At 48.0% G+C, this 46,784-nt stretch carries 34 protein-coding genes and 1 tRNA gene; 8 read left to right on the forward strand and 27 right to left on the reverse strand.

The annotated features are described in order from the left end of the window. The 16 genes from tssI to tssB form a co-directional block, all read right to left on the reverse strand. Window positions 1-1,366, reverse strand: a 1,366-nt coding sequence (gene tssI / locus IQ211_RS04855; protein WP_193836331.1) for a type VI secretion system tip protein TssI/VgrG, incomplete at its 3' end; no start/stop codon positions are given. Window positions 1,367-1,381: 15 nt separating this feature from the next. Continuing rightward, on the reverse strand, window positions 1,382-2,782 hold the full coding sequence (locus IQ211_RS04860; protein ID WP_189759223.1) for a VasL domain-containing protein: 1,401 nt from the start codon (window positions 2,780-2,782) through the stop codon (window positions 1,382-1,384). A gap of 81 nt (window positions 2,783-2,863) precedes the next feature. Continuing rightward, on the reverse strand, window positions 2,864-6,472 hold the full coding sequence (tssM, locus tag IQ211_RS04865) for a type VI secretion system membrane subunit TssM (RefSeq protein WP_189759224.1): 3,609 nt from the start codon (window positions 6,470-6,472) through the stop codon (window positions 2,864-2,866). Further along, the gene (gene tssA, locus IQ211_RS04870) at window positions 6,469-7,896 is read right to left on the reverse strand and encodes a type VI secretion system protein TssA (protein WP_189759225.1); all 1,428 of its coding nucleotides are present in this window, start codon (window positions 7,894-7,896) and stop codon (window positions 6,469-6,471) included. Before tssA ends, tssM begins: the two co-directional genes overlap by 4 nt. A 5-nt stretch (window positions 7,897-7,901) precedes the next feature. Beyond that, the gene (vasI, locus tag IQ211_RS04875; protein ID WP_189759226.1) at window positions 7,902-8,570 is read right to left on the reverse strand and encodes a type VI secretion system-associated protein VasI; all 669 of its coding nucleotides are present in this window, start codon (window positions 8,568-8,570) and stop codon (window positions 7,902-7,904) included. Continuing rightward, entirely contained in the window at window positions 8,567-9,364 is a 798-nt protein-coding gene (locus IQ211_RS04880) for a Fis family transcriptional regulator (RefSeq protein ID WP_189759227.1), read from the reverse strand. The genes vasI and IQ211_RS04880 overlap by 4 nt, the downstream gene beginning before the upstream one ends. After that, window positions 9,364-11,997 carry a type VI secretion system ATPase TssH gene (gene tssH / locus IQ211_RS04885; RefSeq protein WP_189759228.1) on the reverse strand — a complete coding sequence of 878 codons (2,634 nt, stop codon included), beginning with the start codon at window positions 11,995-11,997 and terminating at the stop codon, window positions 9,364-9,366. Before tssH ends, IQ211_RS04880 begins: the two co-directional genes overlap by 1 nt. 9 nt (window positions 11,998-12,006) lie before the next feature. Beyond that, entirely contained in the window at window positions 12,007-12,774 is a 768-nt protein-coding gene (gene icmH, locus IQ211_RS04890) for a type IVB secretion system protein IcmH/DotU (protein ID WP_223281665.1), read from the reverse strand. Window positions 12,775-12,776: 2 nt separating this feature from the next. Continuing rightward, window positions 12,777-14,129 (reverse strand): type VI secretion system baseplate subunit TssK, encoded by a 1,353-nt coding sequence (tssK, locus tag IQ211_RS04895; RefSeq protein WP_189759229.1) that lies wholly within the window; start codon window positions 14,127-14,129, stop codon window positions 12,777-12,779. A gap of 2 nt (window positions 14,130-14,131) precedes the next feature. Then, a complete protein-coding gene (gene tssJ, locus IQ211_RS04900) occupies window positions 14,132-14,686 on the reverse strand; it encodes a type VI secretion system lipoprotein TssJ (RefSeq protein WP_074024608.1) in 555 nt (184 codons plus the stop codon). After that, complete coding sequence (gene tagH / locus IQ211_RS04905; protein ID WP_189759230.1) at window positions 14,670-15,965, reverse strand: type VI secretion system-associated FHA domain protein TagH; 1,296 nt, start codon at window positions 15,963-15,965, stop codon at window positions 14,670-14,672. The genes tssJ and tagH overlap by 17 nt, the downstream gene beginning before the upstream one ends. Window positions 15,966-15,970: 5 nt before the next feature. Then, window positions 15,971-17,023 (reverse strand): type VI secretion system baseplate subunit TssG, encoded by a 1,053-nt coding sequence (gene tssG / locus IQ211_RS04910; protein ID WP_189759231.1) that lies wholly within the window; start codon window positions 17,021-17,023, stop codon window positions 15,971-15,973. Further along, entirely contained in the window at window positions 16,987-18,819 is a 1,833-nt protein-coding gene (gene tssF, locus IQ211_RS04915) for a type VI secretion system baseplate subunit TssF (protein WP_189759232.1), read from the reverse strand. The genes tssG and tssF overlap by 37 nt, the downstream gene beginning before the upstream one ends. Beyond that, on the reverse strand, window positions 18,820-19,260 hold the full coding sequence (gene tssE / locus IQ211_RS04920; RefSeq protein WP_189759233.1) for a type VI secretion system baseplate subunit TssE: 441 nt from the start codon (window positions 19,258-19,260) through the stop codon (window positions 18,820-18,822). It lies immediately after the preceding gene. 2 nt (window positions 19,261-19,262) lie between these two features. Next, entirely contained in the window at window positions 19,263-20,741 is a 1,479-nt protein-coding gene (gene tssC, locus IQ211_RS04925) for a type VI secretion system contractile sheath large subunit (protein ID WP_189759234.1), read from the reverse strand. A gap of 20 nt (window positions 20,742-20,761) precedes the next feature. After that, entirely contained in the window at window positions 20,762-21,259 is a 498-nt protein-coding gene (gene tssB, locus IQ211_RS04930; RefSeq protein ID WP_189759235.1) for a type VI secretion system contractile sheath small subunit, read from the reverse strand. 919 nt (window positions 21,260-22,178) lie between these two features. Between tssB and IQ211_RS04935 the strand changes: the two genes are divergently transcribed. From IQ211_RS04935 to IQ211_RS04955, 5 genes are all read left to right on the forward strand, one after another. Beyond that, entirely contained in the window at window positions 22,179-22,697 is a 519-nt protein-coding gene (locus IQ211_RS04935) for an Hcp family type VI secretion system effector (RefSeq protein WP_189759236.1), read from the forward strand. Between the two features lie 670 nt (window positions 22,698-23,367). Continuing rightward, window positions 23,368-25,059, forward strand: a complete 1,692-nt coding sequence (locus IQ211_RS04940; protein WP_189759237.1) for a ShlB/FhaC/HecB family hemolysin secretion/activation protein — start codon at window positions 23,368-23,370, stop codon at window positions 25,057-25,059. Window positions 25,060-25,167: 108 nt separating this feature from the next. Continuing rightward, window positions 25,168-29,586, forward strand: a complete 4,419-nt coding sequence (locus IQ211_RS04945; RefSeq protein ID WP_189759238.1) for a hemagglutinin repeat-containing protein — start codon at window positions 25,168-25,170, stop codon at window positions 29,584-29,586. 135 nt (window positions 29,587-29,721) lie between these two features. Further along, window positions 29,722-30,720 carry an inner membrane protein YhjD gene (yhjD, locus tag IQ211_RS04950; protein WP_189759239.1) on the forward strand — a complete coding sequence of 333 codons (999 nt, stop codon included), beginning with the start codon at window positions 29,722-29,724 and terminating at the stop codon, window positions 30,718-30,720. A gap of 55 nt (window positions 30,721-30,775) precedes the next feature. Beyond that, window positions 30,776-30,982 (forward strand): 2-hydroxymuconate tautomerase family protein, encoded by a 207-nt coding sequence (locus IQ211_RS04955; RefSeq protein ID WP_045957420.1) that lies wholly within the window; start codon window positions 30,776-30,778, stop codon window positions 30,980-30,982. Between the two features lie 93 nt (window positions 30,983-31,075). Here the strand turns inward: IQ211_RS04955 and IQ211_RS04960 are convergent, their stop codons facing one another. From IQ211_RS04960 to dppA, 8 genes are all read right to left on the reverse strand, one after another. Then, complete coding sequence (locus IQ211_RS04960; protein ID WP_189759240.1) at window positions 31,076-33,220, reverse strand: phosphocholine-specific phospholipase C; 2,145 nt, start codon at window positions 33,218-33,220, stop codon at window positions 31,076-31,078. A 94-nt stretch (window positions 33,221-33,314) separates the two neighbouring features. Continuing rightward, window positions 33,315-34,784, reverse strand: coding sequence for an insulinase family protein (locus tag IQ211_RS04965; protein ID WP_189759241.1), 1,470 nt, complete (start codon window positions 34,782-34,784; stop codon window positions 33,315-33,317). A gap of 106 nt (window positions 34,785-34,890) precedes the next feature. Beyond that, window positions 34,891-35,598 carry a HAMP domain-containing protein gene (locus tag IQ211_RS04970; RefSeq protein ID WP_189759252.1) on the reverse strand — a complete coding sequence of 236 codons (708 nt, stop codon included), beginning with the start codon at window positions 35,596-35,598 and terminating at the stop codon, window positions 34,891-34,893. Between the two features lie 218 nt (window positions 35,599-35,816). After that, complete coding sequence (gene dppF, locus IQ211_RS04975) at window positions 35,817-36,833, reverse strand: dipeptide ABC transporter ATP-binding subunit DppF (protein WP_189759242.1); 1,017 nt, start codon at window positions 36,831-36,833, stop codon at window positions 35,817-35,819. Then, complete coding sequence (dppD, locus tag IQ211_RS04980; RefSeq protein ID WP_189759243.1) at window positions 36,830-37,810, reverse strand: dipeptide ABC transporter ATP-binding protein; 981 nt, start codon at window positions 37,808-37,810, stop codon at window positions 36,830-36,832. Before dppD ends, dppF begins: the two co-directional genes overlap by 4 nt. A gap of 12 nt (window positions 37,811-37,822) precedes the next feature. After that, window positions 37,823-38,725, reverse strand: coding sequence for a dipeptide ABC transporter permease DppC (dppC, locus tag IQ211_RS04985; protein ID WP_189759253.1), 903 nt, complete (start codon window positions 38,723-38,725; stop codon window positions 37,823-37,825). 9 nt (window positions 38,726-38,734) lie between these two features. Then, a complete protein-coding gene (gene dppB / locus IQ211_RS04990) occupies window positions 38,735-39,754 on the reverse strand; it encodes a dipeptide ABC transporter permease DppB (protein ID WP_189759244.1) in 1,020 nt (339 codons plus the stop codon). 142 nt (window positions 39,755-39,896) lie between these two features. Further along, window positions 39,897-41,507, reverse strand: coding sequence for a dipeptide ABC transporter periplasmic-binding protein DppA (gene dppA, locus IQ211_RS04995; protein WP_189759245.1), 1,611 nt, complete (start codon window positions 41,505-41,507; stop codon window positions 39,897-39,899). A gap of 451 nt (window positions 41,508-41,958) precedes the next feature. Here dppA and IQ211_RS05000 point away from each other — a divergent pair, with 451 nt between their 5' ends. Both IQ211_RS05000 and IQ211_RS05005 read left to right on the forward strand, forming a co-directional pair. Beyond that, on the forward strand, window positions 41,959-42,192 hold the full coding sequence (locus IQ211_RS05000; protein ID WP_189759246.1) for a type II toxin-antitoxin system Phd/YefM family antitoxin: 234 nt from the start codon (window positions 41,959-41,961) through the stop codon (window positions 42,190-42,192). Further along, window positions 42,189-42,575, forward strand: coding sequence for a type II toxin-antitoxin system VapC family toxin (locus tag IQ211_RS05005; protein WP_189759247.1), 387 nt, complete (start codon window positions 42,189-42,191; stop codon window positions 42,573-42,575). Before IQ211_RS05000 ends, IQ211_RS05005 begins: the two co-directional genes overlap by 4 nt. A gap of 95 nt (window positions 42,576-42,670) precedes the next feature. Here IQ211_RS05005 and IQ211_RS05010 read toward each other — a convergent pair. The 3 genes from IQ211_RS05010 to glyQ form a co-directional block, all read right to left on the reverse strand. Next, window positions 42,671-42,747: transfer RNA gene (locus tag IQ211_RS05010), tRNA-Pro, on the reverse strand. A gap of 105 nt (window positions 42,748-42,852) precedes the next feature. Further along, window positions 42,853-44,922 carry a glycine--tRNA ligase subunit beta gene (gene glyS / locus IQ211_RS05015; protein ID WP_189759248.1) on the reverse strand — a complete coding sequence of 690 codons (2,070 nt, stop codon included), beginning with the start codon at window positions 44,920-44,922 and terminating at the stop codon, window positions 42,853-42,855. A 9-nt stretch (window positions 44,923-44,931) separates the two neighbouring features. Continuing rightward, complete coding sequence (gene glyQ, locus IQ211_RS05020) at window positions 44,932-45,840, reverse strand: glycine--tRNA ligase subunit alpha (RefSeq protein ID WP_189759249.1); 909 nt, start codon at window positions 45,838-45,840, stop codon at window positions 44,932-44,934. 193 nt (window positions 45,841-46,033) lie between these two features. On the opposite strand from glyQ, the gene IQ211_RS05025 reads away from it, so the two are divergent. Next, window positions 46,034-46,633, forward strand: coding sequence for a DNA-3-methyladenine glycosylase I (locus IQ211_RS05025; RefSeq protein WP_189759250.1), 600 nt, complete (start codon window positions 46,034-46,036; stop codon window positions 46,631-46,633). Window positions 46,634-46,784 lie beyond the last annotated feature (151 nt).

Consider the following 46,784-nt stretch of genomic DNA (forward strand, 5'->3'; position numbering starts at 1 on the left):
AGAAGATTTCTTCGCCGGCCGGCCCCACGACCTTGGCGATTTGCGGGCCGTCGATGACCGGTTTGGGCAGTGGCGTCGGGCGCCAGTGCTGGTTATGGCGGATAAAGTGGAAGTGGCTGTGCAGGGTAGTGCCCGTACCGCTATTGGCGGTTTCCAGCGCCTGGGGCTGGCTACCGGTATGACAGGCGCCCACCACCTGCCACGGCTGATTCAGATCGGCGCGCGGGTGGTTGCTCAGGGTGAATAATTTGCCTGGCTGAATGGCAATGGCGTTACCGCGGCCCTGACCGGTCAACGCGTTGTTACGCAGGGCTTCCAGCCGGTAACGGGTAAACTCTTTCCCGTGCGCCTCATCCTTAAAACGCCCCGGGTAGTCGTAGTGCTCGTAGTAGCTTTCCTGCAATGTCTCTTCTTTCATCTGCGCCCGGAACTCGGCCGGCCAGGCCGGGTTTTTGAAGGTGTAATCTTTCAGTTGCACCTGGGCCGGCCGCACCTGGGCGCGACAGGTCAGGCTGCTGATGGCGGGGTCCCCCACGGTACTCGCGTCCCCCGGCTGATAAGGGAACACCGGGCCCGGCGGCACCGAGCCGGCATCATCGGCAAACACCAGGGTGTTACGCCCGTTGCCACATTCAAAGAAGTAGAAAATCCCCTCTTCCGCCGTCAGCCGTTGCAGGAAGGCAAAATCACTTTCCTGATATTGCACACAGAATTCCCGCTCCGGGTGGGCGTGGCGCAGACTGAAAACGACATCACGGATACCGTGCTCTTTCAAAATCGTGGTGATAATGGTCACAATGTTCAGTTGCTGGAAGATGCGCGAGTTTTGCCGCAGCGTGGTGCGCCACAGGTCAGGACGAATACACATCTGGTAAGTGGTCTGGTGCAACCCGGTATTTCCCTGTTCAAAGCTGGCGACCATTCCGGTGATACTGCGGCTTTCTACCCCCTCCCGGGTGATGGTCAGGGTGGCGGCGCGGTCGAGTACGGCCGGAAAGTCGAGGGACGGATCGGCACTCGCCAGCCCCACATCCAGCGTGAACGGCTGGGAAAAGTGTTCATTCAGGGTAAAATCGGTGACGACAAAGGTCTGCGGCGGCAAGCCGCCCGCCGTCAGGGTAAATTGCAGGCCACTCGGATTACTGTCCCCCCCGCCAAGCAGCCCCTGGCTGGCTTTTTGCAGCGCGCTGAGAGCGGCATGCTGGCCGCTGGCAGCCCGTTCGGCCAGTCCCGGTCCACCGGTGGTAGCGGCCCCGACCGGCCCCGCAATCCCCGTCGTCGGCAAGGCCACGCGGGTGGCGGACGCGCCCTGCTGAAGCAGTGACTGCCCTTGCTGTAGTGTCGTCATGTGTTTTTTCAATGACATCGGAAGTCTCCCGGATTAATGCCCGCCGTCCTGTGTCACGGCAGGCGTCTGGTCTTTGGCCGGATGGTCGGCCGCCTGAGTGTGATGACTTGCCCGTTGCTCGGTCGCCTGACGCAGCCGGTCATAGCGGCCGAGCAGGGCGTTAAAACGGTCATCAATGCCTTTCAGCAGAACCGGTGGCGCCCGTTCCCCTTTGGCCGCATAGACGCTCAGCTGGCGCAACTGTTCTTCCAGCGGCACGTCACTGCCGTGGCTGCGCTGGATGTCATAGATAGCGGTTTTCAGGTAGGACAGGGTGAAGCTGCCACGGGTACGCTCCTGCAACAGGATTTTGTCCGCCAGTTGCTGAAGCTGGTCGCGGGTGGCATGCCAGCTGCCGGTGAGCGGTACGCTGTCAATTTGGGCCGCCACCTGCTGCTGCCAGTGGCGCGTTGCCTGCTGCTGGACGGGGGATTGCGGCCACTGCTGTTCCGCGGTTGCCGTCAGGCGGCGGGCCGTCTCCCAGGTCGCCCGGGGCGAGGTTTCTGCCAGCTGTTCCAGCTGGCGGGTATAGCTGGTCAGTTCCGGCTGATACAGCCACGCCAGTCTGGCCCCCGCGGGGTGGTCGGTGATGGCCTGGAGTTGTTGTTGCAGGGGCTTGTAGCACAGCAACCAGCCGCCCGCCAGGACCAATAAACCCAACAGGGCGCCCAGGCCAAAGCCCTGCCACGCCGTGAGTCCCTGCGGCGGGTGTTCAGGAAACTGAACCCGCACCCGCGGTTGATTATCGGGGACAGGCTGCGGATCATGGCGCAGGGGCGGCGGGGGCGTTTCCGGCTCGGCGTCCGACTGGGACAGGTAGACCAGCGGCGGCATCTGCACCGGTTGTGACACCGGTTTCGCCGCCTGCCGCGGTTTTTCCAGTTTTTTCGCCGCGTTCTGGAAGAACCACAACAGGTTTTCCACCCGCGGCAGGCGTTTCAGGTCGGACTGCTGCAACCGGTCGATAATCAGCTGAAGGGCCCGTTCGGCGCGGTAAATCATCCGCAAGTCGCTGGCGGCAAAATCCCACTGACGCAGCACACTGCCAGTACGGGCATGGAACCACTCCAGCAGGTCAGTACGCACCTGCGGCTGGGCCGGCCACAGGGTGTCCCATTCACTGACGATAACCCCCGCCAGCAGTTCACACCCCTCGGTGAACCCCGACAGCCCGTTGAGTTGCATCCGCGCCAGGGTGTAGTAAATCGCGGTCTGTAAATCGACCCCGTTGGTTTTGAACAGCGTCAGGGACAGGGATTCCACCAACGGCCAGTTCACTTCTGGCTGCGCCGGATGGCTGGTTTTATTGATTTCATCACGGATAACGGCAAATTCCGGCAAATTCAGCGGACTGCCGCCGGCCCGGATGATAAGGTTTTCAGGCTGTTCGCTCATCTTCTCGCTTTTCTCCTTACAAAAACCCCTGCCCGAAGGCAGGGGGCGGGGTGGCTCTTAAAACGGATGCGCTGCCGGCCCCTAATACAGGGTGTCCGGCAGTTTGAACTGGCTGAATAGCCCGCCGGCAAACGGGTTATCCGATTCATCCACATAGATGCGGTAGGTCATCTCGCCATTATCGACACTGAAGCGCACATCAAAGAAACCGGGCTGGACGTTAGTCAGCTTGCCGCTGTTAATCAGCCGCAGCTGGGCCCACGGGCCGCTAAAGCTGACCGCGCGCGGCGCCTGATTGCTTTTCGCCGGCATCAACGTCAGCTGGCTTTCCGTGCCGGCACGCATCGAGTTGGGCCAGACCAGACGTGCCACATTGCTGCGCCCGTGGGAATAATCCACCAGCTGGCCGTCCAGATTCAGCAAGGCCCGACGTTTGTTGCCACTCAGGCTTATCGGCTCCACGGCAAACTGAGTACCGAGGCCGTTTTGAGGGGTAAAGAAGGTAGTGCGGATCCGGTTCGCCACCGCCAGCTGTTTCATGACATCGGAACGGATCAGCATCTTGCCGTCGGTGCCCGTCGTCAGGTTGTTTTCCACAAACGGTTTCAGGCTTTGCTGATAGAAAGCGTCCAGCGTCCCGCCCGGCCGGAAGAAACGGTCAAACTCGCTCAACGGCACTTCTTCACGGGCATGCGGGTTGAACGGATAGCGCCCCGCCAGATAGGTTTTGTACTGCCTGACCACCGTGTCGTTCCATTCCACTTCCAGCGAGCGGACCGCCTCCATCATCACCACGCGCCACGCCTGTTCAGCCAATTCGCCCACCCAGCGGTTCAGCGGCTCCGGCAGGTTCTTCGCCATCTGCTGCACTTCAAAAATGGCGTCACTGTTGTTCTTGTCCAGACGCATCTGAACGGCCTGCAAGGCGGCCTTACCCGGGACCGGTGAGTTCTGGATCGCCAGCAGGTAACGGTGCAGGGCCATCAGTTTTTGGTAAACACTTTGCAACGTGCTGCCCTTATCCCCATGCTCCACCAGCACCCCCGTTTCCGGGGCAAAGTCGCGGCTAATGCGGTTTAACAGGCGGTAGTCTTCTTTTAACGTCAGCGCCTGTTTTTCCTTGTCACTCAGCGAGTTGTTTATCAGCGGCGGCGTGGTGTTGTCGCTCAGGATTTGCAGCGCCCGCTTGAGGGGCTGCTCACCACTGATCACCTGTTCTATGGCACTGATAGCTTGCGGCAGGTCATCAAAGTCACGCACTTCCAGGTTGTTCATCGCGGCCCGCCAGGTCGCGGTGTATTCAGCCACGTACAGTTCGGTGATTTCGCGCTGGATCCGCGACTGATCGGTGTCACTGTACTTATCGTTCACCGGTGACGGCGCCTGTTCGCCGTATTTCTCCGAGCTGTTATTCTTGATGTTCAGCACCCAGCTATCCATTGCCGTCAGCTCCACCAACTCATTGCCCTGCTGGACGAAATAATCCATCAAGCCGTGGCGAGTCAGGAATTGCGGCACCACCAGCCGTTTTTCGTTGCTGGCTACAAACACACTGTCAAAGCTCGGACCAATCTGGTCGCGCAAGTTGATCGGCGCAGGCAGAGCGTCCTGAGCCTTGATACGCAGGTTCTGGTACACCCGCTGGTTGACGGAAAGCGCTTTCAACTCCTGTTGCGCCTGCCGGATCGGTTTGACAAACGGGACGAAGCGATCTATTGCATCCTGTTCACCGTTATCCCGTTTTTCCTTCCAATCCGTCCGCTCCAGCGCGTAGTTCAGGTGAGTCAGCAATGCCTCCTGCACATCACGCTGACCGTGGAACGCCTTGCTCCAGCGTTCACGCATATATTGAGCCACCAGGCCACTGTTACGCTTGCTGGCGTCTTCCATCATGCGCATCACACGCAAGATCTCAAGCTTCGCTTCACTGCCAGCCGGAGCCTGATTTAAATCATCCAGTAATCCCAGCATCAATGCCGGCAGGAAACGCTGCTCCAGCAGTTTCAGGTAGGTGCCTTCCACATACGGCCCGACTCCGCCCCCCTGGTATAACGCCATGTCAGTCAGGAAGGATTTGTTGTCGTGATAGTTACCGTAAGCCAAGGTAGCATCCCGAATGGGGTTAAGCAGCGGCAACTGGAGGTTACCGTAACGGTCATCCCCTTTCGGTGGCGGGACGGACAAGAAATTTTTCGCCTGCGCTAACACTTCTTCACCGGCCCGGTAGTTTTTCTGGTAGAAGTAATGCCAGCCTCCCCACATCGCCAGAATGACCGATGCACTGATCACGGAGAAGGTATACAACTGGCGCCGATTGCGGCTCAGCCAGATGCGGTTTTCCGCCGCCAGGTTAGGCTCGGCCAGCAAGACATTTTCGAACAGCGAATGGGTGAAGTACGGCAGGGTATCGCCCGCCGGCCAGGTCGGGTACGCCTGCGATCCCAGGTGATACTGGGCCGAAGCGGACTGGGTGAACAAGTCATCCATCTGTCCCCGCTGATGAGCTGATGTCAAATAGACACCACGCAAAGTGGGGCGATGGTGTTCATCGTTATACAGAATATCTTCCAGCATCTGAGTGACATAGCTGTACAGCCCCTGAATCTGACGGGTAAAACTGAACAGGGCGCGGCGCTGGTTGGCGTCCACATTGTTCAGCATCATGTCCGGCATCGCCACATTCAGGTTGTTCATCCACTGTTTCCAGAATGCTTCCAGTTCACTGCGCCACGCTTTTTCATCGCGGTTATTCAGGCTGAAGGTCACACCCAAAATCTGGTCACGCAGTTTGCGATCCAGGGACTGGTACATCGCCTCAAAGCCGTGCAATAAATCAATCTTGGTCATCACCAGATAAAGCGGTAACTGACTGTGGAAAGTCAGGCGAATATCTTGCAGGCGCTGGTGGATCTCCCTCACATAGCGTTCGCGCTGTTCACGGCTATCAGACATCAGACGCAAAGTATCCACGGTCAGGATAATGCCGTTGAGAGGCTGGCGCTGACGGTTTTCAGCTAACCAATTCAGCAAGGCTTCCCACAGACGGCTATTGATTTGCGGTTTGTCGCTGTTAAGCGGGACGGGCTGGTCAATTAACTGGCCTTTCGGATCGATGATGACCGCTTTTTCCCCTAACCAGCAACGCAGCATCAGAGGCACCTCGCCATCCTGACGCAAATATTCCGGTGCCGCGATTTCAGAGAGTTTATAACCCTCCTTGATCAGCGAGGATTTACCACTTTTTTGGCTCCCGACGATGATGTACCACGGACGTTCATACAGGTAATTGTACGAATCCAGATGGCGTTGTAACTGGGATTTCCAGTGATCGAGATAGCGATCTTGATGTTCAATATCCACCCGTACCGGATCAACCACTTTCAGTTCAACGTCAAGATTCAGTTTTTCCAGTGTCCGCAAGCGACGCCATGCTTTTATGCCAACCCAGAACACGACCATCATGACAATGATAATTGTTGCCAGCCAGCGTGCCGCGAGGCTTTCCAGTGGATAATCGTTGCGCAGTTTCCATTCCGGCCCCCACCACCAGACCGCAATTAACAGCAAGCAGGGGATAAGCGCCAGAATCAGTGCCATCAATGCCTTGAGGCGTGGCAGAGATTTAAACTTTGCCAGTGTTGGCAAGGCTGATTTCAATGGAGCCAAAGATGACAAAGAGGGCCATTTCATGGGTTAACACTCCTGTTTGAAGCCGTATCCTTGAGAGGAGAAGGGAGTTTTTCAGCCAATAAAGCCAGCAGGCTGGGTTCCCATTGAGTAAGTTGCATGTGTTGTCCCGTGTGTAACAAATTCCGGTAATGCTGTTGAGCCAGTGCGGTCATGCCGGCTTCTTCAAGCAATTGGGCGTTGAGCCATTGACCATAGAATTGATCCCGTGGCTCCGTTAACTGTTGCTGATGTTCTTCCAGCATTTTCAAGGCTGCTTCCAATCCCTGTTGCTGGAAACATTGCCAGATAGCTTCCTGATCAGCAGAAACGGAACCCTTACCCGTAGCCACAGGCTCAGGCGTGAGCCAGTCGAGGGTTTCAGGGGAAATAAACGGACTCATGTCAGAAAAACTTAAGGTTTTCAGCACGGGCAACCGTTCCAGAAAGGCATTCAGCTCACCACGAATAGCCTGAGCGACATTCCCGTACCCCAATTGCAATGCGGCTTGTGCGGCAATGACATGACCATCCAGCCAGTAAGGAGCAAGCGTCAAACTTTGCTCAATTTGCTGGAGCAATTTGTTGTCCGCCAGCGGTAATCTCGCCAAATAATCGGCTGTACGATCGGCGGAAGTGGGTGCCAAAGGGGTTTTGCCTGTTGCATTCGCCATCGGTGCCGTGGTGATGGTGTGCCATACCGCGTGACGACGCAGGGAATAACCAACAGGCAATTCGGGATGCCGTTCGCACAGCAGATCTGCGACGGTCATCAAAGTCTGCTTCCACGCTTTTTCGCTCGAACTGTTAACGTCAACGTCTGGCATCGGTGGCGTTTGCGCCATGGGTTCAGCTGAAGAGGACGCTGGCACCACAGCAGGTGCAGGCTTTGTCTCCACAGGGACGGCTTCTGGCTGACGGTTATAACGAACGCGCAGTTGGTCGATATCTTTAGCAAGCTCAGGTTCATGGGTATGCCAGCATTGCGCGAGATGTGCTAACGCGCCTTGCGCATCATCCCGTTCACTTTTGCTTGCTTGTTCAATAAAACTGCCCTGGGCGGAGTCGAAACGCTTGAGAACTTGCTGTGCCAGCCGACGTTTTAACTGTGGCTTGGTTGGCCAGGCTTTTTCCCAGTAGTTTTTGACATATTCGGTCAGCAGTTCCATTGCGAGGATCAGTTCCGCCGCGTTGCCAGCATGTTGCAGGGTACGCAGCAGATGAACCATCAACCGAAAATCTTTGCTGTTTTCACTCAATAATTGCAGTGCCTGACGCTGGATCTCTTCAACATCCAGCGAGCCATGTGACAGCGAACCAAATTTGATCATTTCGCCGTCAATGTATTCCCATGCGGGTTCGTTATCTCCCAGTGCCTTACCAATCTGTTCGTCGGACAGGGGGGCCAGCAGGGAGCCGAACCAATCGAATTGTGTTCTGATGTCCATGTCGATTACCAACGGCAAGCAGCACGTAATGGCTTCGCTGCCTGCTCCAACTGAGAAATGTTAAAGGTTATCTGGCTACCATTACTGCCTGTAATACTCATCCGATCGCTTTTCATCAGGCGCTTGATTTCTTCAATGCCCGGTAAGCCACGACTGGATTCCCATAAATAACCCTGTTCCCGCACGAACCATTCAGTACGGTATTCGGTTCTGTCTGTTGCCACCGTGACAACCCCTGACTCTACGGGCTTAGGCAGTGCCACCTGCAAGCGGGTGATACTGTCAATGCAACTCAGCATTAATACGGGACGTGGAGGAGGTACTCCAATCGCGGGCGTGGTCAAGATAATCGGTGTCGCACCATTCTCTCCCTGCGTCACAATGAAGCTGGTCGAGTAATCGGTACGTTTCATCTCCTGTTCCATCGCTTGCCGCCATAGAGGTCCCATATTTTCGATAGGGATTTGCACCGTTTTGAACTTGAGGTTATTCAACGCTTTGTCATAACATGCCAGCCGAATAAGAGGAGACGGCTCAAAGCGGCATTTATGCAACTCATCTAAATTTTGCTCTTCCTTTACCGCAACCACTTCCTTTGGTTCTGCCACCTCTGCAAGCTTGGGGTTCCCTGTCAATGAAGCGAGCAATGAACTGATAATTAAGACAATATTCATAATCTACACCCGTACTTAGCCAGTTTGTAAACCAACGTCCGCTGAGCAAGCCCCAGGCTTTGTGCGATCAATCTGGTGTCGTTGCCAAACTGACGCTGACGTTGAATCAACACGGCACTTTCAAATTCTTCTATGGCCTTTGGCAGATTATCGATGTGACTGTAATCCACGGAGATACTGCTAACTGCCGCCGGGTTTTTCGATTCACTCAGGGAAGCCAGCAATTCATCCAATTGTTTTTCTTTTTGGCGTTGAACCTGAAATACCTGGCGGATTTGGCGTAACTGTCCCCGCAGTTGTTCGAGTTCCTGCAATTTTTTCAGGCGATGTTGCATGACATGGCAATAGATGCCGAACATGTTTTCATTGTTGGTGAAATGGCGGACATTTTCGGCAAAGATAGCGATCACACCACAAGCCTGCCCGTTGCAGTCAAACAGGGGAATGCCGTACAACCCACAGTTATGCGGGAGTTCTGCAATAAACGTGCGGAAATAAGACTCGTCAATGCGTACCCCGTGATTAAGGGAATCCCAAATAGTCGGGGTTCCCTTGCGTAGTACCTGTATCAACGGGTTATTGACGTCTTCAATGTCCACCTGTAATCGACGCGAACTGGTTTGCTGAGTCTCCGGCAAGTTGTAGCATTCCAACCTGTTTTCGTTGATGTTGAGCAGGAAAACCAACAGGGCATCAAAACGCGAGCTATGGCTGACCTGCAAAAAATGGTCAACCAATTGTTCTACAGTGTCATTTTCCAATAACGCTAACGCGCTTTTCAGCCGCTGTTTCATTATTCTGCCTCCTCAACCTCTGCACGGAATTCGTGTTCAACCACGGTTAAGTGAATCGCCTTGATTGGTGTACCCGCAGCCATTTTCTGCAACAGCAGTAATGACACCGGCGGTAGCAGTGCGCCATCAATGATGGACTCCAACATACGGGCACCGTTTTCCGCGCGGGTAGCACGTTGCAGGATCTCTTCAGACACCTCATCGCTGATGGTGACTTCAGCGTTGAAACGTTGAGTCAGCAGGGTATCCAGTCGAGCCAATTTGCCCTGAATAATGGTTTTCAGCGTCTCATGGCCCAACGGCAAGTATGGGATCACTTCCATACGCGCCAACAATGCGGGTTTGAAGAATGCCGCTAATTCAGGGTAAAGCAGGTCGTTGATCTGCGCCGGCTGTTCGGCATTGTCTACGATGGTTTGATAGCCCAGGTTTGATGTCAGGAAGAACACGACGTTTTTACAGTCGATAATGCGTCCTTCTCCATCCGCCAGTTCCCCTTTGTCGAAAGCCTGATAGAACAGGTTCAATACGTCAGGGTGGGCTTTTTCCACTTCATCCAACAAGACAACTGAATACGGTTTCTGGCGAATGGCTTCGGTCAGTACACCACCTTCGCCATATCCTACGTAACCCGGAGGTGAACCGATCAGACGGGAAACCGTATGTTTCTCCTGAAACTCGGACATGTTGATGGTGGTGAGGTATTGACGGCCACCAAACATCAGTTCCGCAATTTGCAAGACGGTTTCTGTCTTACCGACACCGCTTGGTCCTACCAACAGGAATGCCCCAAGAGGACGCCCCGGACGACGCAAATCAGCCCTGGCAGTCAGCAAGTGTTTGTGCAAGCACTGGATCGCAATTTCCTGCCCCTTGATGCTTTGTCCCAAGTGAACAGGCAATTCAGTGACGATGGATAGTTCGCTTTGTGACAAGCGGTTCAATGGCACGCCCGTCCACTCGGCAATCACCGCCGCAATCTGGGTTTTATCCACATGTGGGGAAACCAGTGTTTGCTTCTGCTGTAGTTCTGCCAATCGGGTGTTGAGCGTCGCCAGTTTTTCGATCAAGGATTGTTCGTCGGCAATTTCTTCAACCGCATTTGCAACGAAAGTATCATTAGCCAGTAACTGGTGGCGCAGTTCGATAATTTGTTTCACCAACTCTTGCTGCTGTTGCCAGCTAATTTCTAACGCGGAGAGTTGCTGCTGAACGTCTTTCTGCTGGTTTTGCAACGCCTCCAGTCGCTCAGCGTGGATGTTCAATCCCATGCGTTGCTCCCTCTCCAGCACATCGATTTCCATTTGCATCTGGTGCAGTTCAGTCGTCAGCGAGGAGATCTGACGCGGTGGTGAAGTCAGATTTATAGCAACACGGGCACAGGCCGTATCCAGCACGTCAATGGCTTTGTCCGGCAATTGGCGACCGGAAAGATAACGGTCACTCAATACCGCAGAGGCTTTCAGGGCTTCATCATCAATCAGCACACCATGCGCCTGCTCGTAAATAGCACGCAAGCCGCGCATGATGACGGTTGCTTCATCCGCTGTTGGCTCAGAAACTTTCACCAGTTGGAAACGACGGGACAACGCGGCATCTTTTTCAAAATATTTCTTGTATTCGCTCCATGTGGTGGCTGCGATAGTTTTCAGCTCACCACGTGCCAAAGCCGGTTTCAGCAGGTTGGAGATATCCAATCCCCCCGCTTGATTGCCCGCACCGATCAGGGTATGAGCTTCATCAATAAACAGGATGATGGGTTTTGCCGATTGGCTAATTTCAGCCATGATGCCTTTGAAGCGTTTTTCAAATTCACCCTTAACCGCTGCCCCTGCCTGCAATGCCCCCAGATCCAATGTCATCAGTTCACTGTTGCGCAATTTTTCCGGTACGCGATCGTTAATAATGCGCAATGCCAAACCTTCAATCAGGGCACTTTTGCCGACTCCCGCTTCACCTACCACGATAGGGTTGTTTTTGCGGCGGCGACAAAGGATGTCGATCATCAGATCGATCTCGTTATCACGGCATAAAACCGGATCAAGCTTGCCCTGACGTGCCTGTTCGGTCATGTTCTGGGTAAAGCGTGCCAGCAAACTGTCACTGTTTGCCGGATGTACGCCCTGCCCATCTTGATTACTGTTGTCCGCAAAAGGCTGCTCAGCCGAACCATTCGTCCATTCTGCAAAGTTTTGGCGCAATAATTCACGGTTAATACCGGCCAGCAAACGCGCAGTTTGTGGTGCCAAGTAACGCAGCGGGCTAAATAGCAACGCAATCAGCATAACGCCGCTGCGCAGTTCGCCGTGTTGCATCTCTGTGGAAGCCAACAGCCAGCTATCCTGTAACCACTCCACCAACATTGGGGAAAAATTGGGGTAGGTCTGCACAAGCGATTGATGGTGCGTCATTACCTGATCGAGCTGTTCTTTCAGCAGATCTTTATCGATGTCTGCTTTACTGAGGATGAGTCGCACATCACTGAGTGGCGTATCGATCATTTGGAGCAGCAGCTGCGCAACCGTAATTTCAGGTTGTTGCTGGCTGACGCAGGATGCCGCCGCAGCTTCCAGTGCATGGCGGGTCATCGGGTTTAAACGATTTACAAGGGTAGGCAGATCAATCTGGATCATGGCGACTTCCTATCTTAATAAGTTACTTAGCTGCTTTAATATGTCTTGGGTCTGATCACCGAGGCGAATGGCATAAAAGCTGTAAACAGCCACCAGTACGCCCACGCTAATCACAAACAGGTGCTTGATAGTCCATCGTCTGCTTAAGCGATAACGCGCATTACTCTCGTTGACGTTGACATACAACGTGGTCGGCGGAGTATCCCCGCGCAGTGAGTGAAGTTGTTGCTGCAACCGACGGAACAAGCGCTCAAAGTCATCGTTTTTTTGTGTGCTGACTTTGTAGCGCCCGCGATACCCCAGACAGAGACAGAGGTAAATGAACTCCAGCAGATGCTGGTAGCGCTGTGCCTCTCCCATTAAACGTTCAAGCAATACGAAAACCTTCTCCCCTCCCCAAGTTTCATTGTGGAAGTGCACCAACAGTGATTGCTTCAACCAGCCATTCTGGCTGTTCCAGCCGTGCCCCAACGCAGTTTCATCAATGAAGGTGCACAGTACGTAACGGAATGAAACAATCGCGCCAGGCTCATAACCCTTGGTTTGCAGATACTGCTCAATGGCGCGAATGTCAGTAACAACTTGTTGGTAAAGCTTGTCTGGCAGTGCCTGATCAGTCATATCCTGCAAACGCAAGACCATCCCCAATAAAGGGGTGGCGGCATCGATCATTGGGTTGAGGCTTTCACCACGCAACGGTAGCTGGTACTGGCGCTGAAACGCTTGCAGCGTTTCAGACTTTTCCAGTGACGGACTGTCAACATTGATATCACTCATGATTATTCCTTACCGCCCCTGATAGCCCAGAGCTGCATATCTAAGTCAGGGAAATCCCCTGATACGTGGAACGCGATGGAATTTCCTTGCTGGATCTCTTTCCACGCCGGACTTTTCTGATCCAGACGGAAGTAGGTATATCCAGAGTGATACGGTAATTGACGAGGTGCAGCAGACAGGGCAATCAATGGCACGCCCGGCAACTGGACGCTGACCAGATCGCGGATCTTTTCCATCGATGTGACTTTGGTTTGCTGGACGAACTGGCGACGCAACTGCTCCTGCGGTGTGCTGGCGCTGATTGCCAATACGAATTCGGCCTTGCGCAACAGATCGTTGTCGTGAAGCGTTGCCACACGAATGCCACCTTCGTTCTGTTTCAGCGCAATCGAAGTTGCACGTGGAGTCAGAACCACATTCAATGCATCACGGATCGCGATCATCACAGACTGGAAGGTATCGGTCAGGTTATTATGGTCATACCCCATTATATTCCCTGGCAGGCGGCTAGAATCGGTGAATGTCCTCAACTCGCCACAAGTCTGGAGTAACTCGGTATATAAATGCAGTGGGTGCAAAACGGTTTGTTTAGCATAATGGCTGAACAACGGCTGAACGCGGTTGAGCAATTGCAACATCATAAATTCTGCGACATCCGCTACCCCTTGCTGACCTGGCGAACCAATGCGTTTAGCCAGTGTTCTTGAGCGTTCGGTCAGCAAGCCATCAATTTCCACCATGAAACGCTTGAGTTTGTCCGCCACGAAGATCGACAAACAGGTCGGGATAAAATCGTTATCCAGAACAATATTGCCATCTTTTTGCTTTTCTTTGATGCGGCACAGTGGAATAGCAGTGTAAGCACTCATATCTTCAGAACCTTGCATCAGAACGGGTGTCAGTTGGGCAAGGTTAAGAGAAAAGGAGTCACCGCCTTTGGTATGGAGGTCACGGACATCCGTAGGAAGTTCCCGATAACGTACCGCACTTTGTGTTTCTGCTCCCTGATCAGCCACTTCCCGAATGGTATCGCTGGACATAGGCAAGGCCAGATACACTTCCTTGCTTTTCAGGTCATTGACATTTTCGATATCCAACGGTTTTGGCAGTAAGTCTTGGCTAGGCGCAGAAAAAACGGTGCCATCAGGCATAATGCCACTGGCTTCGGTAATGCCGATACGTCCCAGTTTGAGCAAATCATCATTAATACTCAGGGCGCTAAAACCGTGAGCATATGGTGTCAATACTGAAACAAGGCTATGTGCCAGATAATCAATATGTTTTTGTTGTTGCTGAAAATGTTGTGGTCTGATGAATAACCCTTCGTGCCAAATCACCCGATTTTTGCCTGGCATGATTACTCCTCCTCTTTTCTAAGTTCGACGTCGTTATTTCTGACATGCACCAAGATGTGGTAATGGCGGCCGATGTCTTTTACCCGGATGATCTTTTTCCATTCAGATTGATTTGCATCTGCATAGTGAACGATGACACCGATGTAACGGTTTTTCTTTTCCAATGCGATCTGTTCCAGAGGCTTGTATTGCCCTGGCAACAAGGTGTAATCCTGATGATCGATGTAGTTTTTCCCCAGTGCTTTTTCGAGCTTGTCGCTATCAAGCTGGTCATAGTCGGCAGCCAGAAAGCGCGAATCTTCACTGAGATAAACCAAATTCATTTCAACAGGGGCCGCTTCACCACTTTCATTGGGGTTGATGTCGGGTTCGGCCAGCAATGTAATATTGGCAACAGAAGCCTGCTCATCAGGTTTACCTACCGGTGTGGAAGGGTCCCAAATGACCTGGCCCACTTTTTTTGTTGCGTTCCATGCACTGCTACAGCCGTTTAGCAACATCACTGACAGCAATAAAATCCCTACAGCCCATACACGGCGACTAGCGGAATGTGTCATTGCTGGATTCCTCCAAGCCCTGACGCAATGCGCGGTCATAAGCCTGCTCATATACCTCGCGGAATAATTTTTCGAATCCTTGCTGGCGACTGGAAGATAGTTCGCGGTAATAGTTGGTGTACATTTCCCAAGCCCAGGATGCGTCTTTATTCCTGACTTCGTTGCTACGACGATAGTGTGAGAAACGACGAAGCAATTGCTCTGGAGCAAAAGCTTCCAGCATGGTGTCCAGTGCAGCCGAGATGGCAATTCGGTTAGCCTGATAGTGTAATTGCAGGTTTTGCAGGCTTTCCGCTACTGCGGCCGGTGCGGAGAGATGAACCGGACTTTTCTGATCAGAGAACATCACCTGCATGGTCGTGTCATAATCCATATTCAGGCGCAGCGGGTTATCTTCGATAGGCCGGAGCTGTTTATCACGCAACCCATGTTGTTCACGCTGGAGGGCCAATAACCCCTCAATGGCCGCTTTCATGGTCTTGCCCATCTCTTGCAGAAAATCATTCGCCTGCTGGCTGTCATGCAAAGGCAAACGAGCTTCCAGCCCACGCATAAGCGGGGTAATGGCGACATGATCAACATCCATACTTTCGTACTGTCTGTCGGAATCGATGTCCGGTAAATCAAGGAACTCCTGATCCATAACACTGCCTCGGTTATCAGAAATAGGGTTAGCAAATGGGGGATTTTGGTAATGATCCGGTGGCAAAAGTTGTTCCGTATCATCAGCCTCAACCTTGGGTTTCAATGTGGTCAAGCTCTCGCTATCAAGCACCCGCAGCGGATCATCACTGAAACGATGCATAACCGTTGGAGCAATACCTTCATCGTAGGCAAACGCAGATTTTTGTAGGGGGGCACCTTCCATCATGGCATCCAGCGGATTGCTATAGCTGGAAACCAACGATTCAGGGGATATCATTGAAGGATCAACACGATCCGCCTCAGAAAAACTGATATGGCTCTTGATCGACAAATTACCTACTTTGATTTGATCGCCTTGTTGTAGCAGGATCAAACCCGACTCAGGCGTCAAAGTCGCATCGTTGATTTGTACTGATTCAGCAAAGACTTGCAGGCAAAATGCCCCATCCTGCCATTTAATGGCAAATTGTGACGGGCAGACATTGCCCTGCTGATCCTGCACAGACCAAAGGTGGCTTTCACTACTACCGACCGTACCACCCTGTGTCGAGAACTGGCAGTTGGCGGCTTTACCACTTTCTAGCTGTTCACTGTTAAGAACCCGCAATGAAAGGATTGGTTGATATTTTTCCATGGTCGTTATTCCATAACTGAAATGATGACAGAGGGTTTCTTTTCCGGTTCGCCGAGAAAACTGGTCCACCCCAAGTGGTTATTCTGTTGTGCCCCCAATACCATGCCGCTGACCTGATTTTCAGCCAGACTAAGACGCAGTTCCCAAGCAAACTGACTGCGCATGATAAAAGAGATGAACATCACCAACGGCAGATAGTTTTTGCCATCAGGCAAGAATGAGAGGAACCGATCACGAGGCAAGTTATTGATACTAAGTAAAAATTTACCGCTGTAATCCCCAACCCAAGAACCAATGGTGAAGTTTTTTCCCAATACCGATAACTCGTTATCAACCGTTTTCAGGCCCTTATTGGTTCCTCCCAGACGGTTCTGCTGATCCTGCGGGATGATGACTTTCCTGAATTGCCAGCCGTGCAGCGTGACGTCCTGCAAATCAAAACAGTGGGAAACAAGGCTGCATATGACTTCTGGCGAGCGTCCGGGGCTTGCCAGCAATCCTGCATACGCCAGCATTTTGCTGTGGTTGATGTTCAGCATCCGACGGTTGACATCACTGCCTAACCCAACGAGTGAGAACATACGTTGAGAAAAATAATCTTCCCCACCCTTCTTGAAACAGATGTAATAACGGTATTTCCGCCAAATCTGATGCAGGATCGTAATTAAACGGTGGTTGAAAATGTTGAGAAAATCCGTCAGACGGTTTTCCCCGTGGGCATCTTCCCATGCCAGTGAATCCAGATAATAGCCTGGCATCGGGGACTGGCTGCCATGCAATCCCATAAAGGAAACTTCCAGTTCGAAGTATCCCTTTTTGGCTTGCTTAAGCGAGATTACATCCCGAGTCGGAAATGCCAGACTGGCGCTGGAACGGAAACGGATAGATTCCAGATCGGGACGATCTGTCTCTCCGGTTTTATCCCACGCTATCGCCAGCTGGTTAAGCAGTTCAACCAACTGGTAAAAATTGTACTGTGAGATATCCAATGCCAGTGGCGTGGCAGGATCCTGTTCAGTGATTACATCAACGAGTGTTGACCTATCTGTACCGGCCATTCATAACATTCCTGATTATCTAAATTGATTACCTTCAACATATGAAACGCATTGACGCTGGCATACAGTGAGAAAAACCGTGACAGAATCGTACTGAACAGATAAAGCTCGCCTTCTGAGCTGAATGCCTGTTGCCGGATATACAGCGTTGAGCGCAATCCACGGACAGGCTGACCACGGAACAGACGATCTGTCGGCTCTGTTTCAATTTTTTCAATAGCATCAAGCCGTTTTTGCGATGAACGCTTGGACTGTCGGTTATGAATACTTGGGAAATCGTAGGTACGCAGCACCTGCTTCAATGCGTCCTTATCCAACAATGACATATAGTTGAGCGACATATTTGACAGTAGTGACCAGTGCAAGCCCCCATCCAACAAGGGATAGAGAGGCACTGATGGCCGCGTAATATTGCGGAATGTCGCAAATGACGGACTACCGATTGAAGGGTAATTAATGTCTCCAACCCGCAACTCTAAAGGCAATTCACGGTTGGTACAGGTCAAACTAACAGAAACATTTTCTTTCAGCTTGAGCCTGAGCAAGTCGGCCTCATCTCCCCGTACCAATGAGATGAAATGTTCCAGCCCCCGACGGAAAGGAGACTCTTTTACCCGAATACGGTAATAACGCATCGAGCGTTCGTCTTCGTTATCGATTTGGTGATTGAAACTTTCAAACGGGGTATACACTCGCTCACCAATACGGGCACGACTGCGTTCACCATTTTCCCCTGTCAGCCAGCTTTCTACGCCATCAACAGAGAAAATGTCGTAGTTATCTGGAAAACTGTAACTGGCTTTCAATGGGTATTCAGTCTGGCTACCATTAAGTTCAATTGCTTCACTGTCCATAGGGAACAGGTTGATTGCCGGTGTGCAGTGCAAACGAAAGGTGTCATAGCGAATCTTGACTTCAGGTGGCAATGCCTGAGAAAAATGTAAATTCAGTTTGAAATCTTTGGTCTTGAGATCTTCCGGCAGTTTCGGGAAGCCTTTCACATCAAAAAACAGAAAACTTTCCGCGAAACAGAAATATTCCTGCAAGATGCGATATCCCATATAGGCGTTTTTCGGGTAAGGCAGTAACGCATCTTCTCGCTCAAATCCCACCGGCACAAAATCAAAACTTGGCAGAGGGATCACGGTATCGCCTGCCACTAACTCTGCTTTTCTGAAATAGTAACAAAGCCAGAAATAGAGCTGGGAGGTGGTATAGTTATCACCGCTCAAATAAAAACGCAGTTTGTCCAGCTCCAACTCATGCAGATTCAGTTCTGTTTTCGATGTAAAATCCAGACCAATAATTCCGGTTTCATTACTGTTATTGACCGTAATGTCACGAATAGAAAGTGGAAAAAGCCAGACATCACGGCAGAGCGTAAACGTACAGCGATCATGATCGTCTTTTTTGCCGTCCGATTTTTCGTTCGAATAAATATCATCTTGAGTTGACAACGAATGACTCATAATCTGCGTGCCACGCTTGACCTGTGTCGCTTTCGTTACTACGCTCTCATCCGGGGTATACTCAATGATGGTCATACTGGGCGTTGGACGCAGATAGTTCGGCCACAGCATATTAAGCAGGCCGTGGGTCAATTCAGGGAATTGATCATCAATCTTTGCCCGCAGGTTGCCCGTCAGGAAGGCAAAACCTTCAAGCAAACGCTCAACATCGGGGTCAGAACCCTGTTCTGATAGAAATGCGGCAAGATGAGGACGCTCAACTGCGGCTTCTTTCCCCAGTTGTCGCAGATAGTTCAACTCATCTCTGAAATATTTTTCAAATGACATTTATTGAGTTCGCTCCAGGCAATAGCGTCGGTTGTTATCCAACTGGATGCTAAATTCCACAAGGTCGTTGATATCATCCAGAGAGATTTCAGCGCTAATATGAAAGCTCAACAGCAACGGATCTGAATCATCATTGATGGCACTGACAGAAACCGCTGATATTCTTGGCTCATAATTTCTGATGCACTCTTCAATCGCCCATTCGATACTTTGCTTGAAATCCACCGATGTCGCGGTCGCGTCATTGAGGTCAATGACACCTAAATCAACGGAACTTTGGCAAGCACCTGGACGGGAATTCAGCACTTCATTCAAATGCTTCTTGATAGAATCAAGTAGTGCACGCATCCTTGATTGACGGGAAGAGCCGGAGCTCTTCCCTTGAATGCGCTCGAACAGACTGGCAGAGCTGCCTCTGTTCCAACTGTACAGCGCAGCCATGATTATTCCTTATCCAAACGTCCAACCAGAGACAGTTCGAAGCTTGCACCCATGTATTTGAAGTGCGGGCGAACTTGCATCGCCACCTGATACCAGCCTGGATCGCCTTCAACATCCAGAACCTTGATCTCAGCAGCACGCAGAGGACGACGGCTACGAACGTCAGTGGGTGGGTTTTCCTGATCAGCAATGTACTGTTTCAGCCACATGTTCAGTTCGCGTTCCAGATCCTGACGCTCTTTCCAGGAACCGATCTGTTCGCGCTGCAACACTTTGATGTAGTGAGCCAGACGGTTGATGATGAACATGTATGGAAGCTGGGTACCCAACTTGTAGTTGGTTTCCGCAATTTTCCCTTCACGGGTATTTGGGAACACTTTTGGTTTCTGAACTGAGTTTGCCGAGAAGAATGCCGCGTTATCGCTACCCTTACGCATGGTCAGGGTAATAAAGCCTTCTTCAGCCAGTTCGAATTCACGACGGTCAGTGACTAAAACTTCTGTTGGGATTTTCGCCTGAATCTGCCCCATTGCTTCATACAGGTGAACAGGCAGATCGCTGACTGCACCACCGCTCTGCGGGCCAATGATGTTTGGACACCAGCGGTATTTAGCAAAGCTGTCAGTCAGGCAGCTAGCCAGCAAATACGCTGTATTGCCCCACAAGAAATGTTCGTGGTCACGGCTGACATTTTCCTGATAGTTGAAGTTTTTGATTGGGTTTTCAACACTGGAATAAGGCAGACGCAGCAAGAAGCGAGGTGCAGTCAGACCTAAGTAACGTGAATCTTCTGACTCACGCAGCAGACGCCATTTAGTATGTGAAGGACCTTCGAAGACAGATTTCAGATCTTTGATGGCAGGCAGCTCAGTAAAGCTGTTAATACCAAAGAATTCCGGTGAAACAGAAGACAGGAATGGCGCATGAGCCATCGCGCCCACCGAACTGACATACTGCATCAATTTAATATCAGGCGTAGTGTTGTTGAACGCGTAGTTACCGATGACGGAAGCAACAGGTTCACCACCAAACTGGCCGTAGCCTGCAGAATAAACGTGTTTATAGAAGCCAGACTGAATAATTTCAGGAGAAAATTCAAAATCTTCCAACAATTCATCTTTAGTCGCATGAAGAATGTTGATTTTGATGTTTTCACGGAAATCAGTGCGATCCACTAAAATTTTCAGTGAACGCCAGGAAGATTCCAATTCCTGGAACTGCTTAGCGTGCATGATTTCATCCATCTGCTCACTTAGCTTCTTATCCAGCTCAACGATCATCTTATCAACAAGCAGCTTGTTGATGGGTTCATCGTTAGAGCCAGTATCCAGGATGCTACCGATAAACGCAGCGACACCTTGTTTAGCAATATAGTAGCCGTCATTTTCCGGAGTCATTCTCGCTTGAGACATAATTTCATCAAGCAAGGAAGTCGTTGCGCCAGAAGCAATAGCTGTACTGTTTTCTTCGTGCTGAGCCATTTAAAAATTCCTTTAACCAGTTATTTTTTATTGACGATTTCAAGTTCTTTCAGGAGTTGCTCACGAACGGATTCATCATCCAGCAGTGACTGCAAACGAGCACGAAATGCTGGGATATTTCCCAATGGGCCTTTTAATGCAACTAATGCCTCACGAAGTTCGAGAAGTTTATTTAATTCAGGCACTTTCTTCGCGATATTATCTGGCGAAAAATCATTCAGTGATTTTATTTCCAGATTAACTGGCAGCTCTTCTTCGCTTTTTTCATCGAGACGATTAGGAACGTTAAAAGTTAGGTTGATGTTCGCTTCATTCATTACGGCATTAAAGTTGTTCTTATTGATAGAAACTGTCTGCCGTTCTTCAATTGGCGTATCTTCGCTTTTTCCTTTCAAGTCACCCACAACCAGAAGATTCAGAGGCAATTCAACTTCTGAAGTCTGGTCACCATTATTAGGAACATACTTAATATTAATTCTTTCTTTCGGAGCTACGCTACCTGGACTATTCTTACTCATATTTGAATCCTTTGGCTAATACAACCATGAACTGTCTAACAACCCATTATTGGTGAGAGAATGATTCCAATGTTCACCCATATAATAAATACAGAAGATCTTCCTAAAAAAATAGGATAAAGAAGACAACTATATTTGAAGGTGCGAATAGTTTTATATCAACATATAGTTAAATAATCAGATATACCCTATCCAATTGTGGAAATAACATCGATACGAAAAATCGTCAAGTTCGAGTTTGACATTTTATTTTTTTGATGTAAAGCCTAAACACAAATTGATAAAGACCTCTATTCAAGCTTTTAATCTGCCTATCAAAACCCATCGCCAGTTATAAACATTTTTTTGCTCTCAAAATAGAGGAAAGTTTTGTTTTACTCTCTGTAAGAGTATGTAATCCCATTATCTATAAATTGCATAAAAAGACATATTCCCCCTCTTCATCTGAATAAAATATAACCTTACAGCCCGTTATCAATCATCATCATCAATATCATTTTTTATTTTATATTGATTAATTATGTTCCATAACAATCCAGATTATTTCCATTTTTTTGATCTAGTTAACACTTTTCAAATGATCATGAAAAATATTTAAACGAAAAAATAAATATCATTAAATATCAATTATTTATGAAACACAAAAAATCACAGCTCATTTTTAAACCAGTTGAATGGCCTTATTGTTTATAAAAAATCAGCTATAAATTTTATAACGGCAATAATTATAAAATTATTATTTGTCATTGAATGATAGCTCATATTGCATTTTCCAAATGACTTTGCATCAGGCAATTTCAGCTTTATTATTCGCCCCGAGTGTTTGGTAAGCGATAATTTCATTTGATTAGCAGATGAAATAATCACGCAAGGAATGAACACTTACACTAATATTGGTAAATTTTTATAGGATATTCATATGCCAACTCCATGTTATATTTCCATCCGTGGTAAAACTCAGGGTCATATTACTGCTGGCTCATTCACTGCTGAATCCGTAGGTAATATCTTTGTTCAGGGTCACGAAGACGAAATGCTGGTTCAAGAATTTGACCACATCGTTACTGTCCCAACTGATCCACAGTCAGGACAACCTTCTGGCCAGCGTGCGCATAAGCCATTCCGCTTTACCGTTGCGTTGAATAAATCAGTTCCTCTGCTGTACAACGCATTGGCTTCTGGCGAAATGCTGCCAACTGTAGAATTGAAATGGTACCGTACTTCAATCGAAGGTAAACAAGAGCATTTCTTTACTACAAAACTGGAAGATGCAACTATCGTTGATATCGATTGCAAAATGCCACATTGCCAAGATCCAGCTAAAGCAGAATTCACTCAATTAGTTCGTGTATCTCTTGCTTATCGTAAGATTACTTGGGAACACACTACTGCGGGTACTTCTGGTGCTGACGACTGGCGCGCACCAATTGTTGCTTAATATCTTTTTCATTAAATATTAAGTAATAACTTTTCAGCCAATGAATATTATTCATTGGCTGAATCCTTCTAACATCTCAAAATTCCCGCCAATTTACTTTAATTCCTATTTTTCTCTTTTATATTTGTTTTTCTGATTTTTTTTCACTGTCAGATTTTCATATAGTAATTATTTTCATAATAAATAAAGATAGATAAATTTACAATTACACTCATGATCAATTTTCAGCCAAATAATCTGACTAAAAAATAACTGCCTTTCCCTTTCATATCTCTTCTATATCAATCACACGCATCTTGAAAGGCGATTGGTATAATGCGTATACTTCAATTCCTTTCATCAACATTCCATAAGTAAAACTTTTAAATTAATAGACTGAAAATACAGAAAAAGCGTCTGGTTACACCTCATTATTCTGCTGATCTACTGATTAACCAAATTAAATTTCACTTAACGCTTCACATTGAGATAATACATAACTAAAATGAATTATCATAAATCACTAATGTAAATTTATAACTAGAAATTATAATTCTTAACAAAACACATTTATTAATCAGAACAACATAAAAGATTTTCTATGCTCTAATGCTTAATTAATAAACTAGGACGTTTAAGCCTAACCCAACACGATACATTTCCCATCAACTATTGTCATTTGGGTATTCCCATGATTAAAAGGACGACAATCTTCATCTTATTATGTACTGCATTTCAGGTGAACGCATCGCCTGATGCGCTTAATTCAGCGTTCCCTACAGATGAAACCGCTTTCTCTACAGATGAAGCAAGAAGAACCTTACAGGATAGTTCGCGGGAAATAGACCAATTAATTGAAGAACGCCGTCACCAGGGATTGATTAATCGCTCAGATAATGTTTCCCCACAAACTGTCTCACCCGTCGTGGTGGAAGCTCCGCCCTGTTTGGCAGTTAACGGGGTTTATCTTCAAGGCATTACCTTACTCTCTCTGAGAGATCTGAATACACTCAGTGCCCTGCCCGATAACTGTATCACCAGCAATGATATCAACAAGCTGTCAGCAGAAATCACCAACCTTTATATTGCTAAAGGTTATATTACGGCACGCGTTCAGTTTCTTCCCCTCAACCCTCATGGTGAACTGGGGATCAATGTCGTTGAAGGTTTTGTCGAAGCGATAGAAGGAGGTGACCGCTGGGTCAATAGCCAAACACTCTTCCCACGTTTGACAAACAAACCCCTCAACCTGAATCAACTTGATCAAGGGCTGGATCAGGCAAATCGCCTGCAATCAAACAAAACTACTCTCGATATTCTACCGGGTAGCGTTAATGGTGGTTCTATCGTCAGACTACACAATCGGCATTCTTCCCCATGGAGAATAACCACCACAACCGATAATTATGGACAAAAAAGCACAGGAAAATGGATCACGCGACTCAATGCCAGTGTCGATAGCCCACTGGGATTATCTGACTTTGTTAGTCTCAGCGGTGCCAGTACCGTCGATAAACCCAACACCCAATATAATCGCGCCTATACCCTGCTCTATTCGCTCCCCTATGGCGCCATCACATTGAGTGGATTCAACAGTTATTCCCAATACACCAGCCATCCCCGTTTACAGATACATTCGGCCAAATTGTACGGGAATTCACAACAAACAGGCATGCGTGCTGATTGGGTTTTTCATCGTAACCAGTCACAAATTAGTACATTAAACACTCAGTTGGTTTATAAGAATTACACTAACCATTTCCAAGAAGCCAAGCTTACTGTCAGTAGCCAGACATTGAGCGTCCTCGAATTGGGTATTAACCATTTACAAATTATCCCTTCAGGGTTGATCTCCCTCAATATGAGTATTGAGCGGGGAATGCCGTGGTTTGGTGCTCAAACCGCTACAGCCAGCCTGAATAAGCAGTTTACCAAAGGGAAATTATCGACAAATTTACAACAACGTTTTACATTTTTGGATGTGCCTTACCGATTTAGCAGCCAATTTTATGCCCAATACAGTAAAGATGGGCTACCGGGTGTTGAGTGGCTCAATGTAACTGACCGTAATGCGGTGCGAGGCTTCAGTAAAAATGTGTCATCGGCTGATAATGGCTGGTATTTAAGAAATACGCTTTCTCACTCAATCCCCATTGCCAATGGATCACTTTCGTTACGTACCGGCGTGGATATCGGCCAGGTTAAAGGTTATCGCAGTCAGGACGGCTGGAAAAGCAGTGCCGGATTCAGTGCAGGTTTGACACTACGTTATCAGCAACTATTTGCGGATGTTGAGTTCAGCCGAGGAAAATTACTTTCTCACCCAAATAGGCACACGGATGAACCTATGCAACTGTTAACCCGCTTCTCTTACACTTTTTAATTTTTTGAACCATTTGATTTTTTTAACCGCAGTCAGTTGTGGGGATTATTAGAACAATGATCCCCAGAGCACTGCACATGGCAATAAAGAAGCAAATAAGGAAATTATATGAAAAGTAAAAAATTTAAACTGTCTCCCACAGGCAAACTTGCCGCCTCTATGGCAATTATTCTGGCAACCTGTTCAGTCAGCTTTGCCAATGATATTACACCTGGCGGCGATGCCGCACACAGCCCAGATGTTATGCAAGCGGATACCGGTGCAACGGTGGTCAATATCGTTGCACCTTCCGAATCCGGGTTATCACATAACCAATACCAGGACTTCAACGTTAATCAAATGGGGGCTGTGTTCAATAACTCTCTGGAGGATGGAACATCGCAATTGGCAGGGGAACTATCTGCCAACAGCAACCTCAATGGACAAGCTGCCAGTGTGATCTTAAATGAGGTTATTAGTCGTAACCCTTCTTTCTTGCTTGGCGAACAGGAAATATTTGGTATCGCTGCCGATTATGTGCTGGCAAACCCTAACGGTATCACTTGTAACGGTTGTGGTTTTATCAATACGAATCAGGCGTCGTTGGTTGTCGGTAATCCACTGGTGGAAAATGGGGTTCTGCAAGGCTTCAACACCTTTGATAATCTGAACGCCCTGAATATCAGAAACAATGGCTTATCCCATAATGACGTACTAAATCTGATCGCACCTAAAATTGACATCAACGGTCAGGTGATCACCACAAAAAACCTCAATCTCACAACGGGGAATAACAAAATTTCGGCCGATGGTCACGTCCTGGATATTCAGCAAGCGAATATTGGCGCTCTCGACAGCTATTATTTGGGTAGTATGCGGGCAGGACGCATTCGTCTGCTGAATACGGCGGAAGGAAGCGGAGTTAATTTAAAAGGCCAAGTCACCGCTGATAATGGCATTGAAGTTGAATCCTACGGTGATGTGAAGCTGGAAGCAGCGACGCTAAAAGGTGGCGATATTACCTTGAGCGGCAATAATGTGCTGTCCCAAGGACGCCTGAATCAATCTTCATCAGACAAAACGGGCAACGATAATCACGAAAGCACTCTTAGTGGTATTTATACCGAACAAAAGCAAATCAGTGAATCTGTTGCTCGTACCCAATTGGCAGGTAAAAACATCACGCTGGTGGCCAAACAAAACAACCAAGTGATGGCAACCGATATTGAAGGGGATAATGTCAAACTGACTGGCGCCAACCTGAAACTGGATGGACAACAGCTTCACCAACTTGACCGTAACACGAACAATCAACGGAAATGGGCCTGGCAGTATGATCTCACCAATGAGAGTGAAAAATATCAGCACGAAGGCAATACCATTAACGCGCGTGAAAATATCCATTTAACCGCCAGTGAAGGTAATGCCGAAGTCCTTGCCAGTAAGATCAAAGCGGGCAATCAGTTGTCCGTATCAGCCCAGAAAGATGTGAAGCTGGCAAGTCTGGTGGAATCAGAAATGACTTCACAGAAGGGATACAAAAAGAACCATAGTGCATCATTGCAAACGGGTAATTGGAATGAGGTCAATACCACCCAAAGAAGTACCGGCAATGAATTAAGCGCAGGCGGAGACTTAGGTATCAAGGCGAAAGGAAATGTTGACATTATCGGAACCCGGATTAACTCAGGCAAAAACCTGATTATTACTGCGGATCAACAAACCAATATTACTGTCCAATCCCTCGTTGCTGATCAGATCCTTGCCAAAGATAAAACCTATTGGGGTGGGATTGCCGGTGGCAGCAAAAAAGATAACCGCGATAAATCAGAAACCCATCATATTTCCGAAGTGACGGCTGGCGAGCACTTACTGCTGACTGGTGCAAATGGTGTCACCATTACAGGCAGTAAAGTCAAAGCGCAAAAAGGTGCCTATGTCAGCGCCAATGACGGGCAATTAACTATCGACAATGCGGTCAGCCATATTTCTAAAGAGGTGGATGAAAGAAAAGGCACCATTTTCAACATCACCAAAAATACAAATCAAGAGCATCACGAACAGCAAAAATCTTCCGCCAGCCAGTTGATTTCCGATGCCGACCTGAAATTACTCAGTAATAAAGACATCAATGTCATTGGCAGTCTGGCAAAAAGTGCCGGCGAACTGCAACTGAATACATCAGGCAATATCAATATCCTGAATTATGGTGAGAAAAATCAGGATCAACAGGAAAAAACCAACCTTGACTTGCTGTCTTACACCAAAGACATGAAAGATAACCAATATCGTGCGGGTGTCGGTTTTGAACACACCACCGATCAACAGAAAAATGAAAGCACAACACAACGCCCATCAGAACTGAATGGCGGCAACTTCACCATAAATGCTGGCCAAAATGTCACTGTGACTGGCTCTAAGTTGGTCACCACACAGGGCGATGCGAAGATTAGCGGGAATAATATTGCGTTGCTGGCTGGCGAAAATAGTTCCTCAACCTCAACCGCACAGGAAAAACTGAATAGCAGTGTGTTCGTCACTGGCGGTATGGACAAACTCGGTAGTGGTGTTGAAGGAACTTACAACAACAATGGAAAATCCGACAGCCGGACAACGGCAGAAGTGACCAAAACCCAAGTGACAGGCAACCTTGAGCTGAATGCAATGGGTGAGTTGAAGCAGCAGGGTACGGATCATCAAGTGCAAGGTTCCTATCAGGCTAATGCCGGCAGCATTAAAAATGTGGCAACAGCCAATACCGAATCCAGCTCAACCAACCAATTACAGGTAGGCGGTGAAATCAGCGGAACTGCCGATTACAGTGCAACCACTCGTCCTGTAGAAAAAACGGCCAAGGCTGCCGCAGATAAGAAACTGGATACTTCCATCACCAAAACGGGCTTACCTAATGCCGGTATTGAGCTGGCGATGAATGGCAACAGCCGTTACACCAATAACCATCAGTCCAATGCGGTAGTGACTAACATCAAGGCAGGTGATGTCAAAGTAACAACGAACGGCGACATCTATGACCAAGGTACGCAATACCAGACCAACAAAGGCGGTGTCTCACTGATTGCGGGCAGCCATACCAGTGAAGCCGCCACCAATAGCCAAAGCTCTCATGCCGCTGACACAACTGGCAATGCCAGCTTGCGTGTCTACACCACAACTGGTGCAGATATCTCTGTTAATGGCAAAGGCAGTGGTAGCTATCAGGAAACATCCAACACCACCAGCAGCGCAGTGACCAGCAGCATCAACGCTCAAAACGGCGTTAACGTTCAGACGGCCAGAGATGCGCGCTACCAAGGCACTTCAATCAATGCAGGTGAAGGTACGGCCAATGTTAATGCAGGTGGAAATGTTCAGTTTAACCAAGCCACCACTCGCAATGAGAAACAAGGCCATGGTTACAATGGGGAAATTTCCCTGACCGTGGGAACCAACCCTGATGGCAAGAATTTCAGTGGCAGTCTCGGCGGCGGTTATAACACCGAAAGCCAGAACAACACTACTGCTCAAACCAGCAATATCACTGGTGGACAAGGGGTAAATCTGACTGCAGGCAATAATCTGACATTACAAGGAGCCAACGTTACCAGCAAACAGGTAGATTTAACCGCACAGCGTGGGAAAATCGAACTGACTTCGGCTCAGGATACTGCCAACGCCAATGGTTGGAATGTCGGTGCTAAAGCTAAAGGGGGAATGTCTTCTACCGCCCGTAAAGAAGGAGGGGATGGCGCAGCAAGCGATGCGTCAACAACAGACGATCCAGCTAACAGAATCATCGACAGCAAATATAATATTGGCGGTGAATTGAAATTTGGCGTCAATAACCTGACGCAAACCACGCATCATAACGCACAGGTTTCCGGCAACAATGTTACTCTGACCAGCGCGGGCGATACCTCACTTAAAGGTGCGAATGTGGATGCTGCTCAGGTCACGAGCAATGTCGGTGGCAATTTCAGTGTCGAAAGCCGCAAGGACAGCACCCATAGCCTGAATGTGGGGCTGGATGCTGGCTTGGGTTATAGCAAAACCATCAAAGGAGATGCCGCTTCTAAACAGGCTGTTCCTACCGTAGCGGAAGACTCTCCAGAAAATACAGCAACTACCACACCTGAAACCGGAGATAAAGCCCCAAGTTTGACAGATCAACTGAAAGCGGCGTTCAAGGGCTACAATGGCAAACTTAAAGGCAATTACGATACTCTCGACCGAGAAACGGTAGGTAAGCAAACAACATTGACCGGTACTCAAGAGGTTAATCTGAATGTCTCTGGAACAACCCATTTATCGGGCAGCAAAATTGACAGTGCACAAGGTGCTGTCTCGCTGAATACCCAGCAAATTAACCAACAATCTGTCTCCGGATACGATAAGGGCAAAAATTTAGGTATTGATGTACCTGATTCCCTCACCAGTCTGGCAACTTCTGCACAAAAAGATATTTTCTCCGGTAAAGTGCCTTTTGTGAAAAATGAGAGCCACGATACTGAACTGCCAACTGTTCACAGTGAAGTTAAAGGGCGTCAATGAGATTAATCATCGGAATTAACGATTGATCTTCTGTACGGTAGCCAATATATGGCTACCGTATTCCCTCACCAGTTGCCTTTTCCATTTTGCCTGTTACTCTTTTTTCGCATACATATTTTTTCGCTAGGGGATGTAATGCCAGGTAACCATGAAAACAGGGAACAATTCAATACAGGGAAAAATCTGACACCGTTAGAGAAAGGGCTATATGGCAGTAAAAAAGCTCTTTCCGTCACCATCCGTATTGGCAATGCTATCCGCCGTATTCCTTTTATCGCCCACTTTATTAGGGCGGCACAACGTTTTAACGACCGCATGGGGAGTCAATTTGGCGCGGCCATTACCTATTTTTCGTTTCTATCCTTAATCCCCATTTTGATGCTCTCTTTTGCCGTCGCCGGTTTTGTGCTGGCCTCCAATCCTGACCTGCTGACACGTTTGATTAATGGCATCGCCAATAGCATCAGTGATCCCGCTCTCGCCAATACCCTGAAAAACAGCGTAGACACGGCAATCAACCAAAGAACAACCGTGGGATTGACCGGTCTGGCGATCGCACTTTATTCAGGGATGAACTGGGTTGGAAATTTACGCGAGGCAATACTCGCCCAATCCAGGGATGTCTGGGAACGCAATCATGAAGATAAAGAGAAAATTTACTTTCAATATATTCGCGACTTTTTCTCTTTATTCGGTCTGTTATTTGCGTTGGTCATTACCCTTTCGCTAACTTCCATAGCAGGTTCTGCCCAAGCCACTATCGTCCACGCCCTCGGACTGGAAGGCATAGAATGGCTCCGGCCAGCATGGACATCAATTGGCATGACGATTTCCATTTCAGCCAATTATTTGTTATTTCTATGGATATTGTGGATCTTGCCGCGTCATCGCCCTGAAAGAAAAGCGCTGTTTAAAGGCACCCTCATGGCCGCCATCGGGTTTGAAATCATTAAATCTATTATGACGATGATGCTGCCCCGCCTTGCCAGCTCCCCTTCGGGTGCTGCTTTTGGTTCGGTGATTGGTTTAATGGCATTCTTCTATTTTTTCGCCCGTTTGACGCTATTTTGCGCCGCCTGGATCGCCACTGCGGAAGAAAAGAAGCCAGATAAACATCCATATCTCAATCAATAAGACTGTTTTTTGCTGTACCCACTATCTATAACAAACCCAAAAAGGAGTCATTTTTATGCCATTTGTGAACATCAGAATTACCCGCGAAGGCGCCACCGCTGAGCAGAAAAAACAACTGATTGAAGGTGCAACCCAATTGCTGGTAGATGTACTTGGGAAAAACCCGGCAACAACCTTTGTCATCATTGATGAAGTCGAAACAGATAACTGGGGCATTGGTGGTAAAAACGTGACTGAGTTACGGGCTGCCGCGAAGAAGTAAATTAAGGGTTTCGATTAATTAAATCGGGGCGGGTTAAACCGCCCCTTGAGACGATAGATAGAATCCATTTTTTGCATATCAAGCTCGATTATCTTATGCCTTTCCCATCAACGGATCGCTGATGCTGTGCTCACCGTTTTCCAGTCTGCCAGCCAGACGACGGTGCCATCCTTTCGGCCCCGCCAGCGAAATATCGTACCAGCCACCACTGATGTGAGTGTCAAAAATCTGGCTGTGACAGCTTCCTGCTGGCATTTTAATGTGCCACGGTCCCTGCAATGTATAAGGGCAGCGCTTTATGATGATCTCCACCGTTTTGTCACCCGGATTGTTCAGTTCCAGTTGCAGGCAAGTATCATTCATGATTTGACTCACTTCTGGCTGCCGCTGTGTCAGTGAACCACTCAGTGCACGATGAAAACCATTGGGTCCTAGCAACCAGAGATCATAGTTATCTGCCGCCTGCCAGTCATCACTGAGCGATTTACCGGCTTCAACGGTATAACGCCGCGGGATATCACCCAGATGTAGCTTATCGTAAACATGGAATACCACACCCTGTTCGCCCATGTTGTGAAAGCTCAGGTTCAGTAAACCCTTGTCAGGGTAAGCCGAGGCTTCAACATTAAGCCGATAAGGTAACGCACGGGACAGGCGACTCTGTCGCTGTTGATACGGCAACTGCTGCTTCCCAACCTCCGGTAACGGCACCGGTGGTAACGCCTCCTGACTCATGCGCAGGTTGTCTGCTTTCCGTCGCGTGATGGCAGGCAAACGGGGTACTTCATTGTTGGGATTGGCAAAGTTGAACGCTGAAGTGAGATCACCGCACACTGCACGCCGCCAGGCGCTGATATTCGGCTCGCGTACCCGGAAGCGTTTCTCTAAAAACTGTAGGACTGAGGTGTGGTCGAATACCTGTGAGTTAACCCAACCGCCACGACTCCAGGGTGACAAAATCAGCATCGGTACTCTCGGCCCAAGACCATAAATGCGCCCGTCTGGTGGTGGCTGCTGATGCGATCCCTCTGGGGCTACGTGTTGGAAGATTTCAGTGTCGAAGGGTAGCGTGGATTTGCCAGCGAAACTACCGTCTTTCCGTAACGACGGTGCGGAGGGTGAAGGCATGTGGTCAAAAAAACCATCATTCTCATCGAAATTCACCAGCAATACCGTCTTGCTCCACACCTGCGGGTCATCTGTCAGCGCATTGAGGATCTCCTGAATGAACCAGCCCCCCTGCACAGGGCAGGAAGGCCCTGGATGCTCACAATAGGCTTCCGGTGCAACAATCCAGCTTACCTGCGGCAATCTGCCCTTTTTCACCTCGGCGCGAAATCCAGCCAGTATCATCTCCAGTTCGTTACCACTGACAGCCGGCAGAGTATTACCGTTGCCCTTATACAATGGAATTTTTTCGTTAAGTTCATCACTGTAAGGTACAAAGTCGTGGAAACCTTCCGGCGGTTGTGCCGGATTACCAGCCGCGACGCTCGCGGCACGGTACTGGCGGAAACCAGCCAACGGGTTATCACCGAAGTTGTCTGGCAGGTATTGATAAATTTTCCAGCTAATGCCGTTCTCCTCTAGTCGTTCCGGATAGGTTTTCCATGTATATCCTTCCTCTGGAAGACCGGGAGAATCCCATTCGTTGACCACTGCGGCAACGTTAGCGGCACTGGGACCGTTGGTGCCGGTCCAGAGGAACAAACGATTGGGATCGGTACCGGCATGGATCGAACAATGGTATGCGTCACACAAGGTGAAGGCATTGGCCAAAGCAAACTGGTACGGCAACTCAGCCTGGCAGTAATAACCCATTGAGTGTGTCGTTTTATAGGTTGGCCAAGCACTCATACAGCCATTATCCCAAGCGGAGTGTGCATCATTCCAGGAATGAGGCGTACCTGTCACCCGCTGTGCATTACCGCGTCGGCTATCCAAATGATAAGGCAAGACCAGCCGCCCAACTCCCTGCTGCTGCCAAATGTTGCGCCCACCGGAGAGTGGAATGGTGATACGGTCGCTAAAGCCGCGTACGCCAGGTAACGTGCCGAAATAATGGTCGAAGGAGCGGTTTTCCTGCATCAGGATCACCACATGTTCTACATCATCAATAGTTCCGGTACGGTTATTGGCGGGTATGGCTAGCGCCTTGCGAATCGAAGCGGGCAGTAATGAACTCGCAGCTCCGATCGCAGCTGCTTGTAATATTTTTCTGCGTGAAAAGTCGGGCATAAGTTTTAACCTCCTGAGACAAGTTCTGCAAAGAGTCTCGAGGGTAATGCCCAAATATTACTGGGAAATGAAACCAGAGCACTTGTTTACCCTCTTACTCCCCATCATTCACTGTTTTAGGCTCTTTCGGTTTCTCCGGCTGTGGGCCCGGTCTCATAATTTGGTTAAAGCTATTTTTGATGTGATTAACATCAATCGTCGCTTCACCTTTTGGTTGCACCAGAATAAAAGAGATGTCTTGAGACAACATCTCTTGCAGCTTTTTATTCAAAAGTTGTGGTGTCAGGGAGGATAAAAACGCTTGCCTTAACCGCTGGAATTGTTCAGGAGCGATATCTATCACATTATTCTGCTGTGACAACAGACGTTGGTTTATCAAAATATCGGTATCCGTGCGGGCATACATGGCGAATAGTTGCTGGAGCTGACCCCGCTTCTGAGCATAGAGCTCATCAAATTGTGCCTGCGGCAATCCATTTTCCCGTAATGATGACAGTTGGGAGGCCAGATAAAGCGTGGATTTCATCAGCTTATCCGCAGGGGAATCCAGATTTAAGGAGCAGTTCGCCCGCTGGTATAACACATGGCAATTCAGACCTAATTGCATGTCATCCTGCTTGTCTTTAAGCCCCAATTGCAGGTAATGATAAAGTGCTTCACGCGCCAGATCATTTAACCAGTACTGAATCAGAGTTTGCGAATCGTTAATCGGCAACCAGTTCAGATTCCAGGTCAAAGACAAGCGATCCTGTTTGGTCTTCTCACTCACTACACCAATCGTTGCTGCTTTCAGCGGCAGTAAGGTAGGAACAGGCTCTGGTGTCTGCCGTTTTCCCGCCAATGAGGCAAAGACCTGATTAATCCGCTCCGACAGTAATCGGTTGTCAACATGTCCTGCGACATATAGCGTCATCGCATCCGGCGTGTACCATTGATGATAAAAATCTTCGACTTTTTTTACATTGACAGGCACTGATACAGACATCCCAGGATCATGATCGATAAGCGTTGAACCTTGCAGGCGCATACGCCACACGGGATCTTGAATATCGGATGGGAAAGTCGTCACAAGATATTTATCCCCTTTCATAGCCTGTGCCAGTGTCTCTGGTGTAAATACCGCACCACCAGCAATATCGGATAACCATATCAATGCATCTTGCAATAGATCGGGACGATTATTTGGCAGACTCAGACTGTAAAGGGTGAAATCATAGGAAACAATGGCAGGCGGAAAGAGATTTTTAGTATCTATCGCATTGTGCCATAGCTTTTCCAGTTTCTGCGATGATAAAACTTTGCTGCTGGATAAGACGATTTTCGGAATCAGGTAGGTATAGCCCCGTTGTTGGGTTTTCTCAGACAATGAACCCGTCTTTACTAATAACCGCAACTGTATTCTGTCATTAGGCCGCTGTGGTGTTTGCAGGATTTGCCAGCTAAAGCCATTTTCAAGTTTGCCTTGTTGCCAGGCTGGATCAGGTTGCAAGGTTTCAGCCTGTGCCAAACAAGTTGTAGCCAGAATCGCACCACCAATAAGATATCCGATTTTGTTACCCTGCATTCTCACTTACCCCTACCTGTTTAATTTTATCCTGCAAAACCTAAGACAATCATTCATCCCTGAATATTATCATTAAGGCTTAGACCGTTATTCATCTTGTAAGGTTTCATTTTGATGGTGTTTTCTGCTTATTAACTTGACGATTATAACCTTTTACCAGCAACCCCAACTCATCATCCTGATGGCTTTTAGGGCAAGACATAATCTCTGGCGGCTGTTCTTCATTCAGTTCCCGCGCAACATCGCGCAATGGATGGATGATAATGCGATTTACGCACCAGCTTATCGACACCGTAAGAATAAGTGCAAGTAATAAATAAGTAGTCAACATTAATGCAAGTGTATTCAAGGCAAAACGATATACCCGATTGGAATCAACCTGCAAAATAAGGTGCCCCTGTGATTGTGCTGTTTTTGGCGCAACACCATAAACATAGAGAGGAATATTGACCTCAACAGGGATACCAAAAACCTTCTTTGCCAGTTCAGGTATGGGACGATGAGTGGCAAAATCCAGACTCATTACCCGAACGTTATCAGGTAATAACACATCGGCCCGCCCCAGAATGCCCGAGGTCTTCAACCCAATCAACAGCGTTTTCGCTTTATTGAGATCTGAACTCAACAACGCTTCCGCCAAAGGTGTCTGGATCTGTACGGCTGCATTGTTAAGTTGGCTGATATAGTCATCTTTCCGCTGCTGCAATAGGTGAGACAACTGGATGGTGATGAAAATGGCAATGGTAACCAAAGTGACTCCTGTCACTGCGGCCATCTGTTTAATGGTTAACGAACGTTTGACACGCAATTTCATCTTATCCAAACCAATACCAACTAATAATGAAAACACTGACCAACACATCTTAATAATTGAGTGAGTATACTTGATTTTACTTGCGGGCGTCTTATTTTGATGAATAGCAATGCAACAGAGAAAATGACCGAGATACAACGGAATCGTGCAATAAAGTGATTGTCCACTACAGCTCACTCTACTACAACGCTTATACGTTATACCACGGTCAGATATGATTAGGTCGATGAATTTAGATCCTGTTCGATCGCAAAACACGCGATCAGTTGTCCGTCATATTGCCTTAATTTAGGCTGGGATTGAGTACACAGGCTAAATGCCCGACGACAACGGGCAGCAAAAGCACACCCTACCGGCGGATTCATTGGGCTTGGCAGTTCTCCCGTCAGTTTAATGCGTTCACGGCGCAGCTCAGGATTCAGGCGCGGTGTGGCTGACAACAACGCCTGTGTATAAGGATGGCACGGATTGTTGAAAATCATTTCCTTACTGCCTTTTTCCACACAGCGCCCTAAATACATCACCATCACTTCATCAGCAATATGTTCGACGACCGAAAGATCATGGGATATAAAGACGTAAGACAATCCCAGCTCCTGCTGCAAATCCATCATCAGGTTCAGAACCTGCGCCCGCACTGAAACATCCAACGCTGAAACTGGTTCATCTGCAATCACCACGTCCGGGTTTAACATTAACCCGCGGGCAATGGCGATACGCTGACGCTGACCACCAGAAAACATATGTGGATAACGTGCATAATGTTCCGGTTTTAGTCCCACTTTCTCCATCATCTGCAAGACTTTTTCCTTGCGTTCGCTCGCGGTCAGTGAAGTATTAATCAGCAATGGCTCTTCCAGAATCTGGCCCACTTTTTTACGCGGATTTAGGGAAGCGTAAGGATTTTGAAATACAATCTGGATTTTCTGGCGACGAAGTTTTTCTGCTTCTTTATTTGGCACCAGGAGATCTTGTCCCAGATAATAAAGCTCCCCATCTGTCGGTTTTTCAATCATGGTCAACAGACGGCCCAATGTGGATTTTCCACAGCCCGACTCGCCAACAACCGCCAACGTCTTACCTTTTTCCAGTTCAAATGAGACACCATCCAATGCCTTAACCATACGCTCAGGCGAGAATAAACCGGTTTTCACCGGATAATACTTCTTCAATTCCGTGGCCTTCAGTAAAATTGTTGTCGCCTTTTCTTGTTCTCTGTTTTGTTGAATGTTCATACTGTTGGCCTCCCCTCATCATCCAGTGGCATGTGACATTTAACCTGACGCCCACTCATTGATTTCAATGGCGGCTCCTCCTGACGACAATGCGCATTGGCATAGGGGCAACGGGGGTTGAGCAAGCATCCCATTGGGCGATCATATTTTCCGGGAACAACTCCAGGTAACGATGCCAAACGGGATTTGTCCACCGCAAATTCCGGCAATGCCCGCAATAATGCTTGTGTATAAGGATGGCGGGGTGCACGGAAGATTTCCGTTGCCTTGCCAATTTCCACCACCTGTCCGGCATACATCACAATAATATGATGGGCTGCTTCTGCCACCAGCGCCAAATCATGGGTGATCAAGAGTAAGGCCATATTTTCCCGTTGTTGCAATTCCAGCAACAACTCAATGATTTGCGCCTGAATGGTGACATCCAGAGCCGTCGTCGGTTCATCGGCAATCAGGAGCTTCGGCCGACACGCGATAGCCATCGCGATCATCACGCGCTGACTCATCCCTCCCGATAATTGATGCGGATAAACATCCAGACGAGAAGCCGGATCGGGAATACCCACTTGAGTCAATAAGTCGATTGCCCGCTGGTGTCGCGTTTTTCGATTGCCGCCTTGATGGACTTTCAAGGCCTCCATAATCTGATAACCGACGGTATAGCACGGGTTCAAACTGGTCATGGGATCTTGGAAAATCATCGCGATTTCCGCCCCCACCAACTGCCGACGCTCTTTTTCTGAAATTTTGGTCAGGTCACAGCCATCAAATTCCATTTTTTCGGCCATCACTTTGCCCGGATAATCAATCAGCCCCATAATCGCCAATGAACTGACGGACTTACCTGAGCCAGATTCTCCAACAATACCGACAACTTCTCCCTGCTCAACACGGTAGCTAATACGGTCAACAGCGCGGAATGGTGCATCTTCATCCCCGAAATGCACCGATAATTGATCTATATTCAATAATGCCATTTCACAATCCCCCTACTGCTTGAGCTTGGGATCAAGTGCATCACGCAACCCGTCACCCATCAGGTTAAATGCCAGAACTGTCAACAAAATAGCCAGCCCCGGAAAGGTCACAACCCACCACGCACTCTGGGTAAATTGCAAAACATCGGCCAACATGGTTCCCCATTCTGGCGTTGGTGGCTGTGCCCCCATTCCCAGAAACCCTAAGGCCGCCATATCAAGAATAGCGTTCGAAAACCCTAATGACGCTTGCACAATCAACGGCGCAAGGCAGTTTGGCAGGATATTGATGAACATCTGGCGTATGGCTCCCGCACCAGCAACTTGGGACGCCGTCACATAATCACGGTTAACTTCTACCAGTACCGCCGCCCTTGTCAGACGTATATAGTGAGGCAAAGCGACAAAAGTCAGTGCCAATGACGCATTGACAATTGATGGACCAAAGATCGCCACCAGTACTAACGCCAGCAGCAGGCTTGGTAAGGCCAACATAATGTCGACGATACGCATGATAATGGTATCCACCATACCACCGAAATAGCCGGCCAATACTCCCAGAATGATGCCCATAATGAGTGACATCACCACGACCAGACAGCCAACCAACAATGAAAGGCGTGCGCCATACATTAAGCGGGACAGGATATCGCGCCCAACATCATCAGTGCCGAGAATAAATTGCCAGCTTCCACCCTCCTGCCATACCGGTGGCATCAGTAAGGAATCGCGGAATTGTTCTGCTGGACCATGTGGTGCTAATACCCCCGCCAATACTGCGACCAGCAGCATCAGGATAATATAGACAAAGCCAATCACTGCGCCTTTGTTACGCTTAAAGTAGTGCCAAAACTCCTGTATCGGCGTCATTAATTTCGGTGCACCCGATACCACAGGCTCAGTTGTTTGAGTCATCATGTGCTCCTATTTCTTATGACGAATACGTGGATTGACGATGCCATACAGCAAATCAACCACCAGATTGACCAGAATAATCATGGTTGCCACCAACAATACCCCGCCCTGTACCACCGGATAGTCACGACGTTGCAGGGCATCAATCAACCAACGCCCTAATCCTGGCCATGAGAAAATGGTTTCTGTCAGAATGGCACCCGCCAACATGATGCCTACTTGCAAACCAATCACCGTGACGACGGGTAATAATGCATTACGCAGCGCATGGACAATAATGACACGAATGCGGCTCAGCCCTTTTGCCCTGGCAGTACGGATATAATCTTCACCCAACACTTCCAGCATGGAAGAACGTGTCATACGCACGATAACGGCTAATGGGATCGTTCCCAGCACAATGGCAGGCAGGATCATGTGCATGACAGCATCAGTGAAATCGCCCTCCTCACCCCAAATCAGCGTATCGATCAGCATAAAACCCGTTAGAGGATTGCTGTCATCAAGAAACACACTATCACTGATTCGGCCAGAAACAGGGGTTAAGTTCCAATGCACGGAAACCAGCATGATCAGCATGATCCCCCACCAGAAAATTGGCATAGAATAGCCGGTCAATGACAAACCAATCGCTGTGTGGTCAAAGACAGAACCCCGCTTGACTGCCGCTAATACTCCGACTGGAATACCGACAGCGATGGCAAACAACATGGCACAGATACCCAATTCAAAAGTCGCTTTAAAACGTGGGACAAACTCATCCCACACAGGAATGCGGCTTTTTAACGAGATCCCCAAATCACCATGTAATACACCATTGATGTAATGAAAATATTGCTCCCAGAGAGGCTTATCCAATCCCATTTCAGCCAGTAATTGGGCATGACGCTCAGCAGAAATCCCACGCTCTCCCGCCATAATCAGCACGGGATCACCAGGTATCATGTGTACGAACGCGAAAGTCAGCAGCGTAATACCAATAAACGTCGGGATCACTAATCCCAGACGCCGGAGGATAAATTGCAGCATATCCTGAGTTCCCTTTTTAAATACCAGTGCGGCTCTTCGGACCGCTTGGTGTCTACAGAGTCAACTTGCCCATCAGAGAAGCGAAACCATCCCCACAGAAAATTCTGGGGGATGGTTAATCACAACAGCTCAACAGCAAGAATTATTTGAGATCAACATCATAGAAAAGATGTCTGCCTAGTGGATCAACCACATATCCTGTCACTTCTTTACGAATTGGTTCATAAACCGTGGAATGGGCAATGATCAACGCAGGCATTTGTTCATGCATGACAACCTGCGCTTGCTTATAAAGTTCTGTACGTTTGTTAACATCAGCGGTTGTACGTGCGGGTTGGATAACATCCTCAAATGGCTTGTAACACCATTTTGAATAGTTAGAACCGTTACTTTTAGCTGCACAACTAAACAGGGTTGCGAAGAAGTTATCAGGATCACCGTTGTCTCCTGTCCACCCCATCATCACGGTCTTCGGTTCACCATCTTTGGCTCGTTTCAGGTATTCACCCCATTCATAGCTGACAATCTTGGCTTTGACACCAATTTTCGCCCAATCAGCCTGAATCATTTCCGCCATACGACGGGCATTCGGATTATATGGACGCTGTACAGGCATCGCCCACAGATCGGTTTCGAAACCATTCGCGAAGCCAGCTTCTTTCAACAATTCCTTAGCCTTGGCGGGATCATAAGAGTAGTCTTTGATATCTGAGTTATAGCCCCACATAGTAGGCGGGATCAGGTTTTTCGCTTTCTGCCCAGCGCCCTGATAGACAGCATCAATGATGGCATCTTTATTCACTGCCATCGCCAATGCCTGACGCACTTTCACGTTATCCATTGGCGGCTTGGTGACATTGAAAGAAAGATATCCCACATTCAAACCAGCCTGTTCCATCAAGGCAATATTTTTATCCTGCTTCATGCGGGATATATCCGCAGGGTTTGGATACGGCATAACCTGACATTCGTTTTTCTGTAATTTTGCATAACGTACCGAAGCATCAGGCGTAATAGAAAAAACTAGGCGGTCGATTTTTGCTGGCCCTTCCCAATAATCTTTAAATGCCTTATAAAGAATTCGGGAGTCTTTTTGGTATTGCACGAGTTGGAATGGACCTGTACCAATTGGATTCAGGTCAACTTTCTCAGGTGTTCCCGCTTTCATCATCACATCAGCGTACTCTTTGGACAGAATCGAAGCAAAATCCATCGCCAGATTAGCGATAAAAGGTGCTTCAGGGCGTGACAGGATAAAGCGAACGGTATAATCATCGACTTTTTCTATTTTGCTGATGATATTCCCCATATCCATACCGATGAAATATTCATAGCTGCCCCCCGACACCTGATGGTACGGATGATTTTTATCTTTCTGGCGCATAAAAGTAAAAATCACATCATCAGCATTAAAATCACGGGTAGGTTTGAATTCCTTATTGCTATGCCACTTCACTCCTTTGCGCAAGTGGAAGGTATAAACCTTACCATCGTCACTCACATCCCAGCTTTCGGCCAGACTTGGAATGACGTTAGTTGTACCTGCTTTAAAATCCACCAACCGATTATAAATCTGTCTGGAAGTTGCATCATAAGTTGTACCAGAAGTGAATAACTGTGGGTTGAAACCTTCAGGAGAGCCTTCAGAGCAGTAAACCAACGTTTTTGCCTGAATGCTGGCTGTCACAGCCAATGCGACAAAACCGACACCCAGTTTTAACAAACTGAACTGTTTTTTCTTGGAAATTGTCATTATTTGAACCCCGTTTGTGATATTTAGCTTGTTTTATTGTTTTTCGCTTATCAATTAATCAATTGTTATGCCTGACGTCAACATCATCAAACACAACGTCAGAAACATAAGAAAAACACAAAAGAAAAGAATTATTAACAACCATGGTTAAAAAACATGACAAGAAGCACGTGAAATAGACAAAACAACTAAAAATTAAGCAAATGATAAGAATTAATCTCTAGTGATGATAATTTTGAATTTGTGACCAAATGGTCAAACAATAAGCAACATGGCTTATGAAAGGGTGGAAATTTATAACAGCATAATAAATAGAGAAAAATAATTATTCCTTATGCCCAGTTTCTTTCTGAAATGACCAATATATTACTTAGATGAACATTAGTGATGATATTTTGCTCAAAATTGACTACAATATAACCTTAGCTAACTTAGCTAATGGAGAGAAAGCATGACTATTCAAGCCAATATGCACGAGGCGAAAACACACTTGAGCCAACTGGCAGATAAAGCTGTTGATGGTGAAATTGTTATTATTGCTAAATCTGGAAAACCTTATGTCCAGCTAGTCCCTATTAATCAATCAGATAGAATACCTGGAGGATTCGAAAATACTGTTAGCATAGATGAACAATTTTACGAAGCTGATCACGATATACAGGAAATGTTTGAAGGATCTTTATGAAACGGCTTTTATTAGATACCCACACGCTAATCTGGTGGATAACGGATGATCCATCTTTAGGCAAAATGACAAGAAGTATACTCAGCAAAGGGACAAATAGCGTATTTGTCAGCGCAGTGACTCCTTGGGAAATTTCGATAAAACGTGCATTGGGAAAACTAAAGTTCAATGCTGATTTCGATATTATCATGGAAAAAAATAATTTTATTCCTTTATCAATAACACATGCTCATGCAGAAAGTGCAGGTGATTTACCACGTCATCATGGAGATCCTTTTGATAGGATGCTCATTGTACAATCTCAAATGGAAGGGTTAACACTGGTTTCTGCTGATACTGTCTTTTCGGAATATGGCATTCGAATAATTAATGCCCGACTGTAGACTTGTAAGAAAATAGCAAACTATTTTATTTAATATATATTTATCTGATATATAAGAAAAAACCCCGCTCATAAGAGCAGGGTTTCTATAGATGCTGGTCGGCGAGAGAGGATTCGAACCTCCGACCCACTGGTCCCAAACCAGTTGCGCTACCAAGCTGCGCTACTCGCCGAAAACGAAGCGCATCTTACTGCCAGAGCCACAAACCGTCAATACCTTTTTCAAGATAAGTGATTGTTTGATGATAAACCATCCAACATGGCTGTTGTGGCCGATATTACTGGAGCAGAGAAATATCTGCGACACGCAAGAACAAGTCACGCAATTCACTTAATAGCGTCAAGCGATTAATCCTGACTTGGCTGTCTTCATCCATAACCATCACATTGTCGAAGAACGCATCCACCACTTCACGCAGGGAAGCCAATTCAACCAGCGCATCCTGATAGTTGCCTGCGGAAAACAGAGGAGCCAGTTTTTCTTTCAACACCACCAAGTGTGTCGCCAGTTGGATCTCTTCTGCGGCTTTCAATACGGAAGCGAGGACAGTGTCATTCAACGGTTCTGCTGATTTCGCCAGAATGTTGGAAACGCGTTTATTGGCCGCTGCCAGAGAAACGGCTGCATCCAGAGTGCGGAAATGGGTAACCGCTTGCATACGGGCATCAAAATCTGCCGGTTGAGTCGGACGACGCGCCAATACTGCCTGAATAGTATCCACGCTATACCCCAGCTCTTGATACCAGGCACGGAAGCGACCAAGCATAAACTCGACCACATCATCCACCGCTTTTTCGTTGGTCAGCTTGTCGCCATACAGACGCACCGCTTCTTCTGTCAACGTTTGGAGATCAAGAGGCAATTTTTTCTCAACAATAATGCGCAGAACCCCCAGGGCCGCACGGCGCAAAGCGAACGGATCTTTATCCCCTTTCGGATGCTGACCAATCCCAAAGATCCCAGCCAAAGTATCCATTTTATCTGCAATGGCAACGGCACAGGAAACCCCCGTTGATGGCAGTGCATCACCAGAGAAACGTGGCTGATACTGCTCATTCAGTGCCAGAGCCACATCTTCCGCTTCGCCGTCATGACGTGCATAGTGCATTCCCATTACGCCCTGCGTATCGGTGAATTCGAACACCATATTGGTCATCAGGTCACATTTGGACAATAGACCCGCACGAGTCGCATGATTGACATCTGCACCGATTTTTTCCGCAATCCAACCAGCCAAGGCTTGAATACGATCTGTTTTGTCACGCAAGGTTCCCAATTGTTTCTGGAACAACACGGTTTCCAAACGCGGCAAATTGTCTTCCAAACGTTGTTTACGGTCAGTCTTGAAGAAGAATTCCGCATCCGCCAGACGTGGACGAACCACTTTTTCATTACCTGAAATAATTTGCTGAGGATCAGAAGATTCAATATTGGTGACAAAAATAAAGTTCGCCATCAATTTGCCGGCCTTGTCGTAAACCGGGAAATATTTCTGGTCACCTTTCATGGTATAAACCAGCGCTTCAGCAGGAACTTGCAGGAATTTTTCTTCGAATTTCGCCGTCAAGACAACCGGCCATTCCACCAGAGAAGTCACTTCTTCCAGCAAACTGTCGCTCAGATCCGCTACACCACCAAGCTGCATTGCGGCTTGTTCGGCATCACGCTTGATCATCGCCTTACGAGCTTCATAATCCGCGATAACACGACCACGCTCCTGCAAAATAGCGGGATACTGCTGTGCATTCTCAAGGGTAAACTCCGCCTCACCCATAAAACGGTGACCACGAATGATGCGATCCGATTGAATCCCCAGAATTTCGCCTTCAACCACCTCGCTGTCCAGCAGCATAGTGACCGTATGTACCGGACGAACAAACTGAGTCTGTTTATCGCCCCAACGCATCAACTTAGGGATCGGCAACTTACTCAGCGAACTGCTCACCATATCCGCCAGCAGCGCTTTTGCTTCACGGCCTTTAACCTGAGCGCGATAGAGCAGCCATTCCCCTTTATCCGTTACCATGCGTTCAGCCTGATCAACGGTGATACCACAACCACGCGCCCAACCCTCTGCCGCTTTGGTTGGTTTACCTTCTGCATCGAACGCCTGAGCAATCGCAGGGCCACGCTTTTCAACTTCACGATCAGCCTGTGCTGCCGCCAAATTGGCGACTTTCAGCGCCAAACGACGAGGAGCCGCAAACCAGCTAACTTCACCATGACCCAGATTGGCATTATTCAGTTCAGCTTCAAAATTGGCCGCAAAAGACTCAGCCAATGAACGCAGTGCCTTTGGTGGCAACTCTTCTGTGCCGATTTCCACAAGGAAAGTCTGTTGAATCATGATGGCCTCTTATTTCTTGTTACACATAGGGAAGCCAAGCGCCTCGCGGGAGGCATAATAAGCTTCAGCAACCGCTTTAGTCAGGGTACGGATGCGCAGGATATAGCGCTGACGTTCAGTCACGGAAATCGCTTTACGGGCATCCAGCAAATTGAAGGTATGACCCGCCTTTAAAATGCGCTCATAAGCCGGCAATGGCAGCGGAGTTTCCAGCGCCAGTAATTCCTGTGCCTCTTTTTCGTATTGCTCAAAGCAAGTAAACAGAAAATCCACATCGGCGTGCTCGAAGTTGTAAGTAGACTGTTCAACCTCATTCTGGTGGTAAATGTCACCATAGGTGGTTTTACCCAGTGGGCCATCGCTCCATACCAGATCGTAAACGCTATCCACGCCTTGAATATACATCGCAAGACGTTCCAACCCGTAAGTAATCTCGCCAGTCACAGGCTTACATTCAAGACCACCAACCTGCTGGAAGTAAGTAAACTGAGTCACTTCCATACCGTTCAGCCAGACTTCCCAGCCCAGTCCCCAAGCGCCCAAAGTTGGGTTTTCCCAGTTGTCTTCAACAAAGCGGATATCGTGAATAGTCGGATCGAGTCCTAATTCTTTCAAGGACCCCAGATAGAGCTCCTGAATGTTATCTGGAGATGGCTTGATGATGACCTGAAATTGATAGTAGTGCTGGAGGCGGTTTGGGTTTTCGCCATAACGACCGTCAGTTGGACGACGGGATGGTTGCACATAAGCTGCTGCAATAGGCTCTGGTCCCAAAGCACGCAGACAAGTAATAGGATGAGAGGTTCCTGCGCCGACTTCCATATCCAGTGGTTGGACAATGGTACAGCCTTGACGCGCCCAGTAATCCTGTAATGTCAGGATGAGCCCCTGGAAGGTTTTGGTATCAAACTTTTGCATGTTGAACCCGCACGCGATGCATATGAATTTAAACGAAAGAGGCCAGTATACCCTTTGGACGTAAGATATACAGCACTGATCACCCCCAATTTTATCGCAGTATAAAAAAATCTTATTCAGGTCTCTTTACTTGTATATTTATACAGCTAACATTGATGTAATTATCAACCATTATTTGAGGCAAATACAGTTTATGAGCCAGCAAATAACGCGCTGCGGTTGGGTAACATCCGACCCTGATTATCTGGCCTATCACGACAACGAATGGGGCACCCCTTTAAGAGATAGCCAACAACTTTTCGAACTGATTTGTCTGGAAGGACAACAAGCGGGTTTGTCATGGTTCACTATCCTGAAAAAACGGGAAGGGTATAGAAAATGTTTTCATCATTTTGATCCGGTCAAAATAGCCAAAATGGATGAAACAGACGTTGGAAGACTGATGGAAGAACCAACCATCGTGCGTAATCGTAGCAAAATCAATGCAATTATTCACAATGCTCGCGCTTACCTAAAAATGGCTGAACAAGGTGAAGACTTCAGCGCTTTTATCTGGCGTTTCGTTGATAACTCTCCACAAATTAATCACTGGCAAGATTTATCGGAAGTTCCTGCCAAAACTGCAACTTCCGATGCACTGGCAAAAGCACTGAAAAAGCGGGGATTTAAATTTATTGGCAGTACCACTTGTTATGCGTTTATGCAAGCAGCAGGTTTGGTAAATGATCACCTCGTAAATTGTTTGTGTCGAAAATCGGTTACTGTGATGAAAAATTTAACAATTGCCCCGTAAATCCTCGCCCAATGCGGGCGGGGATATAAGGGGAGCTAGTCCCTGTCTCTTCTACACAAATCCCTCGATTGAATCGAGGGATTTTTTTGAACCTTTTTCTACCTAGCTGATCTCAATAAGAAATACGACGTTGAGGTAACGTATGATGTTT

The organism is Xenorhabdus griffiniae (assembly GCF_015163655.1).
Classification (GTDB): domain Bacteria; phylum Pseudomonadota; class Gammaproteobacteria; order Enterobacterales; family Enterobacteriaceae; genus Xenorhabdus; species Xenorhabdus griffiniae.

What these genes read in the sequence shown, in the direction of transcription:
- IQ211_RS04860 (WP_189759223.1), bottom strand. Translation starts at nt 2,782, where the DNA reads ATGAGCGAACAGCCTGAAAACCTTATCATCCGGGCCGGCGGCAGTCCG.
- tssM (WP_189759224.1), bottom strand. Translation starts at nt 6,472, where the DNA reads ATGAAATGGCCCTCTTTGTCATCTTTGGCTCCATTGAAATCAGCCTTG.
- tssA (WP_189759225.1), bottom strand. Translation starts at nt 7,896, where the DNA reads ATGGACATCAGAACACAATTCGATTGGTTCGGCTCCCTGCTGGCCCCC.
- vasI (WP_189759226.1), bottom strand. Translation starts at nt 8,570, where the DNA reads ATGAATATTGTCTTAATTATCAGTTCATTGCTCGCTTCATTGACAGGG.
- IQ211_RS04880 (WP_189759227.1), bottom strand. Translation starts at nt 9,364, where the DNA reads ATGAAACAGCGGCTGAAAAGCGCGTTAGCGTTATTGGAAAATGACACT.
- tssH (WP_189759228.1), bottom strand. Translation starts at nt 11,997, where the DNA reads ATGATCCAGATTGATCTGCCTACCCTTGTAAATCGTTTAAACCCGATG.
- icmH (WP_223281665.1), bottom strand. Translation starts at nt 12,774, where the DNA reads ATGAGTGATATCAATGTTGACAGTCCGTCACTGGAAAAGTCTGAAACG.
- tssK (WP_189759229.1), bottom strand. Translation starts at nt 14,129, where the DNA reads ATGCCAGGCAAAAATCGGGTGATTTGGCACGAAGGGTTATTCATCAGA.
- tssJ (WP_074024608.1), bottom strand. Translation starts at nt 14,686, where the DNA reads ATGACACATTCCGCTAGTCGCCGTGTATGGGCTGTAGGGATTTTATTG.
- tagH (WP_189759230.1), bottom strand. Translation starts at nt 15,965, where the DNA reads ATGGAAAAATATCAACCAATCCTTTCATTGCGGGTTCTTAACAGTGAA.
- tssG (WP_189759231.1), bottom strand. Translation starts at nt 17,023, where the DNA reads ATGGCCGGTACAGATAGGTCAACACTCGTTGATGTAATCACTGAACAG.
- tssF (WP_189759232.1), bottom strand. Translation starts at nt 18,819, where the DNA reads ATGTCATTTGAAAAATATTTCAGAGATGAGTTGAACTATCTGCGACAA.
- tssE (WP_189759233.1), bottom strand. Translation starts at nt 19,260, where the DNA reads ATGGCTGCGCTGTACAGTTGGAACAGAGGCAGCTCTGCCAGTCTGTTC.
- tssC (WP_189759234.1), bottom strand. Translation starts at nt 20,741, where the DNA reads ATGGCTCAGCACGAAGAAAACAGTACAGCTATTGCTTCTGGCGCAACG.
- tssB (WP_189759235.1), bottom strand. Translation starts at nt 21,259, where the DNA reads ATGAGTAAGAATAGTCCAGGTAGCGTAGCTCCGAAAGAAAGAATTAAT.
- IQ211_RS04935 (WP_189759236.1), top strand. Translation starts at nt 22,179, where the DNA reads ATGCCAACTCCATGTTATATTTCCATCCGTGGTAAAACTCAGGGTCAT.
- IQ211_RS04940 (WP_189759237.1), top strand. Translation starts at nt 23,368, where the DNA reads ATGATTAAAAGGACGACAATCTTCATCTTATTATGTACTGCATTTCAG.
- IQ211_RS04945 (WP_189759238.1), top strand. Translation starts at nt 25,168, where the DNA reads ATGAAAAGTAAAAAATTTAAACTGTCTCCCACAGGCAAACTTGCCGCC.
- yhjD (WP_189759239.1), top strand. Translation starts at nt 29,722, where the DNA reads ATGCCAGGTAACCATGAAAACAGGGAACAATTCAATACAGGGAAAAAT.
- IQ211_RS04955 (WP_045957420.1), top strand. Translation starts at nt 30,776, where the DNA reads ATGCCATTTGTGAACATCAGAATTACCCGCGAAGGCGCCACCGCTGAG.
- IQ211_RS04960 (WP_189759240.1), bottom strand. Translation starts at nt 33,220, where the DNA reads ATGCCCGACTTTTCACGCAGAAAAATATTACAAGCAGCTGCGATCGGA.
- IQ211_RS04965 (WP_189759241.1), bottom strand. Translation starts at nt 34,784, where the DNA reads ATGCAGGGTAACAAAATCGGATATCTTATTGGTGGTGCGATTCTGGCT.
- IQ211_RS04970 (WP_189759252.1), bottom strand. Translation starts at nt 35,598, where the DNA reads ATGAAATTGCGTGTCAAACGTTCGTTAACCATTAAACAGATGGCCGCA.
- dppF (WP_189759242.1), bottom strand. Translation starts at nt 36,833, where the DNA reads ATGAACATTCAACAAAACAGAGAACAAGAAAAGGCGACAACAATTTTA.
- dppD (WP_189759243.1), bottom strand. Translation starts at nt 37,810, where the DNA reads ATGGCATTATTGAATATAGATCAATTATCGGTGCATTTCGGGGATGAA.
- dppC (WP_189759253.1), bottom strand. Translation starts at nt 38,725, where the DNA reads ATGACTCAAACAACTGAGCCTGTGGTATCGGGTGCACCGAAATTAATG.
- dppB (WP_189759244.1), bottom strand. Translation starts at nt 39,754, where the DNA reads ATGCTGCAATTTATCCTCCGGCGTCTGGGATTAGTGATCCCGACGTTT.
- dppA (WP_189759245.1), bottom strand. Translation starts at nt 41,507, where the DNA reads ATGACAATTTCCAAGAAAAAACAGTTCAGTTTGTTAAAACTGGGTGTC.
- IQ211_RS05000 (WP_189759246.1), top strand. Translation starts at nt 41,959, where the DNA reads ATGACTATTCAAGCCAATATGCACGAGGCGAAAACACACTTGAGCCAA.
- IQ211_RS05005 (WP_189759247.1), top strand. Translation starts at nt 42,189, where the DNA reads ATGAAACGGCTTTTATTAGATACCCACACGCTAATCTGGTGGATAACG.
- glyS (WP_189759248.1), bottom strand. Translation starts at nt 44,922, where the DNA reads ATGATTCAACAGACTTTCCTTGTGGAAATCGGCACAGAAGAGTTGCCA.
- glyQ (WP_189759249.1), bottom strand. Translation starts at nt 45,840, where the DNA reads ATGCAAAAGTTTGATACCAAAACCTTCCAGGGGCTCATCCTGACATTA.
- IQ211_RS05025 (WP_189759250.1), top strand. Translation starts at nt 46,034, where the DNA reads ATGAGCCAGCAAATAACGCGCTGCGGTTGGGTAACATCCGACCCTGAT.